We start from the raw sequence: 57,516 nt of genomic DNA on the forward strand, positions 1-57,516 counted from the left end.
TCGTCATCGGGCAGGGGCTGTGCGGCGCTGGGGGGCAGGGGCGTGGGCGAGCCTGCCCCGGGTGCGGTTGTCCCGGTGTCGTTTGGTCGTGTGGGCGCGGCCTCTCGCGCAACGGGGATGAGCAGGAACTGCCCCTCGCGCACGGCAAAGTCGGCGCCGAGGCCGTTCCATTCCGCCAGCGATTTGACCGGCACTTGATAGAGACGTGCGATGGTAAAGGCCGTCTCGCCCCGTTCGACCTTGTGCCGGACGGGTTCCTGTCCCGTCTGGGGGGCAGGTGTGGTGGGTGTCTGGGCAACGGGTGTAGGGGCTGCATTGTCGATGGCGTTGCCGGCCAGCGTTGTGACGTCCACGGCACCCGGTTGGATGGGTCCCGTGCCAAAGGCCCCGGTTGCGGGTGAGGGTTCAGAGACGCGGCGGGGCAGGGCAATCACTTCGCCTGCGCGCAATGGGACATCTGCGCCAACCCCGTTGAACCGGGCCAATTCGTCGGCGGGCAGGCCCACACGGGTTGCAATGTCAGAGAGTGTATCGCCACGCTCGGCCACCGCGACCTGGTAATTCGGATAGGAAATCACGCCTCGGTCATCCGGACGGGGGCGGTCGGCGGTGATGTTCTGCACGGCGGGCGCGGTTGAGAAGCCGCCGCCCAGACCCCTCAGGTCGAAGTCCAGCGGCTCGTCACAGGCGGCAAGCACCAGCAAGCCACAGGTTGCCATCATCAGGGGCGCACGGCTGCGCTGCTTTGTCGGGATCATCTGCGTCGTCCTCTGCCGGACCCCTCGTGGGTGGGGGCCTTGTCGGTTCGGCGTTAATTTACACCAGTTTCAGTCTTTGCCCAAGCCTTCAAGCAAGGGAACGAAGCGCACATCGCGCAATTCATCATATTCGAGGCCCGTTGCCGTCTTGTGCACGCGGATCAGGCTTTGAACGGCATCCGATTGGCCCACGGGCAGCACCATGATCCCGCCCTCTTTCAATTGGCCGAGCAGAGGGCCGGGCGGGTCTTCGGCGGCGGCGGTGACGATGATGCGGTCGAAGGGGGCCTGGTCGGGCAGCCCGTGCGAGCCGTCGCCGGTGATGGCCGTGATCGTATGCAGGTTCAGCTCGTCAAAGATGTCGCGCGCCTCGCGCACGAGCCGCCGGTGCCGGTCGATGGTGTAGACGCGGCGGGCGAGCTTCGCGAGGATGGCCGCCTGGTAGCCCGAGCCGGTGCCGATTTCGAGCACCTTGTCGCGCGGTGTGACGTTCAGCGCCTGCGTCATCAGCCCCACGACCGACGGCTGGCTGATTGTTTGGCCACAGGCGATGGGCAGAGGCATATCCTCGTAGGCCCTTTCGGCAAAGAGCCCACGGACAAAGGGGCCGCGGTCGATCTCCTCCATTGCGCCCAGCACCCGCGCGTCTGTGACCCCTTTGGATCGCAGGGCGTAGAGGAACTGCATCTTGCGCGTGGCGAGATCGTCGTCGGTCATGTGGCGATGGGTCCGAGCTGGTCCAGCATGTCATGGGCTGTCAGGTCCGCGCGCATCGGCGTGACCGAGATATAGCCGTCGAGGTTCACCGCCGCGTCTGTGTCTGGTGCTGTCGGCACTTGCTGGTCGCCCCCCCGGATCCAGAGGAAGTAACGGCCGTTGGGTGATTGCATCTGTTCGGTGTGAAAGCCCAAGCCGGGCCGCAGACCTTGTGGGACGATCCGGGTGCCTTTGACAGATGCCGCAGCGACGGGCGGGATGTTGACGTTGTAGAACAGCTGGTAGCCGGGCTGCACCTGCGGCGTGGCGGCGACAATCCGCTCAATCAGGGCTTTGCAGTGGGTGGCTGAGGCTTCGAACGGGTCGTCGAGAGCGCGGTTTTCGGGGCCGAAATACTGCGATAGCGCGATGGAGAGCACGCCCTGCAGCGCCCCTTCGATGGCGGCGCCGAGCGTGCCGGAGTAGAGCGCATTTTCAGCCGAGTTATTGCCCCGGTTCACGCCCGACAGGATCAGGTCGGGGGGACCGTCGAGCACCTGGTGCAGCCCGGCCAGCACGCAGTCTGCAGGTGAGCCTTCGACCGTGAAGCGGTTGGGGCCGATCTGCTGGTACATGAAGGGGCGGGCATAGTTGATACAGTGCGCTACGCCCGATTGCTCGAAGGCGGGGGCCACCGTGGTGACCTGTCCATCCGGTCCCGCCACTTCGACCGCGATCCGTTCCAGCACCGCAAGCCCGGGGGCCGAGATACCGTCGTCATTTGTGATGAGAATGCGCATGTTATGCCCCTTTGCGCCTTACTATGGGCCTATGTCGCCTGGGGCAACTGCGGGAGCCTCCGGCGGGGATTTTTTTGAAACAGGGAAGGGGGACCGTCGCGCAAAGGCCGCAGTGCGGCGTTTGAGGTTCGAATGGGCGGAGCCGTGGACCGTTGCGTGGTCGCTACTCAAGGATTGCGACGTGGCGAGACAGCTGTTGGGTCGCTGGAACTCGCGATGTCAGATGCCGAATTCTGACAGGATACGCTTTGCTTCCACCGTTGGATCGTGCAGCGTTGCGCGGTCTTCTCCGGGGTGGAAGCGCGCGCGGGTGGCTGTTGGCATCGGATTGGGGGTCGCGATGTGGACCTTTGGACCCGTTTTGACAGTCTCGGCCTGCCAGCTTTTGGCCAATGCGATCTGAGCTGCCTTTGTAGCACCATAGGCACCGTAGAAGGGTTGTCCGCTGACGGGGTCGTTCAGAAACACGGCTTGCCCATCGATCCCGAGAAGCGGGGCGATATAGGTGATGAGCGTCGCCGTCGCAGCCACATTGCCCGCAATGGACTTCGACATGTCCTTTTCCCCGATCATGTTGGCCGGGGCCAGTGGTGCGGCGTGGATGGCGCAGTGCACCCATAGATCAAGGCTGCCCCAACGGTCGAATATGCCGCGGCACAGGGTTTGCATGGCTGCATCATTGGCGATGTCCATGGGGGCCAGCGTTGCGGCTCCGCCTGCTTCCTTGATCCGGTCGTCCAACTCTTCCAGCGCGCCGGTGGTTTTGGCGACGGCAACGATGTGGTGGGTCGGGGCAAGGGCCAGCGCCATGGCGGCGCCGAGGCCGCGGGACGCTCCGGTGATCAGGGCAGTTTTGGTCATGGCCCGGTCTTGCCCTGCGCGGGCGGGGGCGTCAAGCGGCGCTAGCGTCCGGCATGGGCAGTGTCAGCGTGCGTTGGCCCATACCGCCGTTCAGCACGATCCGATCCTCGCCAATCGCGATGACCGTTCCCTGACGCAGACTGTCACCCACCTGCACCATGCGCGTCTGCCCACCGCCCGAGCGCAGCAGGGCGCGGCGGTTGCTGTCCGAGCCCGCGATGCCCAGCAATTGCAGGTTGCGCAAGGGCAGCGCCCCGCGCTGGGTCGCCAGATCAGCCGTGATGTCGTTGGTCTCTTCGCTCATGACGGGGTCCTGCGCTTTTGTCGAAGCGGGCCGCTAGCACGAGGTTCGGGCAGGGGAAATGGGGGTGGGAGGTGATGCGCAAAGCCTTGCCCATTGACCTTTGGGCAAGTGGCAGCGGGGTGCTGATCAGCGTGCGCGTTTCGCCTTGTGGTAGGTGAGTGTCAGGTGCGCGAGTTGCCACACGGCGTCTTCGTCCAGCGGAACGTGGGTTTCAAACGCCAGCGCCCGCCGGCCGTCATTGTGGAACTGCCCGGGAAAGCGGGTGTCCATCTGCGCGGCGAGGTCCGTCTTGCAATCAACAAAGGCCAGCAGCCTGTCCGGAGTCGAAGGCGACCAGTCCACGCGCAAGGTGGACCCGGTGCGCGCCCGCTTGGGCCGCCATGCGGGTTGGCCCCATTTGAGGCTTTCGTCCAGGGCGCCGATCTCGGCGGAGGTGGCGACGTCATGCACCAGCGCTCGGGTGCGCATGAAATGCGACTGTGCGGCTTCGGGCCAGGTTTCGACGCGGGCGAGGATATCGGTGGGTGTCATGTCCATAGCGCCACTGTGGGTCATGGCCCTGACAGGTTTCGTCAGGAGGGTGCTATTCCGCCGCCTTCATCTCGAAACCCTTTTCGATCATGTCGGCGGGCTCGACCGGGTACTCGCCCGAGAAACAGGCATCACAATACTGCGGGCTGGAGGCGTCGCGACCATTGGCTTCACCCACGGCGCGGTAGAGGCCGTTGAGCGAGATGAACTTGAGGCTGTCGACGCCAAGATGCTCGCGCATCTCTTCCTCGCTCATGGTGGCTGCCAGCAGCTTTTCGCGTTGGGGCGTGTCGACGCCGTAGAAACAGGGCCAAGCCGTGGGCGGCGAGGCGATGCGGAAATGAACCTCTTTCGCGCCCGCGTCGAGGATCATCTCCTTGATCTTGCGGGATGTTGTGCCGCGCACCACGCTGTCATCGACGAGGATCACGCGCTTGCCGCGGATCAGGGCGCGGTTCACGTTAAGCTTCAGGCGCACACCCATGTTGCGGATCTGCTCCGTCGGCTCGATGAAGGTGCGTCCCATATACTGGTTGCGGATGATGCCCATGGCGTAGGGGATGCCCGATTCCAGCGAATAACCGATGGCCGCCGGTGTACCGCTGTCGGGAACGGGGCAGACGAGGTCCGCTTCGACTGGGTTTTCCTTGGCCAGTTCGCGCCCGATGTTTTCGCGCGTTTCATAGACCGAACGACCACCGAGGATGCTATCGGGGCGGCTGAAATACACGTGTTCGAAGATGCAAAAGCGTGGCTTTTGCGGACGGAAGGGGAAGCGGCTTTCGATACCGTGGTCAGTGATAACAACCATCTCGCCAGGTTCGATTTCACGTACGAACTCGGCGCCGATGATGTCGAGCGCGCAGGTTTCGGAACTCAGCACATAGCCGGTGTCCAGCTTGCCCAGCACCAGCGGGCGGACCCCAAGCGCGTCGCGTACGCCAATCAGCTTGGTGCGGGTCATTGCGACGACGGAAAATGCGCCTTCTACCCGGCGCAGGGCGTCTTCCATCCGTTCGGGGATGTTGCGTTGCAGCGACCGCGCCATCAGGTGGATGATGCATTCGCTGTCGGACGAGCTTTGGAAGATCGAGCCGCGCTCGATCAGCTCGCGCCGCAGGGCGTCGGCATTGGTGATGTTGCCGTTGTGGGCGATGGCGGCACCGCCCATTGCGAACTCGCCAAAGAACGGTTGCACGTCGCGGATGGCGGTTTGCCCTTTGGACCCGGCGGTGGAGTAGCGGACGTGGCCGATAGACAGCGAGCCGGGCAGTGTTTCCATCACGTCCTGGCTGGTGAAATTGTCGCGCACATAGCCAAAGCGCCGGGCAGAGTTGAAGCCGTGGTCTGGGTGGTGGGCGACGATCCCGCCCGCCTCTTGCCCCCGGTGTTGCAGCGCGTGCAGGCCGAGGGCTACGAAGTTGGCTGCGTCCTTGGTCCCGAGGACCCCGAAAACCCCGCACTCTTCCTTGAGTTTGTCATCATCAAAGGGGTGGGCTGGCGGCATATGCGCTTGCGCGGCGAGGTCGGACAAGAGGCAGCTCCGAATCCATGGATGGGGTATGGGCGCGGTGTACCAAGCCCGGGTGCGCCTGTCACGAAAGGATCACATACTGCGACCCTTTACGCAGCGACCGTGTCCGGTTGGCCAAATTTACCTGCAGAGGCGGCGAGCATGGCGCGGGCATTCCCATAGTCGAGACGCGGGAAGAAGGTGTCGCCGGTGCTGGGCGCGGCGTGGATCAGCAGACCGGATTGGGCATAGATCATTTCCTCGTCCGCGAAATGCAGTTCGGCAAGGTCGGGGCCGTGAAACAGGCTGGGCCGCACACCGCGCCAGCCGCTCAGTGCCTTGACGGGGGCGGATACGACCGGCGCGTCGCTCCAGCCCGCGGGGGCGTGCAGGGCAATATGCGCGTCGGCAGGCAGGGAGACGTCGGAACAGGTGGACAGCACGCCGCCGGGAATATGGACCAGTGGGGCCCCGTGGTCGGGCTTGGTGATCGCGGTGATTTCGGCAAAGCCGCCATCAAGCGTTGCAACGGCATCACCAGCCTTCAGTGCATCAACGGTGCGCCATCCGGCGTCGGTTTCGAGCATCGTGTGCGCCGTCAGTGTTGCGCTGATGCGGGCGGCGGCAATGGGTGTGATGTCGGCAAATGCGGCGTCGTGGTTGAGAAACATGGGGTAACCTCCGGGTCAGGACTGTGTGTTTGTTCTGGGGACCAGAACGCTCCACAAATCTGCCGCTTTTTGGTCACAACCACGGCCAAAGCCGGGCGCTGTTTCGCCACAGTCACCAGTGGCTGGGCTGTGGCCCGCACTCTCCGCACAGGGGCGACGCGATTAACTGGGGGGTAACCACGATCTGCCTGTCCTTGCGCGGCGAGCGCCTTCGAAATGTCTGATTCCCGGACGCGTTGTCGGCTTATTCGCCGCACACACCCACAAGGCTTTCGTACTGCCGGGTGATCCAGCCAAGCGCCTCTTCGGGGTTCTGCTCTTCGATCTGACCGGTGAAGCGGCCGAACACGGCAGCGGACCGGCTTTCGTCCACGATGGTGAATTCCTGTCCGGTGATCACGGTGTCGTAGACAAAGAACGCGATGGCAACCAGCAGGATGCCGCGCGCCACGCCAAACAGGAATCCAAGTCCCTGATCGAGACCGCCAAGGACCGAGCGTTGCACCAGTGACGAAAACAGCGGCGTGAAGAGAGACACAACGATCAAGGCCACCGCGAATACCAATGCAAAGGCCCCGATAATGCTGAGTTCACAACTGTCTGCGATGAAGTCCCCCACGACGGGGATCTCGCGCACAAGCGGCTCAACGCGCGGCGCGAAGAGAAAGGCGAGGATTGCCGCTGCGATCCATCCCGCAATCGCCATAGCTTCGCGCACGAAGCCCCGTCCATAGGCCAGAAGGGCCGACAGGATGATGACGACGGCCACGACGCCGTCAATGATGGTGAACCCTTCCATGGTCCTGCCCCTTTGTTCTGCCCCGTTTGCGCTTACCCTGCGCCGAACACGTCACCTACAAAACCGGTCAACTCGCTGAAGCGCTTTAGCGTCATTCCGGGTGCGCCCTGGGCTTTGCCGCCCTTGGGTGCGATGGCGGATGAAAAACCAAGTTTTTGGGCTTCTTTCAACCTGTTTTCGGTTTGGGGCGCGGGTCTTAGCGCGCCCGACAGGCTGATTTCGCCGAAAACCACTGTATCGGCGGGCAATGCAGCATCTTCGCGTGCAGACAGAAGTGCGGCTGCGACCGCCAAGTCTGCTGCCGGTTCGCTGATCTTCATGCCGCCCGCGACGTTCAGATAGACATCGAGCCCCGCAAAGGGGATGCCGCAGCGCGCCTCAAGCACGGCGAGTATCATGGCGAGCCGCCCGCCGTCCCAGCCCACGACCGTGCGGCGGGCTTGGGAATGGGGCGAGGGGGCGACAAGCGCCTGCATCTCGCACAGGACGGGCCGCGTGCCTTCGATACCCGCAAAGACGACCGAACCGGGTGATGGTTCGCCCCGTTCCGACAGGAACAGGGCAGAGGGGTTTGTGACTTCCGCAAGCCCTTTGCCGGTCATCTCGAACACGCCGATCTCGTCGGCGGGGCCAAAGCGGTTTTTGACCGCACGTAGGATGCGGAACTGGTGGCCGCGTTCGCCTTCGAAGTAGAGGACCGTGTCGACCATATGTTCGACGACGCGCGGGCCAGCAATCTGCCCTTCTTTGGTGACGTGACCGACAAGGATGATGCTGATGCCCTTGCGCTTGGCGAATGTGGTCAATTCATGCGCGGCGGCCCGCACCTGGCTGACGGAGCCGGGCGCGCTGTCGACGGTGTCGAGCCACATGGTCTGGATCGAATCGATGATGGCAAGGCCCGGCGCCTCGGCCTCGAGCGTGGTCAGGATGTTGCGCAGGTTGGTGTCGGCGGCCAACTGCACCGGTGCGTCTGACAAGCCGAGGCGCTGGGCACGCATACGAACCTGCGCGCTGGCCTCTTCGCCACTGACATAGATTGTCTTCAGACCTTTGCGGGCGAAACGTGCGGCGGCTTGTAAGAGCAAGGTGGATTTCCCAATGCCCGGATCGCCCCCCACGAGGATGGCCGAGGCAGGTACAAGCCCACCGCCCAGAACACGATCCAGCTCCGCAACCTTGCTTTCGGTGCGGGGCGGGGGCGCTTCTTCGGTGCTGAGGTCAGTCAGCGCAACCGTCTTGCCGCGCTGGGCGCCGAGCCCCTTGCTGGACGGACCGGCGGACAGGCCGGTGTCTTCGGAAATGGTGTTCCACTCTCCGCAGCTGTCGCAGCGCCCTGACCATTTCGAGAAGGTCGCGCCGCAGGCTGAGCAGGAATAGGTGGTCGTGGATTTCGCCATGCGCGATGGTCTGCCAGCGGGGGCAGGGGGCGGCAAGCCCTATTCGACGCGCATGGGCAGTTGCGTCACCTTGGACGGCTTTGCAGGTTGGTTGAGTTCGGGCAGCAAGCGCTCCATCTCGTCCAGAAGCCGCTCCAAGTGGGCACGGGCCACGTTTTCCTCAAGATCAAGTCGATTGATCCAGGTCGAAAACTCGCCATGAATGGCCTTGGCTTGTTCCAGCCGGTCGTTGAACTGCGCAATCTCGAACTGACGCTGTTTCAGGAAGGACCGGGCGCGTTCTACCCGCTCCGTGGAATAGGCTTCCGCCAGATCACGGCTGATATGAGACATCTTGGCCGCCAGCTCCAAAAGCTCGGGCTCAAGCATCCCCAGGTCCGGGTGATCGCGCAGATAGGCCAGCCGGTCCCGCGTGCTTTCGAAGGCATCGCCCAGATTGAACACGCCGTCGCGATCCGCGTGGTGCGCTGCGTGATAGGCGCGTGTGATGTCATCGACCCTAACGCTGAACTGCCGGTGCGAGTTCTCAAGCTGCATGATGCGCGCGTTCGTCGGCAGAAAGAAACAAAGTGCGACGGCAAATACGGTCAGCCCGATTTGCGCCAGCATTCCGGCATGGGCCACATGAAGCCCGTCCCACATGACCGGCAGATCAATCCATGGCCATATACCTGCCACGGCCAACCCGGTTGCCAAAACGGAAAACAGCGCCAATCCCGCAAACAAAATCAACGCCAGCCGCCGCATCATTTCAGCAAATGTGCGCGCGGCAAAGATCAAATGGTTCACAAGTCTTCCCCCCAGAAGACGAACTATCAAACAAACAATAAATCTAAGCGTCGGAAAATACAGTCAAAAAGTTGTGGGTATGACCTTCTATCGGTGCCCACTGTTTCCTAATGCGCGGAAATACCACCGAAATGTCTGCATTGTCCGCAGCAGGTGCTGAGCGTTCAACGCACGGTTTCAATCGGCCCCTCGGCCCGCCCGTTGATGAACTGATCGAGGTACGGGTCATGCGCTGCATCAATGTCCGCCACGGGGCCGGTCCACCTGATCTTGCCCCCGTGCAGCATCGCCACGTTGTCCGCGATGGTGCGCACCGACGTCATGTCGTGGGTGATCGTCATGGTCGTCGCGCCCATCTCGGTCACGATCTCGCGGATCAGGTCGTTGATCACACCCGCCATGATCGGGTCGAGGCCGGTGGTCGGTTCGTCGAAAAAGATGATCTCTGGATCGGCAGCAATGGCCCGGGCGAGGCCTACGCGCTTTTGCATCCCGCCCGACAGTTCTGCGGGTAGCCTGTCGGCCACATCCGCCGTCAGCCCGACGCGGCGCAGCTTTTCAATGGCGATCTCGCGCGCTTCATCCTTGGGCCGTTTGAGGCTGCCCCGCATCAGACGAAAAGCGACGTTCTGCCAGACTGGCAGCGAGTCAAAAAGTGCGGCTGCCTGAAACAGCATCCCGAACCGCGCTAGAAAAGCGTCGCGATCCTTTGTCTGCGTCACATCCTGCCCGTCTACGGTGATCGTCCCGCGCTCTGGTGTCACCAGACCCAGCACGGTCTTGATGCAGATGGACTTGCCCGTGCCAGACCCGCCAATGATGACCATCGACGTGCCGCGTTCGACATGCAGGTCTACGCCGCGCAGTACGTGGTTGTCGCCAAAAGATTTGTGAACGTTGGACAGCGTGATCATACCGAAAAGAACACCCCCGTCAGAACGAAATTCGCGGCGAGGATCAACACGGCAGCCGCCTCAACCGATCCTTTGGTGGCCCGGCCCACGCCCTGGGCGCCCCGGCCCGAGTTCATGCCGAAATAGCAGCCCATAAGGGCGGCCAGGCAACCAAACACAGCGCCCTTGACCAGAGACGACACAACATCGCGCAGCTCAAGAAAATCAACGGTGTTCTGGATGTACGCCGCGGCATTGAACCCCAGCGTACCCGTTGCCACCGCATAGCCGCCAAAAATGCCGATGATGTCGCCTACGCCCACCAGCAGCGGAACGGCAAGCGTTGCCGCCAGTACACGCGGCACTGTCAGGTACTTCATCGGATGGGTCGACAGGGTGACCAGTGCGTCAATCTGCTCGGTCACCTTCATCGTCGCAATTTCCGCCGCAATGGACGACGTGACGCGCGCCGCGATCATCAGACCAACCAGCACAGGTCCCAATTCGCGCACCATACCGATGGCGACGATCTGCGGCACGACTGCCTCGGCATTGAAACGCGCGCCACCCGCATAGATTTGCAACGCCAAAGCGCCGCCGGTGAAGATCGCGGTCAGGCCAACCACAGGCAGCGACAGCCACCCGATGTTCAAGAGTGCAAGCGCAAACTCACGCGGATAGAACGGCGGGCGCACCAGATGCGTCAGCGTTGCGCCAAGGAACATGGCCACACGCCCGATGGCCCCCAGCAAGCCCAGCGTAACGGCCCCGATCCCGGCCAGAAGCCTCATTGCACAAGCGCCCTGTGATAGCGCAGGCCGAGCGAGGTCAGGATTTCATATCCTATCGTGCCTGCCGCATCTGCGACCGTATCGACGGACTGATGTTGGCCCATCAACTGCAAATCGTTTGGATCATGGCCCACATCTGTCACGTCCGCCGTGATCAGGTCCATCGACACGCGCCCGACAACAGGGCAGGGCACCTCGCCCGCATACAGCGTCGCTTTCGGTCCCATGGCGCGGATCAGACCATCGGCATAGCCGCCCGACACCGTAGCAATGCGCGCATCGCGCGGCGCGGTCCAGGCATTGCCGTAACCAACCGTCTCGCCCTGCGCCACATCGCGCACCTGAATGACGGGCAGGTCCAGGGTCACGACCGGCTCTGCATCAACAAAGGGCAGCCCGCCATACAGCCCGATGCCGGGCCGGGTCATGTCGAAGTGATATTCGGGGCCGAGGATGGTGCCACCGGTCGCAGCCAACGAACGTGGGACATCCAGCCCATCCGTCATGGCGCGAAACTCCGCCAGTTGGTGGGCATTCATCGGGTGTTTCGGCTCATCTGCGCAGGCGAGGTGCGACATGACTAGGGCTGGGCCTTGTGCGACGGCAATATCCCGCACTGCAGACCATTCGGCGGGTTCCATGCCCAGCCGGTTCATGCCGCTGTCGAGCTGAATGCCAAAGGGATGGCCGGGCAGCGCCTCCACATGGCGCAACATCTGATCGACGGAATTCAAAAGCGGGGTGAGTGCGGCCTCACGCATGGCGGCGGTGTCGCCTGCCATATGCCCCGAAAAGACATAAATGGCGGGGCCTTGCCCAATAGCCCCGCGCAACGTGTTGCCCTCGTCCGCAGTTGCCACAAAGAAGCTGCGCACGCCGGCACGCAACAGCGCGCGGCCCACCACCGGCGCCCCAAGACCGTAGCCATTTGCCTTAACCACGGCACCGGTCTCGCCGCTGCTCATTGCATCAAGGGTCTGCCAATTGCGCACAAGCGCGCCAAGGTCGATGGATAGGGTCGCTGACGTCATGAGCGCCTGTTTGGCAGGACGGCGCGGATTGGTGAAGGGGGAAAAATGCGCGCAGCTTAAGGCAGGGCAAAGATGTCGCGGTTCCGTTCCCAGATCTCTTCGCCAATCAGGCAATTGTAGGGGGCGGCCGAGCGGACCTGTGCCTGCCAAAGCGTCGCGGGTTGACCTGCAATCTCAAGCACCAGCTTGCGGCGCACCGCGTCTTCGAACTCCGACCAGTCTGTCACCGGCACGACAAAGGCACCTGTGCCGCCAATGACGCAGGCGGTGTAGTAGACATCCAGATCGGGGATGTTCCACCGCGCCATGATCCCCTCGTCCTGGGTCATCAGGGGCAAGCCGTTGATGGTGATTCCGCGCGCCAGCACCTCATCGCGCGCGCGGGTGACAGGAACACCCATATTGTTTGGCCCATCGCCAGACACGTCGATCACCCGTCGCAAACCGTCAAACCCGTTGGCCTCGATGCTGTCGGCGGCATATGTCAGGGCACTGGAAATCGACGTGCGGCGCATCCCCTGATCCAGATGGGAGGTGATCTGCCCCGCGATCCGCGCTGCGTCTTCCTGTGTACCCAGCACTGTCCAAGGTACGATCTCGCGCTGATGAAATGCACCGGCCCATTCGACATAGGTGATGGCGATGCGCCCCAGAAATCCGCTTGCAATGGCGTCCTGGACTTCTGCTGACTGCAAGGCCGCGGCATAGCCACGGCGCTGTATTTCCAGTTCGTAAGGCTGCATGGAGCGGCTGACGTCAACGGCCAGAAACAACTCCACATCTACCTCGACCCGATCTTCCGCCTGAACGGAGGTCGCAAGACAGGCGAGCAAGAACCACACAAAACGCATGGTACAACCCTGCATTGCAGCCGCCCACCTGTCCAATCAAAAACAGATGTGGCCCTTCTTCTGGCTGAAAATACCTCGGGGGAGCCGAAGGCGGGGGCAGCGCCCCCTTAAAAAATAGTGTCGCGACAGCGTCCTTTGGATCAGAACCCGGCCTCGCCACCGCCACCCTGCTGCCAGGGCTGCACCAGGTTGCCAAAGCGCGTGAACCGCCCTTCAAAGCTCAGATCAACCGTGCCGATGGGGCCGTGCCGCTGCTTGCCGATGATTACCTCGGCGCGGCCGTGCAGGCGCTCCATCTCTTCCTGCCATTTGGCCATGGCTTCCAGATCGTGATCGCCGGGTTTCTCGCGTTCCTTGTAGTACTCCTCGCGGAACACGAACATCACGACGTCCGCGTCCTGTTCGATGGATCCCGATTCCCGCAGGTCGCTCAACTGCGGCCTCTTGTCTTCGCGGCTTTCCACCTGACGCGACAGCTGGGACAGGGCGATGACTGGGATGTTCAGCTCCTTGGCAATGGCCTTCAGGCCCATAGAGATCTCGGCAATCTCCTGCACCCGGTTGTCGGCGCCGCCGCGCACAAGCTGAAGGTAGTCCACCATCAGCACGTCCAGTCCATGGGTCCGTTTCAGCCGCCTAGCGCGGGCCGCAAGCTGCGCGATTGGAATGGCCGGTGTGTCGTCGATAAACAGCGGACAGGCTTCCAACTGCTTGGCCGCATCCACGAACCGCCGGAACTCCGCCTCGGTCATGTCACCGCGACGGATGTTTTCCGACGGCACTTCGGCCGCTTCCGACAGAATACGCGCTGCGAGCTGTTCTGCGCTCATCTCAAGCGAATAGAAGCCAACGACGCCGCCTTCGATGGCGCCTTCAGACCCATCAGGCTTCAGCCCCTTCTTGTACGCCTTGGCGATATTGAACGCGATGTTGGTGGCAAGCGATGTCTTCCCCATCGAAGGCCGCCCGGCGAGGATCAACAGGTCCGACGGGTGAAGCCCCCCCAGCTTCTTGTCCATGTCAATGAGGCCGGTGGAGATGCCCGCAAGCCCGCCCTCGCGTTGATAAGCGGCATTGGCAACATTAACAGCGTCCGTTACGGCCTTGAGGAAGCTCTGAAATCCACCTTCGGATGTGCCTTGTTCGGCCAGCTTGTAAAGCGCCTGTTCCGCCTCAACGATCTGTTCCTTGGGCTCGGACGCGACATCGACCTTGGCTGCTTTGGCGCTGATGTCGCGGCCGAGCTGGATCAGGTCACGCCGCACGGCGAGGTCATAGATCATCTGCGCATAGTCACGCACGGCAAAGGCGCTAATGGCAGCCCCGGCCAGACGTGCCAGATAGGCAGGTCCACCCAGTTCCTTCAGCCCCTCGTCATCCTCCATGAATGCCTTCAGCGTCACGGGGGAAGCGAGGTTGTTCTTGGCGATGCGCGCCGCCGCAATCTCGAAAATGCGGGCATGGACGGGATCGTAGAAATGGGTCGGGTTGATGATGGCTGCGACCCGGTCGTAGATGTCATTGTTGGTCAGGATCGCGCCCAGCAACTGCTGCTCGGCCTCGATCGAGTGGGGCATTGTCTCTGCATCCTGAACCGCCACTCCGGTCGGATTGATCGCCGCAATCTCGTTCATTGTCCCACTCTCTGCTCGTTGTTGTTCTGTCCCCGTGGCGGGTGTCTTGCCACAAGCGGTGCGGGCTTGGAAACCGGGAGCAAGTCTGTGGAAAACCCGGTGGATGCCGCAAAAACGTGGTTTACACTTTTCCGCATATGGTGGTTGTGCCCTGTGACGCTACCACATCTGCACGCGCGATGGCAAAAGAATCACGTTTGTGCACAGACATCCACAGCGGCCCGCAGGCCATAAATTGACGCTACGGTTCCGTATAGTATACCATTCGCCTACGTTCGGGCAGCCTGCCACCCGCGCGGGTCGTTGAGGAAGGCTTCGACACCGCTCAGGGTTGCGTCGTCAAAGCCGCCCGACGCTTTGGCCTCGGCCAACACATCCCACCAGGTGCACAAATGGTGCAGCGTCACGCCATGATCGCCCAGCGTTTTTTCCGTCTCGGGAAAGATGTCGTAGTAGAAGATGACGGCGGTGTCCGCGCAGGTGGCTCCGGTTTCGCGGATGGCATCGACAAAGCTCAGCTTCGATCCGCCATCTGTCGTCAGATCCTCCACCAGAAGCACCCGCTGGCCCTCGGTCATCACGCCCTCGATGCGGGCGTTCTTCCCGTAGCCCTTGGGCTTTTTCCGCACATAAGTCATCGGCAAGGCCATGCGTTCCGCCACCAGGGCGCCAAAGGGCATGCCTGCCGTCTCGCCGCCCGCAATGTTGTCGAACGCCTCAAAGCCTGCGTTGCGCATCACCGTCACTGTCAGGAAATCCATCAGCGTAGCGCGGATACGGGGAAAGGAAATCAGCTTGCGGCAATCGATATAGGTGGGCGAGGGCAGGCCCGATGAAAGCGTAAAAGGCTCATCCGGGCTGAAATGCACCGCCTCGATCTCCAGCAGCATACGGGCGGTCAGGCGGGCCATCTCTTCGGACGTGGGGTAGCTGGTTGGGATCATGGTGCTTTTCTTTCGGGCTCTGGCGTTGCCGGACAGTGCGGGAGCCTCCGGCGGGGATTTTTTTGAAACAGGGAAGTTACTGGACGGACCACGTCAGGTCGAAACCGGGGTCAAAGACGGTGACGGGACCCTCTGCAGTGTCGATCTGACTGGGCAGGTCTGGTGCGGTTTTCGTCAGTGTGACTGTGTCCTGGTTTACCGGAAGGCCGTAGAATGCGGGCCCGTTTTTGGATGTGAAGGCTTCGAGTTGGTCGAGCGCGCCTTCCTCTTCAAACACCTGTGCCAGGATGGGGAGCGTGTTTGGCGCGGTGAAGCAGCCCGCACAACCGCAGGGCTGCAACTTGTTGTCATCCGTGTGCGGTGCGCTGTCGGTCCCAAGGAAGAACCGCGCTTCGCCCGATGTTGCAGCGGCGCGCAGGGCAAGCCGGTGCTCCTCGCGCTTGGCGACGGGCAGACAGTAGTAGTGTGGTCTGATCCCGCCTGCCAGGATGTGATTGCGGTTGATCACCAGGTGGTGGGTCGTGATCGTGGCGCCCAGGCTGTTATCCTGCGCGCGGGCATAGTCGACGGAATTGAGGGTCGTAATGTGTTCCATCACCACGCGCAGACCCGGTGTGGCCCTGCGGATCGGGTCCAGCACCCGGTCGATAAAGACGGCCTCGCGATCGAAAATGTCGATGTCACGGTCGGTGACCTCGCCATGTACGCAGAGCGGCAATCCAATCTCTGCCATCCGCTCAAGCACGGGGCGCACCTTGTCGAAATTGGTCACGCCCGAGGCCGAATTCGTCGTTGCACCCGCCGGATAAAGCTTGACCGCCTTGACCAGCCCGCTGGTATGGGCCGCTGCAACATCATCTGCATCCGTGTCTTCGGTCAGATACAGTGTCATCAAAGGCTCGAAGGTCATACCATCGGGCAGGGCGGCCAGGATGCGGTCGCGATAGGCTGCGGCCTGTGTTCCTGTCACCACCGGGGGCACCAGATTTGGCATGATGATGGCGCGGGCAAAATCCCGGGCGGTCCAGGGCAACACGGCACGCAACATGGCGCCGTCGCGCAGATGCAGATGCCAGTCGTCGGGGCGGGCGAGGGTGAGTGATGTCATGCCTCGCGGTTAGCACGGTCGCTGCGCGGGTTTCTAGCCCTCGTCGTGCTGTTCTGCGGTGGTGCGCTGCACTTCCAGTTCAGCCAGACGCCGCTGGAATCTGGGCATCTTTTTCATCCGTCTCACCACATTGCGCGCCATCATGTAACTCAAATCTGTACGCCCATCCCGGTCGAGGGCCGCCAGAACCCGGCGCAGGTAGCCGGGATAGGTGCGTCGCGCGCGGTAGACCTTGGCGAATTGCTGGCCGTCCAACGTGCCTTCGGCTGCCATTTCCATCAGGTCGGGCAACACGTTCATTTCCATCAGATCGCTTTGAATCGCATCGCCCATATTGCGCAGCCGGTACTGGGTCACGCATGTGCGCGTGAACAATGCGGCGTGCATCGCATCCAGCGCCTCGACCGGGTCAAACAGCACATAAGCGTGTTCGCACGCATCCAGCATGTCGGGGGCATAGCCGTAGCGGGAGGCAAAGTCAGTGCGCCGCATTTCGACAAACCGGTCGTCCCATCCGGTCACGCGCGGATCCAGGGTGGCCTGCGGCTGGATCGCCAGCACCCGCGCGCCGGGCGCGGCCACGGAATAGGCGGCCGCCGCATAACCGCAGGGCCCTGCGCCGTAGAAAAGGACGGTGTCATACTCATCGAAAAAGCCGTCGTCGATCATGTCATCGAAGTACTCGATGACATGTCTGTCCCGGAACCATGTGTCGCCATCCGATGCAATGCACAGGCTGGACCAGTCGTTGTCGTGCACCATGGACCAGCCCAGAGGCTCGGCGCTGTCCGTCAGGGCCCGGATGCCCTGTACCGATTCGAAGGTCACAACCAGCGTGTCACCCCGCCGGATATGGGCTGCGAAGTGCTTGCGTCCAAGCGGCTTGAAGAACCCTTGTTTTTCAGTGGTTTGCGCAAGTCGCGTCAGCCAATCCGACTTAGGCAGATCGGCGAGGTCCGGCTCGAACGGGATTACATCATCCTTCATCACTCTATCCTCACATCCCGCGATCTTTCGCTGCGGTTTTTAGGAAAAGTAGCAATAAAATAAGGCAGAAATTGGGAAAGGCGACGGTCTAGCGCCCGGATTGCCGCGCCAGATTGGCGTAGCGGATCATGAATTGCGCAGCATCGCGGGGCACAGGGCGCGTGGGCGGCGACATCAGCAAACGTCCAAACAGGGCGCGAAAGGGTTCCTGCTGCATCAGGGCGTGGAAGCGATCCTTGCGCCATGCGACGGCCTGATCGTGCAGCCGGGCGAGGGTGTCGTCGCCTTTCAACTCTGCCAAATGCGCATCGCGCGCGGCCCGGTAGCGATGGATGCTGGTGTCCTCATCCGTGCAAAAGTTGCGCTCGACCCAGTAGTCGATGCCAAGCATGTCATCGGAATGCACGGCCCGGCCCCTGTCGGCCTTGAGGACATAGCTTTCCATGGCGCCCAGCGGGTAGTGGTTCAGTTGCGCAAAACCGTAGTTCGGGCGACCGAAATTGGAAAAGATGCGGCGCGTCTTGAACTGGTCGTCCAGCGCGCGGCCATGGCTGTCAAACCACCGGGCCTGGGCCAGCTTGTCTTCCTTCACGTCCTTGGGACGGTGCACACCCGGTTTGCGGTAGGTGCCGTCATTGGCATACAGCGTCTTGAACATGGATGCCCGCCAGGGCCAGTGCAGGATCTCGGGCGCTGCCTTGGTGAACGTGTCGGTCACCGGCTTGTCCTGAAAACGCACCTGACCGTCATTGCCAAACAAGCGCCATGTCAGTGTGATGGCCGTGGCATCGGGCAGGGCGGCGTGCAGATCATCCAGCGTGCCGTTGCCGACGTGAATGTTCACAAACTCGTCCACATCCAGCGGCAGGATCCAGTCGGCGGACTTGACCTGCTTAATCTTGGCCGCGGCCTTGAGCGCGGTGAACTGAATGCCGCCCTTGTCGTAGGGGCCGTCATTGCGGACATGGGTCAGCCAGCCCAAGGTTGCCAGCCGGTCCAGCATGACATCGGTGCCGTCGTCGCAATCGTTTGAAAACACCAGAACATCATCAAAACCGACCGCACGATGATGGGCCAGCCATTCCAGCAGAAACGCCGCCTCGTTCCGGACCGTCAGAAGAGCAAGATGTGTCACTTGAGCGGCCAGGCCCTGCGGAACGTGACGACCTTCCGTGTCGACAGTTTGGGGTAGTAGGCCAGACCGGCCGACATCATGGCACCGAACACCGCATTCACGCCCTCGGGCCCGGTCCATTGCGGGTGCAACTCGACCACGGCAGCCCGCAAAGTGCTCAGATCCATCTCGGGCAAAACCTCCGCCTCGCCCCCCTCGATGTCACAGACCAGCACGGTGGGTTTGATGGCCCTTGTCTGCTGGCGTGCATTTACCACGTCCACTGTGTCTGTGCGCTGCACGCCATCGCCATGCGTCTCATCGGTCGAGGAGGCGAGGATGTTGCCGCGCACATGGAACGCCTTCGTGCCCTTGCGCTTGCCGAGCATCGCATGATGCACGGTCGCGTTTTCAACGCCGTTGGCGGCGTGGACGCGGCTGATGTAGTCGGCCAAGACCCCGTTTGCCTCGTAAACATGAACATGCGCCGCCTCGCTCTTCTTGGCTAGCAGGGTGGAAATGTAGCCAAGCCCGCCCCCCAGTTCGAGAACGACATCACCCGGCTGCACCACCCGCAGCACCGCGTCGCCTTCCTTCGTCTCGTAAAGTCCGCGCCGCAGGCTGCCCGCAATGCGCGGCTTCAGCACCTCCATGTCGCGCGGAAACAGCAGACCGCGGGGCGTCTTGATCATGGGGCTCTGCACCGGCGCTCCGTCCATCTCAACTCTCCATGTCGAGGGCGAGGGCATAGGCCACCCGCTCGGTCTCGGTCAACTTGACCTTCAGCGCCTGATCGAACAGGTCCTGGAACTCCGGATTTGCATGAAGCTCCTCGGCTTTGGCGCGGTGCCAGTCCAGACCCTTCTCATGCCATGCACGCAACGCGGCATCCTCCATCAGCGCGTCGTATTCCGCGCGCAGCCGTGGCAGGTTCCGCTTGATGGTGATGTCGCGCACATCGGACCAATCCATGCGGATCCAGTAATTGATGCCGATGGACCGATCCACATGCAGCGCACGGCCCCTCTGACGCTTGATCAAAAAGGACTCAGCCGACCGCAACGCATAGTGGTTGAGTTGCAAAAGGTCATAGCCAATTGACTTTTTCGAACTTCTCCACCCGTTTTCAGCGGCTTCCTTGGTCATATCCTTGCCGGATCCATTCACCCAGCGTACATCGGACTTCTTGCCAGGTTTCAGCTTGTTCGGGCGGTGGCAACTGATCTTTTCATAGGCGCCGATGTTCTTGAACATCGTCTTGAAGCCCCAAACAGTGTGCGGCTTGGGGCAGTATTTCGGCGCACAATGATCGAACTGGTCGATGACGAAATCGTCCTTTAGCGCGGTCACACCGTTGTGGCCGAACAGCCGCCAGGTCATCGCGACATTGGTGGCGTCCGGCACCGCGTCAAAGAAGTCCTGCAACGTCCCATTGCCGGTGCGCACGTTCATGAACTCATCCACGTCGATATGGATGATCCAGTCGGCGTTCTTGATCAGCGGCTCTTTCAGCGACTGGTTCAGCGCGTATTGCTGGGGCGAGTTGCCCTTCCAATTGTCGTTGTTGCGGTGCTGGACGACACCCATCTCCTGCAAGCCGTCTAGGATCTCGCTCGTCCCGTCCTCGCACCCGTTGGTGTAGATCAGGAAATTGTCAACGCCCATGGCACGATGGTAGGCGATCCACTCGACGATGTAGGGGGCCTCGTTCTTCATGCAGCCCACGATCACGTTGCCGGTCGATCCTTTGGGCAGCTTGCGCGCGGCCACGGGGGTATAGGCTGCGGCCAGTTCCTCTTCGTTGACGGCGCCCAACCTGTTGTGCGGTGCAAACGAAGACGTCCGCAGCTTTTCAAAGTTCTGAACGGCCAGCGGCGGCATCAACGCGCGCGCCGTATCGGTCAGGCCATCTGATGGCTTTGCTGCCGGTGCTTTGTCCCCGTTCACCCGTGCCAGATCAGCCGCCTTGGTCTTTCGCTCTTCCTGCGTGGCCTTGTCGATCCGCCACATGAAGCCCAGCAAGTATTGCGAGGCACGAAAGCCCCGGGTCGGGTCGGCTTCTTCCCAGGCCTTTTTGGCGCGCGGCGCCTTGAACAGCGTTGCGGGCAAGTCGTGCGCCTTGGCGATGGCCTTGTTCTGCTCTGCAAAGGCCTTCGAAATGGCCGACAGAGATGCGGGATCAATCGGATCGCCGTCCACGCGGATCTCCCCAATAAACGCGCGCCACAATTGCCGCGGCAGGATACGCTTTTCCTTGGCGAGTACCTGCAAGATCAGGTCGTTCAACTGTCGCCCACGGGCTAGCCATGCCGCCGATGGCTCAGGCGGCGTTGGCGCGGCTGTGGCCTTGCCAATCGTGGGTTTGATCCCGAAGGCCGCGCGCACCTCTTCTGTCACAGTCTCATCGGCAAAGGTGTCTGCATCATAGGCCCGAAAGGTCAGGGCACCGTCGCCAAAGACCGCATTCCAGTGCTGTTCAAGTGCGGTGTAGTCCAGCCAGAACGGCGCCGCCTGATTTTCGATGAACACACCAGCCTGCGGGTTGATCCGAGGCGCTGCATTCAGCGCATCAGCCCACCAGGTGTCGGTTTCGGCGAGCGCAAGTTCCTGCGCCAGCGATGTGCCGCGCCCCTCCATAATCTGCTCTGCATAATGACGGGCCAGCAGCCTTGCCGGTTCGTCAATATGCGCGATGATCCGGATATCTGTCGACAGCGGCGTCAGAAGGGCCTTCAACCGCTCAAGCTCGGATCTGGTCACCAGGCTCACACCCAGTTGTGACGCAGACAGTATCAGATGGTCGGGGGAGGCCTGCGCGACTTCCTTTGCCAGATCAGAGGCGACGGTGTCGCGCAGCACCTTCTGCTTGTCGCCGGTGATGTAGCCGCGATTGTAGCGCAGCGGATCGATATGCGCGGCGTCTGTCACGGCCATGTAAAGCCGGGTGTGGTTCTTGTTGCCAAGCGCGCGCGAGTACAGCACGCCCTTGGACATCAATTGGTCGCGCTTGGCGGCAAGCACATTTTGCAGACGGTCCGCCCCCACCTGTTCCAGCCCGATATGCAGGTGGATTTGCATCACGCAACCTCGTTCAACTTGTTCACATTGGTCTTGCCCCACCAATGGATTGGTGTCTCCAGAAACCCACCGATCAGGTCTTTGGCGTCCGGATCGGCGATGTCGTATTCCAGAAAATCCTCGTCATCGCGAAAGATAGCCCGCAGATGGGCGTAATGCGCCTCAATCCACTGCATGCGTTCCACGCTTGTTTCCCCAAACCCTTCGGGCAGGCCGGGGATGTTACCCGCAGGCAGCCGCGCGGTGCCCAGATCGGACCAGGCCAGCATGCTTTGCGACAGGTTGAACGGGTCCCGGCTCGATGCCAGGAACTTCACACCCGGATGATGCGCCCGGATCGCCATGATCAGCCCGAAATCCATCTGCGGCCACAGCGACCGGCCCTCGCGCAGCAGGCTCATCTCGGAAATGCCGTCAAACCCGTCGAAATAGAAACCTGGATCGCCGGTCTCGAAATACCCGCGATAAAGCAGGTCAGCGACAAAGGCGTCATGCAATTCCGTGTTCTCGGTTTGGCGCGGACGAATGCGGTGGTCCGCCACGCGCATCCCGGTCCGGCGCAGGGCACGGGCCAGTGTCGTGGTGCCCGTCTTGGGCAGGCCCAGGTTCACCACTTTCAGCGTCATGCCGCAGGCTCCACAAGCCCCAACTCGATCAACATCGCCTCTTCCTGCGGCGGCAGGGTCGAGGCCGCGCGCAATTGCGCCTGCATCGCTTGGTATTCCGGCTTAGCCAGCAACTCATCCCGCTTGGCGATGTGCAACCGCACGCACTCCTCATGCAGCGCCTTGATCTCCTTGTCTTTCTTTAGTTCACCTAGCGCTTTCTTCAGATCCGGCAGATACCGCTGAATACTCTTGTCCTCCCAAGCAGGATCATTCCGCTCGCGCCAATAGGTATCGTCAAACGCCCGGTTCTCCCGGTTCACATCACCACGGTCGTTCTTTACCAAATAACTGTCGAGCGAGCGCAGCGCATAGTGATTGAGCGTCGCCATCTCCCGCGCCCCGTGCGCCGGAAAGCGCCTGATCCGACGCGGGTTCGCCGCCACCAGAAACTTGTGCGGCACCTTGCGCCCCGACCCATCGGTCCAATCTGGCCGCGCCTTGCCCTTCTGAAAGGGCCGATGCGCACCATAATACTGCAGGGGAAAATCATGGCGCACCAGTGACTTCACCTCAATCGCCGCCTCCCCGCACCACAGGTCCGGATTGTGCGACCGGTGAAACTGCCCGATCACAGGCTTGTCGACATAAGCGTCCACACCATCGCTGGCAAAGAACTGAAATGTCACTGAAATCGCCTGCGGATCTCCACAGGCGTTGATCAATGCCGGGATCGTATGATCGCCTACGTGAATGTTCAGAAACTCGTCCACATCCGCAATCCAGACCCAGTCGGCTTCGGTCACAATGTCCTGACGGCGCGCGTCTTTCAGCGCCTCCATCTGGTAGTTGCGCCCCTCTGCAGGATTGGGAAGATGCTGACACAGGCCACGGTCCGCCAACGCATCCAGCAGCGCATCCGTGCCATCGGTACAATCGTTGCTATAAAACAGGTGATCCGTGGCCCCGATCAAACGGTTAAAGGCGATCCACTCCAACAGGAACGGCCCCTCGTTCTTCACGCAAGTCACCGCTGTCACGCGCATGCCACGCCCGCCTTGTCTGCTGGGTCCATCGCCCGCCGCCTCTGTGTCCCCGGGTCCACGTGCCATATGCCGCAAACCTCATTTTCGTTGCGTTAACACCATGCCATTTCAAGCGAATCGCGTCAACGCGCACGACTTTAGCAGCCCTTGACGACAGGCGCAGACGATGCAGGTTGGAAGCAAGGGAAGGACCACGCCATGCACACACCCACCTCCATTGACGCTGTCCAGTCTATGCTGGCCGACCAAGGGTATGTCTGCGACCGCAGCCTCGGCACGGTGGTCTTCCTCAGCCTGTCGCTCGGCCGGCCGCTGTTCCTTGAGGGCGAAGCAGGCGTCGGCAAAACCGAAATCGCCAAAGCGCTCGCCGCATCGTTAGGCCGTCGCCTCATCCGCCTGCAATGCTACGAAGGGCTCGATGCGTCCTCGGCGGTCTACGAATGGAACTTCCCGGCCCAGATGGTTGCGATCCGCACAGCCGAAGCCGCAGGCGGGGCTGACCGCAAGGCCCTGCAAACCGAACTCTTCTCGGACGAATACCTGATCGAACGCCCGCTTCTCGACGCCATGCGCCCTGACGACCATGGCGCGCCGGTCCTGCTGATCGACGAGTTGGACCGCACTGACGAACCTTTCGAAGCCTTCCTCTTGGAAGCCCTCTCCGATTTCCAGGTCACAATCCCGGAACTTGGCACGATCAAGGCCCCCGAACCGCCCATCGTCATCCTCACCTCCAACCGCACGCGCGAAGTGCACGACGCTCTGAAACGCCGCTGCCTCTACCACTGGGTCGACTACCCCGATTTCGACCGCGAGATGGAAATCCTCCAGTCCCGCGCCCCAGAGGCCGCCGCCGAACTTAGCCGCGAGGTCGTCGCCTTCGTTCAGCACCTGCGGACCGAGGACCTGTTCAAGAAGCCCGGCGTTGCCGAAACCATCGACTGGGCCAAATGCCTGCTGGCGCTCGATGTGCTGACACTCAGCCCCGAGGTCATCGCTGACACGCTCGGCGCGATCCTGAAATACCAGGACGACATCCAGAGACTTCAAGGATCCGAGGCCAAACGCCTTCTGGACGAGGCCAAAGCCTCCCTCGAACCCGCCTAAGCCACTTCCCTGTTTCAAAAAATCCCGGGGGTCCGGGGGCTGGCCCCCGGCATAACAGATGCCAGAATACGCACCGCTCGAACTACCGGAAAACCCCAAGCTTGCAGGCAATATAACTCATTTCGCCCGCGCCCTGCGCCGAGCGGGCCTGCCCATCGGCACTGGCCGGGTGCTGGACGCAATCACGGCCGTCACCAAGGCAGGCTTCACCGAAAAGCGCGATTTCTACTGGACGCTCCACGCCTGTTTTGTCTCGAAACCCGAACACCGCGCGGTGTTCGCGCAAATCTTCCGCCTCTACTGGCGTGACCCGCGTTACCTCGAACATATGATGGCGGCTATGCTGCCTGCCGTGCGCGGCGTGCAGGAGGACCGCGGCGCACAAGCCGCCGAAAAGCGCGCCGCCGAAGCGCTTCTCGACGGCGCGGGCGACGACATCGACCTTCCGGAGATGGAGGAGGGCGGCACCGAGATTGAGATCGACGCTTCGCTGACCATGAGCGCCGAAGAACAGCTCAAGACCCTCGATTTCGAACAGATGAGCACCGACGAGATGGCGCAAGCCAAGGCCATGCTGGCCCGTATGGCGCTGCCGGTCGATCCGATGCCCACGCGCCGGACCCGCGCCGCCGGTCTGGGCCGCGTCGATCCCGCACGCACTCTGCGCGCGGCCATGCGACAGGGTGGCGACATGCGGGACCTGAAATGGAAAACCCCCAGGGTCCGTTACCCGAACCTTGTTGCCCTCTGTGATATCTCAGGCTCCATGAGCCAATACTCCCGCGTCGTCCTGCACTTCCTTCATGCGGTCGCGAACGCCAAGGGCGCAGGCTGGGCCCGCGTTCATGCCTTCACCTTCGGCACACGCCTCACCAATATCACCCGCCACCTGCATCAGCGCGATGTAGATGCCGCACTGAAATCTGCGGGCGCCGAGGCCCAGGATTGGGAGGGCGGCACGCGCATCGGGTCCTGCCTTGAGGCGTTCAACAAGCAATGGTCACGCCGCGTGTTGGGGCAGGGGGCCGTGGTCCTGCTCATCACCGACGGCCTCGACCGCGACGACCCCGATGCGCTGGAAAAACAGATGGAGCGCCTGCACCTCTCCGCTCAACGTCTCATCTGGATCAACCCGCTGTTAAGATGGGAAGATTTCGCCCCCCGCGCGCGCGGCATCGCCGCCATGCTGCCCCACGTGGACAGCTTCCGCGCCGGTCATTCCATCGCCTCTATCGAAGAACTGGCCCAGGTCATCTCCCGCCGTGACGACGTGGGTGACCGGGATCGCCTTTTGGGGATGTTGTGAAATTGCGCGCCTTGAAGCGACATGCGCAATGCGCATGTCGGCGGTGGCGGAAAGCGATTTTTCTTGGAAAAATCTGCGGCGCCACACCCTCGAACAACTGGGTGCTGGACTCCACGTTTTTGCAGGCAAAAAAGTTCTGCCCCCACGCGTCGTTTGGAAACAAACGACGTCAGCGGCTCTGAAACCAAGGTTCAGGCGAAAGTGTTGGCAAAAGTGGAGCGGTAGATGTCGCGCAGTTCGGCCAGCGGAGCAGATGACTTGCCCATCCAGACTGTATCGCCCGAGAATTTGCCGACCGACACAATCGGCACGCCCGCCTTGCCCGCCTCGATCATCAGCGCTTCGGCCTTGTCGAAGGAACAGGCCACTAGATAGCGCGCCTGATCCTCGCCAAAAAAGCTGCCCATCTCACTCGCATCAACCCATACGCCAACGTCTGCCGCTTCCGCGAGTTCAAAGGCAGCCAATGCCAGCCCTCCATCGCTCAGGTCAGTGCAGGCATTGATCAAGTGCCTGTTTTCACGAATAAAATCGCCGTTCCGCTTCTCTGCATCAAGGTCCACATGCGGCGCGTCCCCGTCGGTACGACCGAACACTTCAGCCAAAAGCGCAGACTGTCCAAGATGTCCGCCACACGCGCCTACAAGCAGTGCAACATGACCCTCGCGCACGTCGCCTCCGATGATGTTGTCCGGATGGTCGATCAGACCGACCGCGCCGATGGTCGGGGTGGGTAGGATGGCTGCACCGTCGGTCTCGTTATAGAGTGAGACGTTGCCAGAAACGATGGGCATGTCGAGCGCCGCGCAGGCCTGTCCAATGCCGTTGAGTGCACCCACGAACTGTCCCATGATCTCCGGCTTTTCAGGATTGCCGAAGTTCAGATTATCTGTTGTTGCCAAGGGCTTAGCGCCCACGGCGGTCAGGTTGCGATAGGCTTCGGCCACCGCTTGCTTACCACCCTCGACCGGGTTGGCTTTGACGTAGCGCGGAGTGACGTCCGAGGTGAAGGCCAGTGACTTGTCAGTGCCGTGCACACGCATGATCCCGGCGCCAAGACCGGGAGTGCGGGCGCTGTCAGCCATGACCATGGTATCATACTGCTCATAGACCCACTGTTTGGCCGCGTAGTTCGGGCTGGCGAGCAGTGCCTTCAGCCCGTCGATGGGGTCGATGGATGGGATGTCTCCGAGGGGATTGGTCTCTGGCGTTGGTTCCCACGGGCGGTCGTATTCGGGGGCTTCTGAGGCGAGTTTCGACAGGGGCAGGTCGGCTTTGACCTCGCCGTTATGTTCGATGAGGAAGCGGTCTTCGGCGATGGTTTCGCCCACGATGGCGAAGTCGAGGTCCCATTTGTCGAAGACGGCTTTCGCTTCCGCTTCGAGTTCGGGTTTCAGGACCATGAGCATGCGCTCTTGGCTTTCCGACAGCATCATCTCATAGGCGGTCATTTTCTCTTCGCGCACCGGCACGTCGTTGAGGTTCAGCTTGACGCCAAGCCCGCCCTTGTCGCCCATCTCGACCGCGGAGCAGGTGAGGCCCGCGGCGCCCATGTCTTGGATTGAGATAACAGCGCCGGTTTGCATCAATTCCAGCGTCGCTTCCATCAGGCGCTTTTCGGTGAAGGGATCGCCGACTTGCACGGTGGGACGTTTCTCTTCGATCGTGTCATCGAACTCAGCCGAGGCCATGGTCGCCCCGCCCACGCCGTCGCGGCCTGTCTTGGCGCCGAGGTAGACGACCGGCATGCCGACGCCGGAGGCGGCGGAATAGAAGATTTTGTCCGCGTCTGCGAGGCCCGCGGCGAAGGCGTTGACGAGACAGTTGCCGTTGTAGGCGGGATCAAACCGGACTTCGCCGCCTGCGCAAGGCACACCGAAGGCGTTGCCGTAGCCGCCGATGCCTTCGACCACTCCATGAACGAGTTGGCGCGTTTTGGGATGGTCGGGTTCGCCGAAGGACAGGGCGTTCATCGAGGCGATGGGGCGGGCGCCCATGGTGAAGACGTCGCGGAGGATACCGCCGACGCCGGTGGCGGCGCCTTGGTAGGGTTCGATGTAGCTGGGGTGGTTGTGGCTTTCCATTTTGAAAACCACGGCCTGACCATCGCCGATGTCCACGACGCCTGCGTTCTCGCCGGGGCCGCAGATTACCTGGGGGCCGGTGGTGGGTAATTTCTTGAGGTGGATCTTGGACGATTTATACGAGCAATGCTCGTTCCACATGGCCGAAAAGATGCCCAACTCGGTGAAGGTGGGCTCGCGTCCGATGATCTCAAGAATGCGGTCGTATTCATCGGGTTTCAGCCCGTGATTTGCGATCAGATCTTCGGTGATTTTCGGCTCTTGCATATGTCGTCCCCCGGCTTTGGCACGCTCTTTAGAGCAGGGACGGGCGGGGATAAAGGGTTTGTCCCCGCGGGGACAAGCCATGCGGCGTGTTTGCAGTATTTTAACCGCTCTGTGATCGTGCTTTTGAACTAATGGCTTGGTCTTGCGCACGGTGGGTTCGCTGAAATTTAACCACATTTTCTCAGACTGACGTACGATCCGGTGCGGTCGGGCGTGTGGCGCATTTTTATGCTCCCTGGCCGCGCATTGCGTGACCGCATCCTTGCCGGTGTGCACGCAGCAAAGAGATGCGGCCATCACGACGCCACGGAGGTCCTGTCAGGTCAGAAGCAAGATTGTCAGTGCGCCGTCCTGATCGGAGGCTGGGTTCTGTGCCTTGATCCGCAAACGCAGGGTGTCGGCATCCAGAACCAAATCATTGCCGCGACGGGTGATCAGGTCGGTCTTGGTCGTGACGATCACATCCCGGCCCCGCAAGCGGAAGATGGAGCCGGAGCGGGGCAAGAGAAACAGCCGCACACGCTCTCCGCTGACGCGCAGGCCATTTGTTGTTCCAACGAAGTCGCCATCCGACGAATAGACGCGCACGCCGCTTTTGCCGTCAAAGGCCGCGATGTCCTTTGCGGTGAGATCGGCGTGAGCGGCGGTGGTTGTGAGTGCGAGAGCAGTGACGGCGGCGAGTGTTTTGGCAGCAGAGTAGAGACGGGTCATGGTGTGATTCCTTGGGAGATGAATTGCCCATCACTTGGGGGTGCTGCATGTCCATAAAAAGACGCTGTCACGGGCCCGTGTCTGGCTGTCAAACTCCTCTGGTCACAGAAGAGTGCGCATAGCTTGCAGTACAATGCGGGTCCATTGCGCAAAAGGTGCAGGTTCAGGGCGTGACTGCGCACGGCGTCACGCATTTCTGGCCCAAGTGTCCAGCGTCTTTGACCCGAAAGCGGTCATTGGGTCGTATGCTGTGAAGGCGGGCTTTGAGCCCAAAGCTACTAGTTATATCCAGCAGTAGCCGATTTGTTTTCGGGTTTGGCTTTCAAGTGAAGCGCAGACAGCGTAGTGTGTTTCGATGAGATGGATATTGCTTTTTCTTGGCCTGGTTTTGATGTTTTCTGGTCCGCGTCTGGGCGAAGTATTTCAGTGCTATTGGGTGATTTCTCAAACGGTTGACGGAGCCTAGTCATCTGCGATCTGTGAAAGTCCGTTATGGGTGGAACTGCCGTTTGTTGCGTCGTTTCAGGTAGTTGGCGCACTGCTGTGTGTTACAGGCGTTAGACTTATGAGGAAAAACGCAAAAGTTGCTTAACGCATATGATGGCTGGCAGCTTTGTCCCGCGTCTGAACTATCCGATAGAGCTGCGGCGAAAGTACGGTCTTGGTTCGAGTAAAACCGACCCCCGCGAACGACCGCATTGACGACCTTGTGCTGCGAAGCCGCAATAAGCGTGCCGCGCCTGCGAACGGATGCTGCGTCAGAGAAGTTTCGAAGTCGAATGGCGGCAAAGTCCGCAAAGCGGACTCGAAAGCATGCTCAGGCGAATGAGCACAATTCTATCAGTCAACGCGATGTGCCGCCAGATATTGAAAACTGGAAAGCCCTGCCATGGGATGTGTGGTTTCTACATCGCCGTTTGTTTGAGCGTGGTTCGAGGATGAAGCCTGACAGCGACGCATGCGCTTTGTCTGAAATGCAGGATAGAAAAAAGCCGCCCTGCGGAGTGCAGAGCGGCTTGAATGCTGTGCAACCAGGCGGGTTGCAAGGCGTGCGATTACTTGAAGTCGATCTCAAGTTCGCCGACGGTATTGCGGCCGCCTTGGCCGATGGCTGCAAACAGTTCGTCATCAGTCGGCTCGACAGCGACGCTGCCGTTGGCCACACTCACGTTCTCGGGGGCAATCGTCAGCAGCATGGTGTCGCCTTCGTAGCGCAGGCCGGCTTCGACATCGATTTGGACCACGGCGCGGTCGTCCTCGTTGATCGAAAACTCCTCGATCTGACCCAACAGGACGCCGTCGGATGTCACAACATCGCCCCCTTCGATGGCAGAGATCGTGCTCACGCGGTCTTCTTTGCCAGCGAGTGTGTTGGCTGGATCAAAGGTGATGACAGCGTCGTCGGCCAGGAGGGGTGCGGCGGACAGGGCCAGTGCGGTCGAGGCGATCAGTGCGATCTTGCGTGTCATTGTCAGTCTCCTTTGTATTTTCTGACTTCGGGGAGACAACGGCACCGCATTGTGGATCGTTCCCAAAAAAAGATGTCAAAAATGCTTTAAAAACAAGGGAACTTAGGCTGCCCTGAGGCGTTCGCGCGGATAGTCCCGAACGTTTGGGAATGGGGCGCGGCCGCAGGCGAGGTGATTACAAAATACAAGAAAACGCCCCGGCAGGTGAGGTGCCGGGGTGTCTGGCTTGTCTGATGACTGGACCCTCAGATCCGCGGAAGGTTTACCGTGATCTGGTCGTCATTGTCCTTGATCACCTTTGCCTTGGTGCGGACACGCTGTGCGTTGGCGTTCAGAATGATCTGGGTGCCTTGCAACGTGAGTTCGGTGGTGTTGGTGCGAATGATGATGTCCTTGCCGCTGCGGCGCAGGATGTCGCCGCTGCCGGGTTTGAGGAACAGGGAGGCGCGGTCACCGCTGATCGAGGCGCCTTCGATCAGGCCCACAAGGGCGCCGTCCGACGAAATGACGGCTGTGCCGCGCAGTTTTTCAACCTGCGCCGCGTCGCGGGCTGTGAGGTCGGCGTGAGCGGTGGCGGCGGTAAGGCTAAGGGCCAGCGTCGCGATGGCGCGTTGTGCGGATTTGGTGAAACGTGTCATATGAAATATCCTTTTTGCTGCGTTCTGCTGCGATAACCCGCGAGGGACGCGGCTTATTCGGTGGACATGCTAGGGACCGAGCAGAAGGATCGTGATGGGCGAGCTGTCATCGGTGAAGGACTTGTTTGCCTTGATCCTGATCCGCTGCGTATCGGCCTCCATCACCAAGTTGTTGCCTTGGCGGGTTAGTTGAGCAGGTGTTGTCGTCACAACGATGTCCTTGCCGCCCGTGCGTCGGAAGATGTTGCCGCCGCGTGTTTGGACAAAGAGCCGGGCGCGGTCGCCCGATATGCGGAGCCCGTCAATGGTGCCCAGCACGGCGCCGTCGGATGCCAGCACAAGGCCCTTGGGTGCGCTGGACAGGGCGCTGATGTCGTCAGCGGACAATTCGGCATGTCCGATGCCCGGCACGGCGAGGGCCAGCATTAGCGGCGCGATGTATTTGGCAAGGCGCATGGTCGTCTCCCTTGATCATGTTCAAGGAAAAAGGTGGCGCGCCCGCATCCAAAGGCAAAACGGGTCACGCCATCGTGTCAGGTCCGTGCGCGGCTCAGTCGCCCGGTTTGCTGGCTCCGGGCGCGGCCTCTGCCATCTCTTGCGCGGCTTCGGTTGCGGCGGCGGCGATGGTCGCCTTGTCCTCGTTCGTAAGCTTTTCGTGGTCGTCCAGGCCGGGGATGGCCACGCGCACCTCGCGTCGGGCGAAGTCGATCCCGGCCTCTTCAAATTTGCGGTTCACACGGCTAAGCAGTTCCTTACGGATCGTGAACTGGGTGCCGGGCTTGGCCATGAACTTGCCGCGCATCACGATGCCGACGTCGTCAAATTCCAGCACGCCTTGGGATTTGAAGGGCTGCAGGAAGTCGTCCTGGAAGAGCGGGTCTTCCATCATCTCGGCGCCAATGGATTTGAAAATCTTCTTCACCTTGTTGGGGTCCGTGCCAAAGGGGACGGTGAAGCGCAGCTTCATGATGACCCAGTCGCGGGAATAGTTGGTGATCTTGGGAATCTCGCCATAGGGCAGGGTGTGGACCGGGCCGCGGTGGTGGCGCAGCTGCATGGAACGGATCGAGATTTTCTCGACCGTGCCCATGGTGCCATCCACCTCGACATACTCCCCGGTGCGGAAGGCGTCATCGATCAGGAAGAAGATGCCCGACACCACGTCCGTCACCAGCTTTTGTGCGCCGAAGCCGATAGCAAGACCGACGATCCCGGCACCGGCCAGCAGGGGGGTGGTGTCGACCCCTGCATTGCTGAGCCCGAGGAGGAGGAAGAGCACGATGATCGCTGCCTGGCTGACGCCGAGGATCAAGGGCAGGACCGTGGACAGGCGAGAGCCGCCTGCGCCGCCGCCGTCGCCGCCACCGATCTCTTCCGCGTTGGGGTCGTAGCCTGATGCCGTCATCTCGGCCGCGAGCTTGCGGTTGATGATGAGCGAGACAACCTCATAGACCAGATAGCCGATGGCGATGATCAGCAGGAACTCCATCAGGCTGGCGGCAAAGCGTTCGCCGACGCCTGCGCTGGCGAGCCGGGTCGGTGACATGCCCCAGAATGAGGCGACGGCCACAATGACCAGACCAAACACAAGCACGCGCCCGATGCGGACATAGGACCGGCGGGTCGAGATATAGGCCCGTTCGGCCACCGGACCCTCGCCTGTCATGGGTGGCGCGAGATGGCGGACCAAGCCGCGGATGGCTGTGTCCATGGCTGGCGCAAAGGTAAGAAGGGCGAGGGTCTTGTACTGCGGCACCCCGTCGAGCAGGGCGAAGTTTTCGTAGCTGACCACAACGTTGACGATCCACCATGTGGCCACCGCCACGCCTATGCCGAAATAGGGGTAGATGCGGGCGATCCAGTCTTCGGTCGGGCTTAGGTCGTCATATCCGCCGCGCATCATGTTGATGCTTTCATCCCAGTAGCGCCAGAAGAGCAGCATCACGTAGAGATGAACGGCGAAATTCACCCAGGCCCCGATGCGGGTTTCGCCCACGGGTACGCCGTTGGCTGCGTTGAACGGCACGATCACCTGGCCAATGCCGATCACCATGCCGAGCCAGAACATGTGAAACACCATAGCGCGTGCCGTGTCGTCACTGGCCGTCACGATGCGGTAGTCGGGCGCATTGGGTGCCATGAAAAAGCGCCCGACCGCTGCGGACATGCGGGGCAGGCCAATCAGCCATGGCCCCACCAGCATAAAGAACGGGTGGTAGTAGGTAGGCACGGCGTGCCGGGTGATTTGTGACGCCGCAAGCATGAAGATCGCGACCGATACGATTTCGCTTGTCAGACGTTTGGCGAGCGGCACGACTGCTTCGCGGATGCTTTGGGAGTCGGTACGTTTGGGCGGTAGGATCAGCCAGCTTCGGATCAGGCGGCGGAATGCAAACTCAATCGCAAAGGCCCCGGCAAGAACCATCAGGAAGTAGCCGGCGATTGCCAGCAGCCCCTTTGATCCGACGAAATTCCCGAATGTGGAAAAGGCCCGTGCTTGTTCTGTAAAGAGCAGGGGCAGGCGCTGGATCGCAATGCTGATTTGCTCAACGGCACCGGACGTCAGGTGATAGATGAAGTCCTCGATCTCGGCTGCGTCAGCCTCTGCATCCGTGGTGGCCTGTGCGTTCAGTTGATCCAGCAAGAGCGCGCGTACCTCGCTGTCACTGAGCCGCGACAGCAGGGCGTTGGCGGTTTCTTTGGTAAGCGGTTCGGGCAGGTCTGCGACCGCAGCCTCGCCACCCTCGGACGATGTCGAAAGGAGTGTTTGCGCTGGAAGGGGGGAGGCCAGCACGAAGATGGCCAGTGAAAAAATGAGCAAGTGGCGCCAGACGGCGCTCAAATCTAGCTTTTGCATATATGTCCCCAGACGTACTTTATTGTTTTCCCACACACTGCGCGTGCGCAGGGCACGTTGCAAGGAAAGCTGAAAATCCGGGGAGATAAAAAAAGGCCGAGCGCGAAGCTCGGCCAAGTCCAACAGGGAGGTATGAAGATGGCGCGTTAGCGCCGTGTCTCTTCATTAGGCGAGTTAGGGATGCACTTGCTGCCAATCAAGGCGTTTTCTGCACGCGCGTAGGCATGGCTGGTATGCGTTTGCCGCATGCCTTAGGGATTCTCTTTTTGCCTCAGCATCTTACGGTAGGCGATGATTTCTTCTTGTACGAAGTCGCGGAAGGCGGCGATCCGCTTGGATTGGCGGAGTTCTTCCGGATACGCCAAGAAAACAGGCACATCTGCAGACTCGATCTCGGGCAGGACGCGGATGAGTCGCGGATCGTCCAGCGACACGTAGTCCGGCAGGATCCCAAGGCCGAGGTCCTGTAGCACGCCCTGCAGCACGCCGTAGTAGTTGTTTACCGTCAGGAGTGAGCGGATTTCATATGTCAAAAGATGTTGGACGAGGCTGCTGCCTGCACCCACTTGGGCTGCGTTCACGTTTTGGCAGATCAGCCTGTGGTGAATGAGGTCTTCGAGTGTTTCCGGTGTGCCGTTGGCCTCCAGGTAGGCTTGCGTTGCAAAGACCTGCATCTTGACCGTCATCAGCCGTTTGCGGATGAGGTCAGCCTGGCTGGGCTCTTTCATACGGATGGCCACGTCGGCCTCGCGCATGGGCAGGTCAAGCACGCGCTCCTCGAGCATGAGGTCCACACGCAGATCGGGGTATTGTTCGTAGAGTTTGACGAGGCGTGGAGCGAGCCAGAGCGTGCCGAAGCCGATTGTTGTGGTGACGCGCAGGTCGCCGAACACTTCTTCTTCGCTGTCGCGGATGCGGGCCGACGCCGTGTCGAGCCGTTTGTTCATCGCGGTTGTGGCGTCAAACAGAAGCTCACCCTGTTCGGTCAGGATGAGGCCACGGGCATGGCGGTGAAAGAGCGTCGCGTTCAGCGATTCTTCGAGCCCGCGGATTTGCCGCGAGACCGCCGATTGGCTGAGGTTCAGCTTGTCACCGGCATGGGTGAGGCTGCCCGCGTCCGCCACCGCGTGAAATATTCGTAACTTGTCCCAGTCCATGCGCACCACTTCTGTAACGTTACCGCCAACATAGGCGAAATCTTCATATTTCATATGCTTGGCTTTGCCGGAACTGCGATGTGACAAAAAATTTTGTGGCAAGGTCAGTATTTGTGACCTATTATTGGTGGCAAGTTATGCAAGACTGATCACGGCAGGGGAGGCCAGCGATGAGCACGCAGAAGATTTCCTTGAACGACCGGTATGACCTGGAAAAGAGCCCCGTTTTGCTGAACGGCACGCAGGCGCTTGTGCGCCTGACGCTGATGCAGAAGGCCCGTGATGTGGCCGCAGAGTTGAACACGGCAGGGTTGGTGACGGGCTATCGCGGATCGCCGCTGGGGGCCGTTGATATGCAGATGACCCGAGCGCTCAAGCAGCTTGCGGCCCATGATGTGACGTTTCAGCCGGGGCTTAATGAGGATTTGGCGGCCACGGCCCTGTGGGGATCGCAGCAGGCGGAGTTGCGGGGCGAGGGCAAGTACGACGGTGTCTTTGGCCTATGGTATGGCAAGGGGCCGGGGGTGGATCGGTCCGGTGATGCCTTCAAACATGCCAACATGGCAGGGTCCTCCAAACACGGCGGTGTGCTGGTTGCGATGGGGGATGACCACACTGGTGAGAGTTCTACGGTTTTGCACCAGTCGGAGTGGGCGCTGATTGATGCCTATATGCCCGTCGTGTCGCCCGCCGGTGTGCAGGAGATCATGGATTACGGCATCTATGGTTGGGCGCTGAGCCGGTTTTCGGGTCTCTGGGTCGGCCTGAAGACGATGAAGGATACCGTCGAGGCGACGAGTGTGGTGGATGGTGATCCGCATCGGTTGTCGCTCAGCGTACCGGATTATGTGCTGCCCGAGGGCGGGCTGAATATCCGTTTGGTTGATACGCCCACTGAGCAGGAGGCGCGGATGATCGACCACAAGCGCTTTGCTGCGGAGGCGTTCAGCCGTGCCAACCGCATGGACAAGCGGATGTGGGGCAAGCCGGGGGCGAAGATTGGTTTTGTCGCAGCTGGCAAGAACTGGCTGGATCTGGTCCATGCGCTGAACCTGCTGAACATTGACGAGAACGAGGCGGAGCGGCTGGGGATTACCACATACAAAGTGGGCCAGACCTTCCCGCTTGATATGCAGGGCTTCCATGACTGGGCCGAAGGGCTCGACCTGATTGTCGTCGTCGAGGAAAAGCGCAAGCTGATCGAGGTGCAGATCAAGGAAGCGATTTTTGACGATCGGCGCGGGCGGCGCGTCTATGGCTGGTACAAAGGCGGTGCCGGGTCGATGCACCGCGAAGAGCTTTTCCCGACCCGTGGGGCGCTTGATCCGATCCTGATTGCCGAGAAGCTGGGTGGCATTCTGGTAGAAGAGGGCCGGAACACCGATGGGATTAAAGCGGGGTTGGCGAAGCTGGACGAGGCGCGCCGGTCTGACAATGCCGAGGATATTGCGGCGCGTTTGCCGTATTTCTGCTCGGGCTGTCCGCACAATTCATCGACCAAGGTGCCGGAGGGGAGCCGTGCCTATGCGGGCATCGGTTGTCACTACATGGTGCAGTGGATGGACCGCGAGACCATTGGCTACACTCACATGGGAGCCGAGGGCGCGAACTGGATTGGTGAAGCGCCGTTTTCGGCGCGGGAACATGTGTTCCAGAACCTGGGCGACGGCACCTACAACCACTCGGGGGTGCAGTCCATTCGCGCGGCTTTGGCGGCGGGCACGAACATCACTTACAAGATCCTCTATAACGATGCCGTTGCGATGACGGGAGGGCAGGGGAATGAGGGTGGCCTTGATCCCTACCGGATCGTGGATGAAGTGCGGGCGATGGGCTGTAGCCATGTCGCGGTGGTCTATGACGACAAGGAAGACGTGGATGTGTCGCGTTTCCCGTCGGGTGTGCCGACCCATGAGCGGGCCGAGTTGCAGGTTGTGCAGGAGCGCTTTGCCGAGACGGAAGGCGTGTCGGTCATTGTCTATGTGCAGACCTGTGCGGCAGAGAAGCGGCGGCGGAGGAAGCGGGGCACCTTCCCCGACATCGACAAGCGGGTGTTTATCAATACGGATGTTTGTGAGGGCTGCGGTGATTGCGGGGTGCAGTCAAATTGTGTGTCTATCGTGCCCAAGGAGACAGAGCTGGGCCGCAAGCGGGCGATTGATCAGTCGTCCTGCAACAAAGACTTCTCCTGCCTCAAGGGGTTCTGCCCGAGCTTTGTGACCTTGGAAGGTGCGCAGGTAAAGAAGGCGGCGACGACCGAGTTGGACCTGCCTGATCTGCCGATGCCGGAGTTGCCGGAGATCAGGACCACTTGGAATGTCGTCATCACCGGTGTGGGCGGCACGGGGGTTGTGACCATCGGTGCCGTGATGGCGCAGGCTGCGCATATCGATGGCAAGGGGGCAGGGATGATGGAAATGGCAGGGCTGGCCCAGAAGGGTGGGGCGGTGCATATCCACTGCCGGTTGGCGAATGATCCCGCCGACATCAGCGCCATTCGGGTTGCAACGGGTGAGTGCGATGCGCTGATTGGCGGGGATCTGGTGGTGTCCGCTGGGGCCAAGACGCTGGGGCTTACCAGCGCTGGGCGCACGGGCGCTGTGGTGAACTCGCACGAGATCATTACGGGGGACTTTACCCGCAACACCGAGTTTGCATTGCCATCGGAGCGCCTGTCGCTGGCGCTTGAGGCGCGGCTAAGGGATCGCGTGGACATGTTCGATGCCTCTGATCTGGCGAAGGCCACGATGGGCGACAGTATTTTTTCGAACATGATGATCTTTGGTGCCGCGTGGCAGCGGGGGCTGGTGCCTTTGAGCTTTGAGGCGATCACGGCAGCGATTGATTTGAATGGCGCGGCGGTCGAGCGGAACAAGCGTGCATTCGACATTGGGCGCTGGGCGGTTCTGCATGCGGATGAAGCGGCGCGGATTGCCGAGCCAAAGGTGATCCAGTTGCCTAAGTCGCTTGAGGAGAAGGTCGCGTTTCGCGCCGATCATCTGGTGAAGTATCAGTCGAAGCGACTGGCCAAACGCTATCGCAAGCTGGTGGACGGCATCAAGGACGCCAAGGTGAAAGAAGCGGTTGCCGAGGGCTATCACAAGCTTCTTGCTTACAAGGACGAGTACGAGGTCGCCCGGTTGCATCTGGACACCGAAGCCAAGGCGCGGGAGCAGTTCGATGGTGATTTCAAGATGAAGTTCCACCTTGCCCCGCCTATGCTGTCGAAAGAGGGGCCGGATGGTCGACCGGTGAAGAAAGAGTATGGGCCCGGCATGATACGCAACTTCCGCCTGCTTGCCAAGTTCAAGGGGCTGCGCGGCACGCCGCTTGATCCGTTTGGCTACACCCAAGAGCGCAAGATGGAGCGAGCACTGATCAAACAGTATGAGGCGGACATGAAAGCGGTGCTGCCCAAACTGGATGACGGTACGCGCGATGCCATCGTTGCCTTGGCCGCGTTGCCGCTCGATATTCGCGGCTTCGGGCCGGTGAAGCATGCGAACGAGGCGAAGGCCGCCAAACGGCGCGAGGAGTTGCTGTCGGTGATACGGGCCGGTGGTCCTGTGCAGGCCAAGGCGGCTGAGTGATCACGTCACACCTGTGTCATATGGGCTAGGCAGGATTACGCGCACGCCGTAAAACGGAGCGCATAGAGTAGTCAGGCCACCGTTATGCACCGTCGCCAGCAGCGCGAGATCACGCGCGAGATCAGTTATTCCCATTCCGCCGAAACCAAAGGCGGGCGGGCCTTGATCCGTATATTGGAAAACACGACCGGTCGCTTGCGTTTGATCAAGCGTGCCGAGGGCTATGAGCATGAGGTTGCAGCGGGCCGCGACTTTTGGGCCGTGATGGTAGAACGCTATGGGCTGTCGCTGAACGTCGTGGGCGGGGCGCTGGAGAATATCCCGCGTGAGGGGCCATTGATCCTGATTGCGAACCACCCCTATGGCATTCTGGATGGGCTCATGATGGGGCACATCCTGTCGACCATCCGGGGGGATTTCCGGATCATGGCGAACTCGGTCTTCAAGAAGGCCGAAGAGTTGAACCGGGTACTGCTCCCGATCAGTTTTGACGACACGCGCGAAGCAATGGCGCTGAACGTGGCGACGCGCAAGGAATCTCTGCGCTATCTGGGTGATGGCGGGGCTATTGGCATCTTTCCCGGTGGGACGGTGAGCACGGCGGCCAAGCCATTCTCAAAGCCCATGGACCCGGGGTGGCGCAGCTTTACGGCGCGGATGGTGGCGAAGTCCGATGCCACCGTGGTGCCACTTTACTTCGATGGGCACACCAGCCGCCTGTTCCAGATTGCGAGCCACCTGCACAACACGCTGCGCCTTGGGCTGCTGATCAAGGAGTTCAAGAAGCGGGTTGATACACCCGTGGACGTGGTTGTGGGCGACCCGATCGGCAGGGATGTGCTGAACCCCATGGCGCAGCATCCCAAACAGATGATGGAATTCCTGCGCAAAGCCACGTATGAGCTGAACCCGAACCCGGTGAAGGTGTTTGACCTGGGATATGAGTTCGAAGAGCGGCACCGCACTTGAGGCCGCAAGAGGCACACGATGGCTGTTGGTATTTTCGATTCTGGTTTGGGCGGGCTGACCGTGCTGGACGCCGCGCAGAAGCGGTTGCCGGATGTGGATTTTATCTATCTCGCCGACAGTGCCAATGCGCCCTACGGCGTCCGGACGGCGGACAACATCTATGACCTGACCACTACGGCGGTTCAGCGGCTGTTTGATGCGGGCTGTGATCTGGTGATCTTGGCGTGCAATACGGCCTCCGCCGCGGCGCTGCGCCGGATGCAGGAGGGGTGGGTGCCCACTAATAAACGGGTGCTTGGGGTGTTTGTGCCGATGATCGAAGCACTGACCGAGCGGCAGTGGGGCGACAATTCTCCGCCTCGTGAGGTCGGTGTGCAGCATGTGGCGCTTTTTGCTACGCCTGCGACGGTCGCCTCCCGCGCGTTTCAGCGGGAGCTGGCGTTCCGGGCTATCGGTGTGGATGTTGAGGCGCAAGCTTGTGGCGGTGTTGTCGATGCCATCGAAGACGGTGACATGATCCTGGCCGACGCGTTGGTGCGGTCCCACGTGGACGCCCTTAAGCGCAAGATGCCGGAGCCGCAGGCGGCCATTCTGGGCTGTACGCACTACCCGCTGATGCAGGACGAGTTTCAGGACGCGCTGGGCGCCGATGTGGCCGTGTATTCACAGGCCGGGTTGGTGGGTGAGAGCCTTGCCGACTATCTGGAGCGTCACCCGGACAAGATGGGCGGAGGCGCGGCAGGGTTTCTGACCACGGGCAATCCCAAGACCGTCAGCCAGCGCGCCACGCAGTTCTTGCGACGACAGATCACGTTTGATGCCGCTTGATCTGACACCTTATCCAAGAAGACCGACATGACCTACAACATCGCTATTCTGGGCGCTTCCGGCTACACGGGCGCTGAACTGATCCGGCTGATTGCCGGACACTCTTCGATTGAAATCAAGGCTTTGGGGGCGTTCTCTAAGGCCGGGCAGACCGTTGCGCAGGTCTACCCGCACCTGCGCCATCTGGATCTGCCGCCGATGGTCGCCTTTGACCAGATCGACTGGGCGGGTATTGACCTGTGTTTCTGCGCGTTGCCGCACAAGACGAGCCAGGAGGTGATCTCGGGTCTGCCGCGGGATCTGCGGATCGTGGATCTGAGTGCCGATTTCAGGCTGCGCGATCCGGAGGCCTATCAGAAGTGGTACGGCAACCCGCATGCGGCGGTCGAGATGCAGGGCGAGGCCGTTTATGGCCTGACCGAGTTTTACCGTGACGAGATTGCGGGTGCGCGGCTGGTCGCGGGTACGGGCTGCAATGCTGCGACCGGTCAGTTTGCGCTGCGGCCTTTGATCGCGGCTGGGGTCATAGATCTGGATGACATCATTCTGGATTTGAAGGCCGCTGTGTCGGGCGCGGGGCGGGCGTTAAAGGAAAACCTGCTGCATGCGGAGCTGTCGGAAGGCTATCACGCTTATGCCACCGGCGGGTCGCATCGGCATCTCGGCGAGTTCGATCAGGAGTTTTCCAAGGTCGCGGGACGGGACGTGCATATCCAGTTCCAGCCGCATTTGATCCCTGCAAATAGGGGGATTTTAGGCACTGCTTACGTAAAGGGTGATGCGCATGCGGTGCTGGATACGCTTGCGTCTGCCTATCAGGCAGAGCCTTTCATCGAAGTGCTGCCCATGGGTGAGGTTCCCTCGACGCGGCATGTGCGCGGATCGAACTTTTGTCATATCGGGGTGGCCGCGGATCGGTTGCCGGGACGGACGGTTGTGGTCGCGGCCCTCGACAACTTGACCAAGGGATCGTCGGGGCAGGCGTTGCAAAATGCCAATCTGATGTTAAATATAGATGAAGTTGAGGGGCTGATGATGGCCCCGCTATTCCCATAGCAGACGTCCATGAAAAGCCTGAAGAAGCAGCGTCGGATCCAGATCATCGCCCTCGCGGCGGTGGCATTGACGGTTTCCACAGTGCTGATCGGGTACGCGATGCGAGATGGGATCAATTTCTTCCGCGCGCCAAGCCAGATCATGGCGGAGCCGCCGGGCCCGACCGAGGTGTTTCGCATTGGTGGATTGGTTGCTGAGGGTTCCCTCGTGCGTGGTGAGGGCGCGTCGATTCGATTTGAAGTGACCGACGGTGGTGCGTCTGTGCCTGTCGTCTTTACTGGCGTGCTGCCTGATCTGTTTGAGGAAAACCAGGGGATGGTGGGCACTGGCAAGTATATCGACGGCGTCTTTGAAGCCTCTGAAATCCTTGCCAAACATGATGAGACCTATATGCCGGCTGAGGTTGTGGACGCCCTGAAAGAGCAGGGCGTCTATAAGGACCCACAGACCTAGCGTACGGTCGCGTTAAGACCCGTTAACCTGCATCGCTGACGTTTTGGCCCCATGGGACACCATGAGGGTGAAGACATGCAGGATGTACGTCAGATTGCAGAAGAGATTGTGGGTCGCGAGGGCGGCTTTGTGAATGACCCGGATGATCCGGGTGGGGCCACGAATTTCGGCGTGACCATCCATACGATGCGCCGTTTGCGGCTGGATCTGGATCGGGACGGGGATGTGGACGTGCATGATGTGCGGCGTCTGACCCGAGCCCAGGCGGTGGATATCTTTGTGCTGCATTATTTTGAGCGACCGCGGATCGCTGAATTGCCCGCGCCGCTGCACGCGACCGTCTTCGACATGTATGTCAACGCAGGCGGCAGCGCGGTCAAGATCCTACAGCGGCTGCTCAACACCATGGGGCAGAGCGTGACCGTGGATGGTGCGCTTGGGCCGCAAAGTATCGGGGCGGCGCGAGCGGCCTATGCAGCGGCACCGGATCATCTGGTGGATGCCTACGGGATTGCACGGCGGAACTACTACTTCCGCATCGCCGACAACCGTCCGGCCAGTCGCAAGTACGCCCGTACGCGGGCAGGCGGCAAGGGCGGGTGGATCAGGCGGGCCGAAGAGTTCATCGCGCCCCGCTTTCACCTGACGGATGCGCAGTTTCGGGAAAGGGTTGCCGCATGGGGATGATCAACGGATTGCTGGGTCTGCTGTTTGGCGGTGACCGGAACGTGGTGCGGGACACGGTTCAGGTGTTTCGTGAGAACGCTGAAGCCGGTTCAGTTCGCGCACACGAGGTGCAGATGACGGCCATGCGCGAGTTTGGTGCAGAGTTTGCAGTGCCGCGTCAGGGATGGTTCGACCGGTTCATGGACGGGATTAACCGTTTGCCGCGTCCCGCGCTTGCCCTGGGCACATTGGGGCTGTTCGTGTCCGCTATGGCGTCGCCCCTGTGGTTTGCAGAACGGATGCAGGGGATCGCGCTGGTGCCCGAGCCGCTATGGTGGCTGCTGGGCGTGATCGTGTCGTTTTACTTCGGTGCGCGCCATCAGGTGAAGGCGCAGCAGTTTCAGCGCGAGATTGCGCAGACGATGGCGCATGTGCCGCATGTGATCGAGAATGTCGCCACCTTGCGCAAGTTGCGTCACAACGGGATTGGTGTCGCAGGAACGGAGGGCGATGCGGCTTTGACCGTTGCATCGCTTGAGCCGTCGGGTAATGCCGCGGTGGACGAGTGGCGTACCGCTGCCTGATCCAAAGGCCGCTGCGCGAAGACATGTTTTATTGGGGCTCTGCCCCAAACCCCGAAGTATTTCTGGCCAGAAGAAAGGATATTCTGGCGCTTTAGTGATGCGACATAAACGGCAGGGGCATTGGCGGAACGCGCTGAGCATCATATAAAGTCATTATGATTACAGAGCTCGGTCACTTCGCCCTCATCCTCGCCTTTCTGATTGCCATCGTGCAGACGGTTGTACCGCTTGTCGGAGCATGGCGACGAGACCCGCGATGGATGGCCGTTGCCGAGCCTGCCGCGTCGCTGCAGTTCATCCTGATCGGCTTTTCATTCGCGGCGCTCGTTTGGGCGTTTGTCGTGTCGGATTTTTCCTTGCGGTTGGTGGTGCTGAACAGTCATTCCGCGAAGCCGATGATCTACAAGATTTCCGGCACATGGGGGAACCACGAGGGCTCCATGCTGCTCTGGGTGCTGATCGTGGCACTGTTTGGGGCGATGGCGGCTTGGTTCGGGAACAATCTGCCGCCGACGCTGCGGGCCCGTGTGCTGGCGGTCCAAGGGGCTATTGGCGTGGCGTTCCTGGCTTTTATTCTGTTCACTTCGAACCCCTTCCTGCGGCTGGCTGTGCCGCCGTTTGACGGGCAGGATCTGAACCCGCTTTTGCAGGATCCCGGCTTGGCGCTTCACCCGCCCTTCCTGTATCTCGGCTATGTGGGCCTGAGCATGGCTTTCTCCTTTGCTGTGGCGGCGCTGATCGAGGGCCGTGTTGATGCCGCATGGGGCCGTTGGGTGCGGCCCTGGACACTCGCCGCTTGGGTGTTCTTGACCATCGGCATCGCGCTCGGGTCCTGGTGGGCCTATTACGAGCTGGGCTGGGGCGGTTTCTGGTTCTGGGACCCGGTCGAGAATGCGTCTTTCATGCCCTGGCTGCTGGCGGCGGCGCTGTTGCATTCGGCGATTGTGGTGGAGAAGCGCGAGAGCCTGAAGTCGTGGACCATTCTGCTCGCTATCCTTGCCTTTGGTTTCTCCTTGATCGGGACATTTATCGTGCGCTCCGGTCTGCTGACATCGGTCCACGCTTTTGCCAATGATCCAGAGCGGGGTGTGTTCATCCTGATGATCATGGGCTTTTTCATGGGCGGTGCGCTGATCCTGTTTGCCTTGCGCGCAGGTGCGATGGAGGCGCGGGGCGTGTTCAGTATGGTCAGCCGTGAAAGTGCGTTGATTGCGAACAACGTGCTGCTTGCAGTGAGCTGTTTCGTCGTCTTTGTGGGCACGATGTGGCCATTGGTGGCCGATATGTTCTTTGGCCGCACGCTGAGTGTCGGGCCGCCGTTTTTCAACATGGCCTTTACACCCTTCATGGTGATCCTCGGGCTGATCCTGCCCATCGGGGCGATGATCCCGTGGAAACGGGGGCAGGTGGCGCGTGCGGTGCGCCCTTTGCGTTACGTGTTTGTGCTGGCGCTGGCTTTTGGTGGTCTTGCTTGGGCCATGAACACCGGCAAGCCGCTGACCGGGCCGCTGGGTGCGTTCTTGGGTGCCTGGCTTGTGATGGGCGCGATGGTGGATCTCGCCTCACGCACCGGGCAGACGTTTAACTTCGGTCGGCTGTGGCGTCTGCCGCGCGCGGATTGGGGTAAGACCGTGGCCCACGCCGGGCTGGGTGTTACCATGATCGGGGTAGGCGGCCTGACTGCCTGGCAGACCGAGGATATTCGCGTCGCCCAGATCGGAGAGCAGTTCAACGTCGGCGGCTACGAGCTGACATTGGATGCGGTCGAGAATGTGGAGGGGCCGAATTACCTGTCGACCATGGCCTTTATCACCTTGTCGCAGGATGGGGACGAGATTGCGCAGCTTCGGCCCGAAAAGCGCATCTATCCCGTGGCACAGATGCCGACGACCGAAGCCGGGATCGACTATGATCTGGCGCGCGACGTCTATGTCGTGATCGGAGATGAACAGGTGAATGGCGGCTGGGCGGTGCGCACATATATCAAGCCGCTCACGAACTGGATCTGGATCGGCTGTGCGCTGATGTCCCTGGGCGGACTTCTGTCCCTGACCGACCGGCGGTTCCGTGTGGCCGTGGGGGCGCGCCGACAGTCAGGCGAAGCAGCGGTGCCCGCAGAATGAAACGATTGGCACTTCTCTTTTGGCTGGTGCTCAGCACGGCGGCGCTTGCCCTTGATCCGTCCGAAATGCTGGACGACCCTGCGCTCGAGGCGAAGGCGCGCGAGCTTGATCACGCGCTGCGGTGCGTTGTGTGTCAATCAGAGGCGGTGGCGTCGTCAAACGCGCAGTGGGCCGTGGACGCGCGCCGCGTGATCCGAGAACAGATTGCCGCCGGGCAAACGCAGGAACAGGTCGTCGACTTCTTTGTGGAGCGGTATGGCGAGTTTGTTCTGATGACCCCTCGTGTCTCCGGTTCGAACTGGATGCTGTGGGCAGCAGGACCGCTCATGTTCCTTCTCGCGATTGGGATCGGCATTGGGTACTTGCGTGGCCGCAGCCGCGCGCCCGCCGCAGCAGACACTGGTCTGAGCGAGGCAGAGACGCGACGTCTGCGCGAGATTATGGACGAGTGAACGACCTTCGGGGCTTTTCTAAACTGATCGGTTTGGTATGGAAGAGCAGACCCGAAAAAGGACACCGGCCATGAAATACGACACCCTCACCTATGAGATGGACGATGGTGCAGCGATCATCACGCTGAACCGGCCGGACAAGATGAATGCGCTGACAACGCAGATGCGGGCCGAGATTGAGGTGGCTGTCACCCACGCCGGTCGCAACGCGCGTGTGGTTGTGCTGACCGGCGCGGGTCGCGCGTTCTGTTCTGGCCAGGATCTGGGCGATCGTGCCAATGCATCCGATCTGGATCTGGAACGGACGCTGCGGGACGAATACGCGCCCATGCTGAACGCCATCGTGGAATGCCCGGTCCCGACCGTCGCTGTCGTCAACGGTGCTGCAGCCGGTGCGGGTGCGAACCTAGCGCTGGCCTGTGACGTGGTGATCGCATCCGAAAGTGCCTATTTCCTGCAAGCTTTCACGCGGATTGGCCTGATCCCGGATGCAGGGGGTACCTATGTGCTGCCGCGCACCATGGGCATGGCCAAGGCAATGGGGGCTGCGCTGTTTGCCGAGAAGATCACCGCACAGCAGGCCGATGCCTGGGGCATGATTTGGGAAGCCGTCGCCGATGACGGGTTCGAAGCGCATTGGAAAGCGCGTGTGGCGCACCTGTCGCATGGCCCGACCCAAGCCTTTGCCGCGGCCAAGCGCGTGATCCGCGCAAGCTGGGGCAATGATCTGGAACAGCAACTGGCGTCCGAGGCGGCAGAGCAGGGGGCGTGCGGCAAAAGCCGCGATTTCCGCGAGGGCGTTCTGGCCTTTGTTGAAAAGCGCAAACCCAGCTTCGAAGGGCGCTAAGCCCCAAAAGAAAACAGGCCGCGATCATCGCGGCCTGCCGTTACCACTTCCACCGCTTACAAATTCGCGTCAAAGAGTTCTGTGGCCAGCGCACTGGTCACCAGAATGTCGGCGGGCGTGAGCGTGCCCCCTGCACCAGAGACGACCGCCACTTCGGTGCCGTTCAAGAACACGCGCGCGTCATCGCCATCGGCGTCGACAGTGATTGCGGGTGTTTCGCTGCCACCTGTATCAACAATGATGATCTGATCTTCACCAACGGTGTAGTCCAGAATTTTGGCTGTCCCGACCTGATCTTCTGCACTCAGAATGGCAAAGGTGTCTTCGCCCGCACCACCGGTTGCACTGTCGATCTTGCCGACCACGAGAAGGTCAGAGCCGTTGCCCCCGTCAAGTGTGTCGCTGGAGTTGTCGTCGACGATGTCCAGCGTCTCACCAATCTCGACACCTGTCAGAGCGTCATTCAGCGTCGCACCACCCTGAATGGCTTCAAGTGCCGTGGTGCTGAGCGGATTGGCCAGAAGTTCACCACCGACCACGACGTCGTTGCCTTCGCCGCCGCTTAGCAGGTCAGCGCCTGTGCCGCCGATCACGGTGTCGCCCTGCAAGCCGCCGTTGACCTTGTCGTTGCCGTCATTGCCATCGACCCAATCAAAGCCCTGGTTGCCGGACAGGGTGTCGTCGCCACCGCGCCCTTGCAGCAGATCGTTGTCCGCATTGCCTGTGATCACGTCAAAACCGGCTTGGCCCTGCACGATGTCCGAACCGTCGCCACCGGCAATGGTGTCGTTGCCTGCACCACCTTCGATCTGATCGTTCGCGCCCAGGCCGTTGATGATCTCGTCTGCCGCTGTGCCCGCGATCTGGTCGGCGTCTTCGGTGCCGTTGATCACCGGCGTGGTGGATGGATCTTCGGGTTGCATAACGCCGATGTCGTCTGCCGATAGCGTGCCCGCCGCACCCGTGACACGCGCCAGCACTTCGCCGTCATAGCTAACCAGTGCATCATTGCCATCATCTGTGACGGTGATCGCGTCCTCATCCACGATTTCATCGGCGCGGAAATACAGCGCCAGGCTTTCGCCGTCGGGGCTGTTGAAGTCGCTGATCGTTGCAGGGCCAAGGTCGCTGTCTGCGGTGTCAGCAATGACGGCAAAGGCGTCGAGTTCGCTGCCGCCCTCTGCCACATCACCGGATCCCAAGATCATGAGGTCGGAGCCTCGGCCACCGAAAAGCTGGTCGGCGGCACCATCGTCACGCAGCTCCGCAAAGGGCGGTGTTTCGTCGGTAAAGATGTCGTTGATGGACCCACCGTCGCGCAGGATGCCCAGTTCGTCGGTTGTCAGGGGATCTTCGTTGAACTCGCCACCGACGACCACGTCGTTGCCGCTGCGACCGTCTACGGTGTCTTCACCCTTGCCGCCAATCACCACGTCCGAGCCGCCGCCGCCGCGCACCAGATCCGCGCCATCGTTGCCATCGACCCAGTCATCGCCGGAGAAGCCCTGAACCGTGTCATTGTCGCCGCGGCCTTGCAGCGCATCGCTACCTTCGCCGCCGATGATCAGATCGTCGCCATTCAGGCCCTGAATGACGTCATTTCCGCCAGGACCGCCGTCCAGCGTGTCGTCTCCCAGCAAGCCGATGATGTCATCGTCGCCCTCGCCACCTACGAGGTTGTCGTCGCCAATGGTGCCAATCAGCAATTGGCTACCGTCATCTGCCGCCTGCGACGTTGTTTCATCTGTGTCATCGTCCGTGACGAAGCCGCTGGTGAGCAGGGCAGGAAAGAGTGAAAGAAGAAAAAGCATGACGCCCCCCCCCCAGGACGTACGTTTCAATCATCAATGAATTGAAACGAGTGTCCGCGCCGGTCGATTTCAAGTCAATGCGCAGCCGCTAAATGCAACCAGCGCAAGAAAAAATCGGCGCCCGGGTACGGCACTGTCAACCGTGCCGGGACAATGCTGCGCGCTGCGGTAGAACTGGCCACAGCGCGCAGCCACAGATACGTCAGGCGGTTGGGTAGAGGATGCTGACCTAGAGCCCGTTGAGCGTGCCGATGTCGCCCGATTCGATCTGACCCGCTGCTCCGACCAGGATCGAGATGGGTTGTCCATTGACGGAAATGACGGCGTCACCGTCTTCGTTCGTGACATCAATACTCACCGGATCCCCATCGACTTGCTCCGGTGTCAGCAAGACCAGCAAGGCATCTTCGGTGCCGTTGAAATCCGTGATCGTGCTCGGCCCGCTTTCGGATTCTGCTGCTTCCGCCATGGCAAAGAAAACGTCTGCGCCCGCGCCGCCCGTTCCCACATCACCCGCGCCCAAAACCAGGTCGTCGTTGCCGTCACCACCGTTCAAAACATCCGCCGCGTTGTCGTCTTCCAGTGGAATGACGCTTTCGGCAGTGAGGTTCAGGATGCTTGCCAGCGTTTCGGTGCCGTCGCGCAGCGCTTCCAGGTTTTCGGTGGACAGCGGCGTGCCAGGAACCTCGCCGCCGATCAGCAGATCGTTGTTGCCGCCGCCATCCAGCGTGTCGGCGCCCGCACCGCCCAAAAGCGTGTCCGTATCAAACCCACCGCCTATGGAGTCGTCCCCGTCGTTCCCTTCAATCCAGTCAGCCCCAAGGCTGCCACGCAGCGTGTCATCGCCACCGCGGCCCTGTACGAAGTCGTCGCCCTTGCCTGCGGCGACGAGGTCATCTCCGCCTCCCGCTACGATGATGTCATCGTCTGCTTGTCCCAGGATGCTGTCATTGCCTGCATTGCCTTCCAGCAGGTCTTCACCGGGGCCGCCCTCAAGCGTGTCGGCGGACCCGCCGCCGGTCAGCGTGTCGTTGCCTTCGCCGCCGATCAGCAGGTCGGTGCCGACGGTCCCTTCGAAGTTGTTATCCTCATCGTCGCCTTCGCGTACGATCCCTTCAGGCTCTGTCGGATTGTCAGACCCACCATCATCATCATCGAAGACACTTACCACAAGACCGACGCCCAGAAGCGCCAGCAACGCAATTCCAATACCCATGTCCAATTCTCCGCTTGGATTTTAGATATTCGTCTACCCAGACGCGAAAGCGCGTCAAGTGTGACGTGGCGATTGTGGACGGTTGGGAAACGGTGACCGGGATCAGGTCGGATTGAAACGAGAAACCCCCGCTTTTCGCGGGGGTCCATCAGGTTCAGCGCTTTTCGATATCGACGTAGTCGCGGGCTGTTTCACCCAAGTAAAGCTGACGCGGGCGTCCGATCTTGTTCTGTGGATCGGCGATCATTTCTTTCCACTGCGAAATCCAGCCGACAGTGCGTGACAGTGCAAAGATGGGCGTGAACATCGAGGTCGGGAAGCCCATCGCCTCAAGGATGATGCCCGAATAGAAGTCGACATTCGGGAACAGTTTCTTCTCTGCGAAATACGGATCTTCGAGCGCCTGCTTTTCCAGCTCCTTGGCCACCTGCAGAACAGGGTTGTTTTCGACTCCAAGCAGCTCCAGAACCTCATCAGCGGACTGCTTCATGACCGTCGCGCGCGGGTCGAAGTTCTTGTAGACGCGGTGGCCGAAGCCCATCAGGCGGAATGGATCGTCCTTGTCCTTTGCTCGCGCGATGAATTCGGGGATGCGGTCGACGCTGCCGATTTCCTTGAGCATCTCTAGGCAAGCCTGGTTCGCACCACCATGCGCGGGCCCCCAGAGGCAGGCGATGCCAGCGGCGATACAAGCAAACGGATTGGCACCCGAGGATGACGCCAGACGCACGGTCGAGGTCGAGGCGTTCTGCTCGTGATCCGCGTGCAGCGTAAAGATGCGGTCCATCGCGCGGCTGAGGATGGGGTTGACCTCGTAATCCTCGGCCGGGACAGCAAAGCACATGCGCAGGAAGTTCGACGCATAGTCCAGATCGTTGCGCGGATAAACGAAGGGCTGCCCGATCGAATACTTGTAAGCCCAAGCCGCGATCGTCGGCATCTTGGCGATCAGGCGGTGCGAGGCGATCTCGCGCTGGTGTTCGTCGGAGATGTCGGTGCTGTCGTGATAGAACGCTGACATCGCGCCAACCACGCCGACCATGATGGCCATGGGGTGCGCGTCGCGGCGGAACCCGCGGAAGAAGTTCTGCATCTGCTCATGCAGCATCGTGTGCAGCGTGATCGTGCTCTCGAATTCTTCCAGCTGCGCAGCCGTTGGCAGAACACCGTAAAGCAGCAGGTAACACACTTCCAGATAGTGGGACTTTTCCGCCAATTGGTCGATCGGATAGCCGCGGTGCAAAAGCACACCTTGGCCGCCGTCGATGTAAGTGATGGTGCTGTCGCAGCTTGCGGTCGAGGTGAAGCCGGGATCGTAGGTGAAAACACCCGCTTGGCCGTAGAGTTTGCGGATGTCCAGCACATCAGGGCCCGCAGTGGGCGAGTGGATGGGCAGGTCGTAGCTGTCGTCACCAATGGTCAGGGTTGCGGATTTTTGGGTATCGGCCATCAGGGTCGTTCCTTTCGTCGCGTGGCGGGCGTGTCCGCCTGGGCTCACGGAAACTTCGCGTGCCCCTCGTTAGACTGCGCACCATGAACGATTTATGAACCGCGTCAGGTGGCAGCGTCCTCAAGCCTGGCAAGGGTTTCGTCACGCCCCAGCACCAGCATCATGTCAAAGACCGAAGGCGTGACTGATCGACCCGCGAGGGCGGCCCGAAGCGGGCCCGCCAGCTTGCCGAATTTTGTATCCTGTGCGGCAGCAAAGTCGTTCAGGACAGCCTCCAAACTGTCCCGCGACCAAGTAACGGTTTGCAACTGCGGCGTCAATTGCGTCAGTATACCACGGGATACCGTATCAAGCGCTTTTGAGGCCTTTTCATCCGGTGTGACAGGGCGGCTCGTCAGCACAAATCGCGCTTTTTCAAGGAGTTCCGGCAGTGTCTTCGCGCGCTCTTTCACAAATGGAAGGGTGGCGAGCAGCCCATCTTTCTGTGATTGTTTCAAAGGTTTTTCGCCCGCAGCGGCCAAATACGCCTCGATTTCCTGCTGCAATGCAGCGTCATCGGCCTGTGCAATGTGCTGTCCGCTCAGGTTTTCGAGCTTTTTGACATCGAACCGCGCGGGGCTTTTGCCGATCCCGTTCAGGTCGAACCAGTCGCGCGCCTGTGCATCGGTAAAGAATTCGTCGTCCCCGTGGCTCCACCCGAGGCGGGCCAGGTAGTTCCGCATCCCCGCCGCCGGGTAACCCATGACTTGGTATTCCTGCGCCCCAAGCGCGCCGTGCCGCTTTGACAGCTTCTTGCCGTCGGGGCCGTGGATCAACGGGATATGCGCCCAGACGGGCACATCCCAGCCCATGGCACTGTAAATCATCATCTGCCGCGCGGCATTGTTCAGATGGTCGTCGCCTCGGATCACATGGGTGACGCCCATATCGTAGTCATCAACCACCACGGCCAGCATGTAGACGGGCGTGCCATCGGCCCGCAGCAGAACCATGTCGTCAAGCTGGTCGTTGCGGATGGTCACATCGCCCTGCACTTCGTCCTTGATCACCGTGGCACCATCCTGCGGGGCCTTGATCCGCACGACAAAAGGCGCGTCAGGGTAGGTCGACGGATCCGCATCGCGCCATGGCGAGCGGAAGAGGGTCGATTTGCCTTCGGCCCGCGCAGCCTCACGAAATGCGGCGATCTCATCCTGCGTTGAAAAGCATTTGTAAGCCTTGCCTTCGGCGAGCAGCTGATGTGCTACTTCGGCGTGCCGGTCAGCACGCTCAAACTGGCTGATTGCTTCCCCGTCATGGTCGAGGCCCAGCCAGGCCATGCCGTCGAAAATGGCCTGCGTCGCTTCTGGGGTGGAGCGGGCGCGATCCGTATCCTCGATCCTGAGCAGGAAGGTGCCGCCGCGGCCACGGGCATAAAGCCAGTTGAACAGCGCCGTACGCGCGCTGCCGATATGCAGGAACCCTGTGGGCGAGGGGGCGAAACGGGTGACAACGGGCTTGGACATGGGACGGATTTACCTTTGCTTAACCACGAAGGGTCTACGGTTTGCGCTCCTGATACTCACCGCGCGCGAGAGGGGCAAGCATGGGGCTGCGGCATGCAATGCTGATCCAGCGCGGGCACCTGTTTGGCTGGTGTCCGGTGGGTATGGCGTGCGGGATCGCTCTCTTCTTCGGGCTGAAGTTCGAGCCCTCCACCGCCATGATTACCATCATTGGCACCGTTGGCGCGCTTATCGCCATCGGCTCCCGGCGTATGGGTGAGTTGATTTCGCCCATCTTCGTCTTTGCCGCCATGATCGCGCTCGGCTTCTTCTTGGCAGGGTGGCGGTCGCATTCGGTCGCGGGGCCCGTACTCGATTGGCGGTACTATGGCCCAGTCGAGGGGCGGATCGTGGGCATGGACCGCAGCGCGTCGGACGCCGTGCGGCTGACCCTTGATCATGTCAAACTGGACCGCGTGGCCCCTGCGGACACGCCAACGCGGGTGCGTATTTCGCTCCATGGCGACAGTGCCATTGGCGTCGCGCCCGAGCCGGGGCTGCGCGTGATGACGACCGCGCATCTGGGCCCGCCCGGCGGCCCGGTCGAGCCGGGCGGCTTCGACTTCCAGCGCCACGCTTGGTTCGCGGAGCTTGGGGCGGTGGGCTACACCCGTGTGCCGCTGGTCGCCATAAGCGTGGCGGAGTTTGATCTGCGCCAGACGATCTTTCGCATCCGCATGACCGTATCGGCCCATGTGCAAGCCGCTTTGCCCGGCGATGTCGGCGGCTTTGCAGCGGCAGTGACCACGGGTGACCGCAGCGGGATCAGTCAGGACGCGCTAGAGGACTTGCGCGCCTCGAACACCGCCCACTTGCTTGCCATTTCCGGGCTGCATATGGGTCTTCTGTCGGGCTTCGTCTTTGGCCTCCTGCGTCTCCTTTTTGCGCTGATTCCCCATGTCGCGCTGCATTGGCCCGCGCGCAAACTGGCAGCGTTCGGTGCCTTGATCGCTGCGGCCGTGTACCTCGCCTTGTCAGGCGGAAATGTCGCCACCGAACGCGCCTTTGTCATGGTGGCGGTGGCGCTTTGCGCGATCCTCGTCAACAGGCGGGCCATCAGCCTGCGTGCGGTCGCCATGGCTGCCATCATCGTCTTGACCTTGCAGCCTGAGGCATTGATGGGGCCGGGCTTCCAGATGTCCTTTGCCGCAACTACGGCGCTTGTGGCCGTATTCGGCTGGATCAGGGATATGGAGTGGACGCTGGGTCCCAAATGGCTGCAACCGGTGGTCGGTGTCGTCATCTCGTCCGCCGTCGCCGGGTTGGCGACAGCGCCCATCGGGGCCGCGCATTTCAACACGATGGCGCATTACGGGCTGATCGCGAACCTCGCGAGCGTGCCGCTGATGGGCGTTCTGGTCATCCCGGCGGCTGTGCTGGCCCTTGTGCTTGCGCCGGTGGGCCTCGACATCATCGGGTTATGGCTGATGGGGGCGGGTTTGCGCTGGATCCTCTGGGTGGCCGACATGGTGTCCGGGCTCGATGGGGCGCAAGGCTATGTGGCCGGGCCAAGTGCCGTTGTTCTGCCCCTGATCGCCATGGGTATGCTCTTTGTAATTCTATGGCAGGGGCGCGCGCGTTTTGCGGGTGTGCTGCCCGTGATCCTGGGCCTTGCACTGTGGCAGTCCGGATCACGTCCGCATGTCTTGATTGCGGACACAGGCGGCCTCGTCGGTCTGATGACCGAGCACGGGCGCGCACTCAGCAGACCCAAGGGGGCAGGGTTTGTCGCGCGCAACTGGCTTGAGAATGACGGGGAGGGGATTGATCAGGCCACGGCGGCCGAGCGTTGGGACAGCGCGCATCTGGTGCAGATCATCCACCTCAGCGGCAAGCGGGCGGCTGCGGGTTTCACCGGATGTACCAAGGGAGAGATCGTTGTCAGCAATACTGATCTTGCAGACGCAGATGACATGCCATGTCTCGTCCTGACACCCACCTTGCTGCGGCGCACCGGTGCCATTGCGATTGTAGGTGATGCAGACAAGTTGAGAATACGAACCGCGCGGGACAGTGCGGGGGATCGCATGTGGTCGGGCTGGGCAAAGTCATCTGCGCCAGAGGTCGGTTTCGACAGCCTGCAACTGCAGCAGCTTGCACAGAAAAAGTAAGGCGGACCCGTGGTCCGCCCTGTTCATTGCATGATGTGATCAGTAGGTTCGGATCAGCCCGACCAGACGGCCCTGCACCTTGACCTGACCCACCGGGAACACACGGGTTTCATAGGCCGGGTTCGCGGCTTCCAGCGCAATCGTATCGCCCTTGCGCATGTAGCGTTTCAGCGTCGCCTCGTGATCCTCGACCAACGCGACAACGATGTCGCCATTGTCGGCAGAGGATGTTTCGCGGATTACCACCACATCGCCGTCATTGATGCCCGCGTCGATCATCGAATCGCCCTTGACCTCAAGCGCATAGTGATCGCCCTGGCCCGACAGCATCTGCCCCGGCACAGCCACCGAATGGGATACCTCGGAAATAGCAGAGATTGGTACACCGGCCGCAATCCGGCCCATCACGGGCAGCTCGACAGCATGCGTCGCCTCGACCGGTCGGGCAGAGGCGGGGGGAGGCATGTCCGGCTTGTCGCCGTCGATCACCTTGGGTTGGAAACCGCTGGGCGCGCCGCCCAGGCTTTCTGGCAGGCGTACAACTTCGATGGCCCGCGCCCGATGGGCGAGACGGCGGATGAACCCACGCTCCTCCAGCGCCGTGATCAGCCGGTGAATGCCGGATTTGGAGCGCAGGTCGAGCGCTTCCTTCATCTCGTCAAAGCTGGGCGGCACGCCGTCCCGTTGAACCCGTTTGTGAATGAATTCCAGCAGATCAAGCTGCTTTTTGGTCAGCACTGTTCGTCCTCCAAACCCTGTTGGTTTGGGTTTGTTCTATGGACGTTCTCGTTTTGTGTCAACTCCTTAGGTCAGCGGGACCACATCGACCACATCTCCGGTCGCACGTGCCGGGTCGCTTGAGGGACGCACGATCAGGGCGTTGGCATTGGCAAGCACGCTCAAAAGCGAGCTGTCTTGTAGCCCTGCATCGGCCACTTTGCCGTCTTTCATCAAAGCGCGCATATAGTGCTCACGCGGGCCGTTGGCGGCCAGAGGTGCTGAAAGAGGCATCTGAACACGCGGCGCGGCTTCCTGACCCAGCCCTTGCATCGCCCGGATCATCGGCGTCAGGAACACCGTTCCACACACCATCGCAGATACAGGGTTGCCGGGCAGCCCGACAATTGGAACACCATTCAAGCGCCCAGCCATCAGCGGTTTGCCGGGCCGCATAGCTACCTTGTAGAAACTGCGGTCCATTCCCAATTCGCCCGCGACATGTCCCACCAGATCGTGGTCGCCCACGGACGCACCGCCGATGGTGACGATCAGATCGGCACCTTGGGTGAGACCGAAAACAGTTGTCAACGACACCGCGCTGTCGCGCGCGATGGGCAACAATCGAGGCTCTGCACCAACGCGGCGCAACATGGCAGCAAGGCCGAAGCTGTTCGACGCGATGATCTGGTCCGGGCCGGGGTCTTCGCCGGGCATGACCAGCTCATCCCCCGTGGCAATCAGCGCAACCACTGGTTTGCGTCGGACGGGGACGGTTGCGACGTTCATCGAGGCGAGCAGGGCGATGTCGGCGGGCGCCAGGATGCGCGGCGCGTCCAGCGTGTCGCCCGCTTCAAAGTCGATGCCAGCCGGCCGGATGTTGTCCTTGGACCCCGGCTCATCCGTGATGGTGATCAGATCGCCGCTGCGGGTGACATCTTCTTGGATTACGACCTTGTCGGCGCCATCGGGCACAGGGGCACCGGTGAAGATGCGCACGGCCTGACCCGCACCAACGGTGCCGGACCAACCATGACCTGCCGCCGCTTCGCCCACTACCTTAAACTGTGCATGCAGGTCCGCCTCGACGCCTTTAAGCGCATAGCCGTCCATTGAAGAGGCCGCGAAAGGCGGCTGTGTCCTGCGCGCCGCCACCGGTTCGGCCAACACGCGGCCATCCGCCTCGAGCAGCGGCACATGTTCGACCGGCATCTCGTCTGCGAGGGCAAAGAGATGGCTCAGCGCCTCTGCAACCGTGATCATGTCGCCTCGTAACGCCCTGATTTGCCGCCATCTTTGAGCACAACACGCAGGCCGCCGATCTCGATGCCCTTGTCGACAGCCTTGACCATGTCATGCACCGTCAGCGCGGCGGTCGAGGCGGCGGTCAGCGCCTCCATCTCCACCCCGGTCTGGCCTGTGGTCTTGACTGTCGCGGTGATGCGCAGGCCGGGCAGCTCGGCATCAGGCTCCAGATCGACGGATACCTTGGTGATGGGCAGCGGGTGACAGAGCGGGATCAGGTCGGCGGTACGCTTGGCGCCCATGATGCCTGCAAGGCGGGCGACACCGATGACATCCCCTTTCTTGGCGCGACCTTCAGTAATGGTTTCAAAGGTTTCGCGCTTCATTTTTACGAAAGCTTCGGCCACGGCGATACGGTCGGTGACATCCTTGTCGGACACATCCACCATATGGGCCGCACCCTGATCATCGAAATGCGTTAGACCCATCTACATGCCTCCCCCGGATGTGAGCGGATTGGCCAGCAGCGCCCGTGTGGCGGCCGCCACATCGTCCTGCCGCATCAGGCTTTCACCGATCAGGAAGGTGCGCGCGCCGTACATCGCCAGATCCGCCAGATCCTCGGGCGTGTTCAGCCCGCTTTCGGCGACGATCGTGCGATCGGCTGGCACCTGTTTTGACAGGGTGCGGGTCGTGTCCAGCGTGACCTCGAATGTCTTCAGATTGCGGTTGTTGATCCCCATCAGCGGGCTTTTGAGAGCCGTGGCGCGGGCCAACTCGTCCGCATCATGGACCTCCAGCAGCACGTCCATGCCCCACTCGAATGCGGCTTCCTCCAGCTCATGCGCCTGCGCATCGCTGACCGACGCCATGATGATCAGGATGCAATCGGCCCCCAGCGCGCGGGCCTCGGCCACCTGGTAGGTGTCGTACATGAAATCCTTGCGCAAGGCGGGCAGGGCACATGCGTCGCGGGCCTGGGTCAAGAAGTCCTTGGCCCCCTGAAAGCTGGGCGTATCTGTTAGCACCGACAGGCAGGTCGCACCACCGTCTT

At 61.2% G+C, this 57,516-nt stretch carries 52 protein-coding genes (2 of these 52 running past the window's edge); 13 read left to right on the forward strand and 39 right to left on the reverse strand.

Annotated elements, in window-relative coordinates:
• The 24 genes from RA29_RS12365 to RA29_RS12480 form a co-directional block, all read right to left on the reverse strand.
• Positions 1–758: the 5' portion of a LysM peptidoglycan-binding domain-containing protein gene (locus RA29_RS12365; RefSeq protein WP_039686396.1), read on the reverse strand. Its footprint begins 433 nt before the window's first position; the window shows 758 of its 1,191 coding nt (coding positions 1–758); its start codon is at positions 756–758; its stop codon lies off the left edge, out of view.
• 69 nt (positions 759–827) lie between these two features.
• A complete protein-coding gene (locus RA29_RS12370) occupies positions 828–1,475 on the reverse strand; it encodes a protein-L-isoaspartate(D-aspartate) O-methyltransferase (protein ID WP_039686398.1) in 648 nt (215 codons plus the stop codon).
• Positions 1,472–2,254, reverse strand: a complete 783-nt coding sequence (surE, locus tag RA29_RS12375; protein ID WP_039686400.1) for a 5'/3'-nucleotidase SurE — start codon at positions 2,252–2,254, stop codon at positions 1,472–1,474. Before surE ends, RA29_RS12370 begins: the two co-directional genes overlap by 4 nt.
• Before the next feature lie 219 nt (positions 2,255–2,473).
• Positions 2,474–3,115, reverse strand: a complete 642-nt coding sequence (locus RA29_RS12380) for an SDR family oxidoreductase (protein WP_039686402.1) — start codon at positions 3,113–3,115, stop codon at positions 2,474–2,476.
• Between the two features lie 31 nt (positions 3,116–3,146).
• A complete protein-coding gene (locus RA29_RS12385; protein ID WP_039686404.1) occupies positions 3,147–3,419 on the reverse strand; it encodes a hypothetical protein in 273 nt (90 codons plus the stop codon).
• Between the two features lie 126 nt (positions 3,420–3,545).
• On the reverse strand, positions 3,546–3,950 hold the full coding sequence (locus RA29_RS21950; RefSeq protein WP_152613007.1) for a hypothetical protein: 405 nt from the start codon (positions 3,948–3,950) through the stop codon (positions 3,546–3,548).
• A gap of 52 nt (positions 3,951–4,002) precedes the next feature.
• A complete protein-coding gene (purF, locus tag RA29_RS12395; RefSeq protein ID WP_039686406.1) occupies positions 4,003–5,457 on the reverse strand; it encodes an amidophosphoribosyltransferase in 1,455 nt (484 codons plus the stop codon).
• 116 nt (positions 5,458–5,573) lie between these two features.
• Positions 5,574–6,134: a hypothetical protein gene (locus RA29_RS12400; RefSeq protein ID WP_039686408.1), complete on the reverse strand. Its 561-nt coding sequence runs from the start codon at positions 6,132–6,134 to the stop codon at positions 5,574–5,576.
• Positions 6,135–6,378: 244 nt separating this feature from the next.
• The gene (locus RA29_RS12405; RefSeq protein ID WP_039686410.1) at positions 6,379–6,933 is read right to left on the reverse strand and encodes a CvpA family protein; all 555 of its coding nucleotides are present in this window, start codon (positions 6,931–6,933) and stop codon (positions 6,379–6,381) included.
• 32 nt (positions 6,934–6,965) lie between these two features.
• The gene (gene radA, locus RA29_RS12410; RefSeq protein ID WP_039686412.1) at positions 6,966–8,333 is read right to left on the reverse strand and encodes a DNA repair protein RadA; all 1,368 of its coding nucleotides are present in this window, start codon (positions 8,331–8,333) and stop codon (positions 6,966–6,968) included.
• Between the two features lie 39 nt (positions 8,334–8,372).
• Complete coding sequence (locus tag RA29_RS12415) at positions 8,373–9,122, reverse strand: DNA repair protein (protein ID WP_241462606.1); 750 nt, start codon at positions 9,120–9,122, stop codon at positions 8,373–8,375.
• A gap of 164 nt (positions 9,123–9,286) precedes the next feature.
• Positions 9,287–10,036 (reverse strand): ATP-binding cassette domain-containing protein, encoded by a 750-nt coding sequence (locus RA29_RS12420; protein WP_039686414.1) that lies wholly within the window; start codon positions 10,034–10,036, stop codon positions 9,287–9,289.
• A complete protein-coding gene (locus RA29_RS12425; RefSeq protein ID WP_039686416.1) occupies positions 10,033–10,806 on the reverse strand; it encodes an ABC transporter permease in 774 nt (257 codons plus the stop codon). Before RA29_RS12425 ends, RA29_RS12420 begins: the two co-directional genes overlap by 4 nt.
• Entirely contained in the window at positions 10,803–11,837 is a 1,035-nt protein-coding gene (gene alr, locus RA29_RS12430) for an alanine racemase (RefSeq protein WP_039686418.1), read from the reverse strand. Before alr ends, RA29_RS12425 begins: the two co-directional genes overlap by 4 nt.
• Before the next feature lie 56 nt (positions 11,838–11,893).
• Positions 11,894–12,688, reverse strand: coding sequence for a DUF1194 domain-containing protein (locus RA29_RS12435; RefSeq protein ID WP_039686420.1), 795 nt, complete (start codon positions 12,686–12,688; stop codon positions 11,894–11,896).
• Positions 12,689–12,828: 140 nt separating this feature from the next.
• Complete coding sequence (locus RA29_RS12440) at positions 12,829–14,322, reverse strand: replicative DNA helicase (protein ID WP_039686422.1); 1,494 nt, start codon at positions 14,320–14,322, stop codon at positions 12,829–12,831.
• 269 nt (positions 14,323–14,591) lie between these two features.
• Complete coding sequence (locus RA29_RS12445; RefSeq protein ID WP_039686425.1) at positions 14,592–15,266, reverse strand: orotate phosphoribosyltransferase; 675 nt, start codon at positions 15,264–15,266, stop codon at positions 14,592–14,594.
• A 76-nt stretch (positions 15,267–15,342) separates the two neighbouring features.
• Positions 15,343–16,374 (reverse strand): dihydroorotase, encoded by a 1,032-nt coding sequence (gene pyrC / locus RA29_RS12450; RefSeq protein ID WP_039686427.1) that lies wholly within the window; start codon positions 16,372–16,374, stop codon positions 15,343–15,345.
• Between the two features lie 33 nt (positions 16,375–16,407).
• Positions 16,408–17,361: a hypothetical protein gene (locus RA29_RS12455; RefSeq protein WP_039686428.1), complete on the reverse strand. Its 954-nt coding sequence runs from the start codon at positions 17,359–17,361 to the stop codon at positions 16,408–16,410.
• An 88-nt stretch (positions 17,362–17,449) separates the two neighbouring features.
• Positions 17,450–18,496 carry a glycosyltransferase family 2 protein gene (locus RA29_RS12460; RefSeq protein ID WP_039686430.1) on the reverse strand — a complete coding sequence of 349 codons (1,047 nt, stop codon included), beginning with the start codon at positions 18,494–18,496 and terminating at the stop codon, positions 17,450–17,452.
• Positions 18,493–19,194: an FkbM family methyltransferase gene (locus RA29_RS12465; RefSeq protein WP_039686432.1), complete on the reverse strand. Its 702-nt coding sequence runs from the start codon at positions 19,192–19,194 to the stop codon at positions 18,493–18,495. Before RA29_RS12465 ends, RA29_RS12460 begins: the two co-directional genes overlap by 4 nt.
• 1 nt (position 19,195) lies before the next feature.
• Positions 19,196–21,553, reverse strand: a complete 2,358-nt coding sequence (locus tag RA29_RS12470; RefSeq protein WP_039686434.1) for a glycosyltransferase family 2 protein — start codon at positions 21,551–21,553, stop codon at positions 19,196–19,198.
• The gene (locus tag RA29_RS12475) at positions 21,553–22,179 is read right to left on the reverse strand and encodes a hypothetical protein (protein ID WP_039686436.1); all 627 of its coding nucleotides are present in this window, start codon (positions 22,177–22,179) and stop codon (positions 21,553–21,555) included. The genes RA29_RS12470 and RA29_RS12475 overlap by 1 nt, the downstream gene beginning before the upstream one ends.
• Complete coding sequence (locus RA29_RS12480; protein ID WP_039687752.1) at positions 22,176–23,204, reverse strand: glycosyltransferase family 2 protein; 1,029 nt, start codon at positions 23,202–23,204, stop codon at positions 22,176–22,178. Before RA29_RS12480 ends, RA29_RS12475 begins: the two co-directional genes overlap by 4 nt.
• Before the next feature lie 198 nt (positions 23,205–23,402).
• On the opposite strand from RA29_RS12480, the gene RA29_RS12485 reads away from it, so the two are divergent.
• Both RA29_RS12485 and RA29_RS12490 read left to right on the forward strand, forming a co-directional pair.
• A complete protein-coding gene (locus RA29_RS12485) occupies positions 23,403–24,311 on the forward strand; it encodes a MoxR family ATPase (protein WP_039687753.1) in 909 nt (302 codons plus the stop codon).
• Positions 24,312–24,369: 58 nt separating this feature from the next.
• Positions 24,370–25,617 carry a VWA domain-containing protein gene (locus RA29_RS12490; RefSeq protein WP_039686438.1) on the forward strand — a complete coding sequence of 416 codons (1,248 nt, stop codon included), beginning with the start codon at positions 24,370–24,372 and terminating at the stop codon, positions 25,615–25,617.
• A gap of 191 nt (positions 25,618–25,808) precedes the next feature.
• Here RA29_RS12490 and purL read toward each other — a convergent pair whose 3' ends face one another.
• The 7 genes from purL to RA29_RS12525 all read right to left on the reverse strand — a co-directional run bounded on the left by purL (position 25,809) and on the right by RA29_RS12525 (position 34,800).
• Complete coding sequence (gene purL, locus RA29_RS12495; protein ID WP_039686440.1) at positions 25,809–27,968, reverse strand: phosphoribosylformylglycinamidine synthase subunit PurL; 2,160 nt, start codon at positions 27,966–27,968, stop codon at positions 25,809–25,811.
• A 318-nt stretch (positions 27,969–28,286) separates the two neighbouring features.
• Positions 28,287–28,679, reverse strand: coding sequence for a hypothetical protein (locus RA29_RS12500; protein WP_039686442.1), 393 nt, complete (start codon positions 28,677–28,679; stop codon positions 28,287–28,289).
• A gap of 1,055 nt (positions 28,680–29,734) precedes the next feature.
• Positions 29,735–30,148 (reverse strand): PRC-barrel domain-containing protein, encoded by a 414-nt coding sequence (locus tag RA29_RS12505; RefSeq protein WP_039686444.1) that lies wholly within the window; start codon positions 30,146–30,148, stop codon positions 29,735–29,737.
• Between the two features lie 245 nt (positions 30,149–30,393).
• Entirely contained in the window at positions 30,394–30,786 is a 393-nt protein-coding gene (locus RA29_RS12510; protein WP_039686446.1) for a hypothetical protein, read from the reverse strand.
• A 69-nt stretch (positions 30,787–30,855) separates the two neighbouring features.
• Positions 30,856–31,242 carry a hypothetical protein gene (locus tag RA29_RS12515; protein ID WP_039686448.1) on the reverse strand — a complete coding sequence of 129 codons (387 nt, stop codon included), beginning with the start codon at positions 31,240–31,242 and terminating at the stop codon, positions 30,856–30,858.
• A gap of 94 nt (positions 31,243–31,336) precedes the next feature.
• On the reverse strand, positions 31,337–33,643 hold the full coding sequence (locus tag RA29_RS12520) for a mechanosensitive ion channel family protein (protein WP_039687754.1): 2,307 nt from the start codon (positions 33,641–33,643) through the stop codon (positions 31,337–31,339).
• A 251-nt stretch (positions 33,644–33,894) separates the two neighbouring features.
• A complete protein-coding gene (locus tag RA29_RS12525) occupies positions 33,895–34,800 on the reverse strand; it encodes a LysR family transcriptional regulator (protein WP_039687755.1) in 906 nt (301 codons plus the stop codon).
• 170 nt (positions 34,801–34,970) lie between these two features.
• Between RA29_RS12525 and RA29_RS12530 the strand changes: the two genes are divergently transcribed.
• The 10 genes from RA29_RS12530 (at position 34,971) to RA29_RS12575 (ending at position 46,368) form a co-directional block, all read left to right on the forward strand.
• Positions 34,971–38,390: an indolepyruvate ferredoxin oxidoreductase family protein gene (locus RA29_RS12530; protein ID WP_039686450.1), complete on the forward strand. Its 3,420-nt coding sequence runs from the start codon at positions 34,971–34,973 to the stop codon at positions 38,388–38,390.
• A gap of 84 nt (positions 38,391–38,474) precedes the next feature.
• On the forward strand, positions 38,475–39,359 hold the full coding sequence (locus RA29_RS12535; RefSeq protein WP_039686452.1) for a lysophospholipid acyltransferase family protein: 885 nt from the start codon (positions 38,475–38,477) through the stop codon (positions 39,357–39,359).
• An 18-nt stretch (positions 39,360–39,377) separates the two neighbouring features.
• Complete coding sequence (locus tag RA29_RS12540) at positions 39,378–40,187, forward strand: aspartate/glutamate racemase family protein (RefSeq protein ID WP_039686457.1); 810 nt, start codon at positions 39,378–39,380, stop codon at positions 40,185–40,187.
• Between the two features lie 27 nt (positions 40,188–40,214).
• Positions 40,215–41,243, forward strand: coding sequence for an N-acetyl-gamma-glutamyl-phosphate reductase (gene argC / locus RA29_RS12545; RefSeq protein WP_039686458.1), 1,029 nt, complete (start codon positions 40,215–40,217; stop codon positions 41,241–41,243).
• Between the two features lie 9 nt (positions 41,244–41,252).
• On the forward strand, positions 41,253–41,696 hold the full coding sequence (gene ccmE, locus RA29_RS12550) for a cytochrome c maturation protein CcmE (RefSeq protein WP_039686459.1): 444 nt from the start codon (positions 41,253–41,255) through the stop codon (positions 41,694–41,696).
• A 75-nt stretch (positions 41,697–41,771) separates the two neighbouring features.
• Positions 41,772–42,383, forward strand: coding sequence for a holin-associated N-acetylmuramidase (locus RA29_RS12555; RefSeq protein WP_039687756.1), 612 nt, complete (start codon positions 41,772–41,774; stop codon positions 42,381–42,383).
• Entirely contained in the window at positions 42,374–42,946 is a 573-nt protein-coding gene (locus RA29_RS12560; protein ID WP_039686460.1) for a holin family protein, read from the forward strand. Before RA29_RS12555 ends, RA29_RS12560 begins: the two co-directional genes overlap by 10 nt.
• A gap of 155 nt (positions 42,947–43,101) precedes the next feature.
• Positions 43,102–45,069: a heme lyase CcmF/NrfE family subunit gene (locus RA29_RS12565; protein WP_039686461.1), complete on the forward strand. Its 1,968-nt coding sequence runs from the start codon at positions 43,102–43,104 to the stop codon at positions 45,067–45,069.
• A complete protein-coding gene (locus tag RA29_RS12570) occupies positions 45,066–45,521 on the forward strand; it encodes a cytochrome c-type biogenesis protein (RefSeq protein ID WP_039686463.1) in 456 nt (151 codons plus the stop codon). The genes RA29_RS12565 and RA29_RS12570 overlap by 4 nt, the downstream gene beginning before the upstream one ends.
• A 70-nt stretch (positions 45,522–45,591) precedes the next feature.
• A complete protein-coding gene (locus RA29_RS12575) occupies positions 45,592–46,368 on the forward strand; it encodes an enoyl-CoA hydratase-related protein (protein WP_039687757.1) in 777 nt (258 codons plus the stop codon).
• A 56-nt stretch (positions 46,369–46,424) separates the two neighbouring features.
• On the opposite strand, the gene RA29_RS12580 is transcribed toward RA29_RS12575, so the two are convergent.
• From RA29_RS12580 to gltX, 4 genes are all read right to left on the reverse strand, one after another.
• Positions 46,425–48,179 (reverse strand): calcium-binding protein, encoded by a 1,755-nt coding sequence (locus tag RA29_RS12580; protein WP_039686465.1) that lies wholly within the window; start codon positions 48,177–48,179, stop codon positions 46,425–46,427.
• 229 nt (positions 48,180–48,408) lie between these two features.
• On the reverse strand, positions 48,409–49,395 hold the full coding sequence (locus RA29_RS12585; protein ID WP_039686467.1) for a calcium-binding protein: 987 nt from the start codon (positions 49,393–49,395) through the stop codon (positions 48,409–48,411).
• Positions 49,396–49,549: 154 nt separating this feature from the next.
• Positions 49,550–50,845, reverse strand: coding sequence for a citrate synthase (gene gltA / locus RA29_RS12590; protein ID WP_039686470.1), 1,296 nt, complete (start codon positions 50,843–50,845; stop codon positions 49,550–49,552).
• A 104-nt stretch (positions 50,846–50,949) separates the two neighbouring features.
• Positions 50,950–52,350, reverse strand: a complete 1,401-nt coding sequence (gene gltX / locus RA29_RS12595; protein WP_039686472.1) for a glutamate--tRNA ligase — start codon at positions 52,348–52,350, stop codon at positions 50,950–50,952.
• An 80-nt stretch (positions 52,351–52,430) separates the two neighbouring features.
• Here gltX and RA29_RS12600 point away from each other — a divergent pair, with 80 nt between their 5' ends.
• Entirely contained in the window at positions 52,431–54,500 is a 2,070-nt protein-coding gene (locus RA29_RS12600; RefSeq protein WP_052249643.1) for a ComEC/Rec2 family competence protein, read from the forward strand.
• 39 nt (positions 54,501–54,539) lie between these two features.
• On the opposite strand, the gene lexA is transcribed toward RA29_RS12600, so the two are convergent.
• The 4 genes from lexA to trpC form a co-directional block, all read right to left on the reverse strand.
• A complete protein-coding gene (gene lexA, locus RA29_RS12605; RefSeq protein ID WP_039686474.1) occupies positions 54,540–55,238 on the reverse strand; it encodes a transcriptional repressor LexA in 699 nt (232 codons plus the stop codon).
• Between the two features lie 66 nt (positions 55,239–55,304).
• Positions 55,305–56,480 (reverse strand): gephyrin-like molybdotransferase Glp, encoded by a 1,176-nt coding sequence (gene glp / locus RA29_RS12610; protein ID WP_039686476.1) that lies wholly within the window; start codon positions 56,478–56,480, stop codon positions 55,305–55,307.
• Positions 56,477–56,950 carry a cyclic pyranopterin monophosphate synthase MoaC gene (gene moaC / locus RA29_RS12615; protein WP_039686478.1) on the reverse strand — a complete coding sequence of 158 codons (474 nt, stop codon included), beginning with the start codon at positions 56,948–56,950 and terminating at the stop codon, positions 56,477–56,479. The genes glp and moaC overlap by 4 nt, the downstream gene beginning before the upstream one ends.
• A protein-coding gene (gene trpC / locus RA29_RS12620) for an indole-3-glycerol phosphate synthase TrpC (protein WP_039686480.1) crosses the window boundary here: on the reverse strand, positions 56,951–57,516 show its 3' portion. 250 nt of this gene lie beyond the right edge of the window; the window shows 566 of its 816 coding nt (coding positions 251–816); the start codon falls outside the window, past its right edge; its stop codon occupies positions 56,951–56,953.

This window comes from Tateyamaria sp. ANG-S1 (assembly GCF_000814025.1).
GTDB lineage: Bacteria > Pseudomonadota > Alphaproteobacteria > Rhodobacterales > Rhodobacteraceae > Tateyamaria.

What these genes read in the sequence shown, in the direction of transcription:
- RA29_RS12370 (WP_039686398.1), bottom strand. Translation starts at nt 1,475, where the DNA reads ATGACCGACGACGATCTCGCCACGCGCAAGATGCAGTTCCTCTACGCC.
- surE (WP_039686400.1), bottom strand. Translation starts at nt 2,254, where the DNA reads ATGCGCATTCTCATCACAAATGACGACGGTATCTCGGCCCCCGGGCTT.
- RA29_RS12380 (WP_039686402.1), bottom strand. Translation starts at nt 3,115, where the DNA reads ATGACCAAAACTGCCCTGATCACCGGAGCGTCCCGCGGCCTCGGCGCC.
- RA29_RS12385 (WP_039686404.1), bottom strand. Translation starts at nt 3,419, where the DNA reads ATGAGCGAAGAGACCAACGACATCACGGCTGATCTGGCGACCCAGCGC.
- RA29_RS21950 (WP_152613007.1), bottom strand. Translation starts at nt 3,950, where the DNA reads ATGACACCCACCGATATCCTCGCCCGCGTCGAAACCTGGCCCGAAGCC.
- purF (WP_039686406.1), bottom strand. Translation starts at nt 5,457, where the DNA reads ATGCCGCCAGCCCACCCCTTTGATGATGACAAACTCAAGGAAGAGTGC.
- RA29_RS12400 (WP_039686408.1), bottom strand. Translation starts at nt 6,134, where the DNA reads ATGTTTCTCAACCACGACGCCGCATTTGCCGACATCACACCCATTGCC.
- RA29_RS12405 (WP_039686410.1), bottom strand. Translation starts at nt 6,933, where the DNA reads ATGGAAGGGTTCACCATCATTGACGGCGTCGTGGCCGTCGTCATCATC.
- radA (WP_039686412.1), bottom strand. Translation starts at nt 8,333, where the DNA reads ATGGCGAAATCCACGACCACCTATTCCTGCTCAGCCTGCGGCGCGACC.
- RA29_RS12420 (WP_039686414.1), bottom strand. Translation starts at nt 10,036, where the DNA reads ATGATCACGCTGTCCAACGTTCACAAATCTTTTGGCGACAACCACGTA.
- RA29_RS12425 (WP_039686416.1), bottom strand. Translation starts at nt 10,806, where the DNA reads ATGAGGCTTCTGGCCGGGATCGGGGCCGTTACGCTGGGCTTGCTGGGG.
- alr (WP_039686418.1), bottom strand. Translation starts at nt 11,837, where the DNA reads ATGACGTCAGCGACCCTATCCATCGACCTTGGCGCGCTTGTGCGCAAT.
- RA29_RS12435 (WP_039686420.1), bottom strand. Translation starts at nt 12,688, where the DNA reads ATGCGTTTTGTGTGGTTCTTGCTCGCCTGTCTTGCGACCTCCGTTCAG.
- RA29_RS12440 (WP_039686422.1), bottom strand. Translation starts at nt 14,322, where the DNA reads ATGAACGAGATTGCGGCGATCAATCCGACCGGAGTGGCGGTTCAGGAT.
- RA29_RS12445 (WP_039686425.1), bottom strand. Translation starts at nt 15,266, where the DNA reads ATGATCCCAACCAGCTACCCCACGTCCGAAGAGATGGCCCGCCTGACC.
- pyrC (WP_039686427.1), bottom strand. Translation starts at nt 16,374, where the DNA reads ATGACATCACTCACCCTCGCCCGCCCCGACGACTGGCATCTGCATCTG.
- RA29_RS12455 (WP_039686428.1), bottom strand. Translation starts at nt 17,361, where the DNA reads ATGAAGGATGATGTAATCCCGTTCGAGCCGGACCTCGCCGATCTGCCT.
- RA29_RS12465 (WP_039686432.1), bottom strand. Translation starts at nt 19,194, where the DNA reads ATGGACGGAGCGCCGGTGCAGAGCCCCATGATCAAGACGCCCCGCGGT.
- RA29_RS12470 (WP_039686434.1), bottom strand. Translation starts at nt 21,553, where the DNA reads ATGCAAATCCACCTGCATATCGGGCTGGAACAGGTGGGGGCGGACCGT.
- RA29_RS12475 (WP_039686436.1), bottom strand. Translation starts at nt 22,179, where the DNA reads ATGACGCTGAAAGTGGTGAACCTGGGCCTGCCCAAGACGGGCACCACG.
- RA29_RS12480 (WP_039687752.1), bottom strand. Translation starts at nt 23,204, where the DNA reads ATGCGCGTGACAGCGGTGACTTGCGTGAAGAACGAGGGGCCGTTCCTG.
- RA29_RS12485 (WP_039687753.1), top strand. Translation starts at nt 23,403, where the DNA reads ATGCACACACCCACCTCCATTGACGCTGTCCAGTCTATGCTGGCCGAC.
- RA29_RS12490 (WP_039686438.1), top strand. Translation starts at nt 24,370, where the DNA reads ATGCCAGAATACGCACCGCTCGAACTACCGGAAAACCCCAAGCTTGCA.
- purL (WP_039686440.1), bottom strand. Translation starts at nt 27,968, where the DNA reads ATGCAAGAGCCGAAAATCACCGAAGATCTGATCGCAAATCACGGGCTG.
- RA29_RS12500 (WP_039686442.1), bottom strand. Translation starts at nt 28,679, where the DNA reads ATGACCCGTCTCTACTCTGCTGCCAAAACACTCGCCGCCGTCACTGCT.
- RA29_RS12505 (WP_039686444.1), bottom strand. Translation starts at nt 30,148, where the DNA reads ATGACACGCAAGATCGCACTGATCGCCTCGACCGCACTGGCCCTGTCC.
- RA29_RS12510 (WP_039686446.1), bottom strand. Translation starts at nt 30,786, where the DNA reads ATGACACGTTTCACCAAATCCGCACAACGCGCCATCGCGACGCTGGCC.
- RA29_RS12515 (WP_039686448.1), bottom strand. Translation starts at nt 31,242, where the DNA reads ATGCGCCTTGCCAAATACATCGCGCCGCTAATGCTGGCCCTCGCCGTG.
- RA29_RS12520 (WP_039687754.1), bottom strand. Translation starts at nt 33,643, where the DNA reads ATGCAAAAGCTAGATTTGAGCGCCGTCTGGCGCCACTTGCTCATTTTT.
- RA29_RS12525 (WP_039687755.1), bottom strand. Translation starts at nt 34,800, where the DNA reads ATGGACTGGGACAAGTTACGAATATTTCACGCGGTGGCGGACGCGGGC.
- RA29_RS12530 (WP_039686450.1), top strand. Translation starts at nt 34,971, where the DNA reads ATGAGCACGCAGAAGATTTCCTTGAACGACCGGTATGACCTGGAAAAG.
- RA29_RS12535 (WP_039686452.1), top strand. Translation starts at nt 38,475, where the DNA reads ATGCACCGTCGCCAGCAGCGCGAGATCACGCGCGAGATCAGTTATTCC.
- RA29_RS12540 (WP_039686457.1), top strand. Translation starts at nt 39,378, where the DNA reads ATGGCTGTTGGTATTTTCGATTCTGGTTTGGGCGGGCTGACCGTGCTG.
- argC (WP_039686458.1), top strand. Translation starts at nt 40,215, where the DNA reads ATGACCTACAACATCGCTATTCTGGGCGCTTCCGGCTACACGGGCGCT.
- ccmE (WP_039686459.1), top strand. Translation starts at nt 41,253, where the DNA reads ATGAAAAGCCTGAAGAAGCAGCGTCGGATCCAGATCATCGCCCTCGCG.
- RA29_RS12555 (WP_039687756.1), top strand. Translation starts at nt 41,772, where the DNA reads ATGCAGGATGTACGTCAGATTGCAGAAGAGATTGTGGGTCGCGAGGGC.
- RA29_RS12560 (WP_039686460.1), top strand. Translation starts at nt 42,374, where the DNA reads ATGGGGATGATCAACGGATTGCTGGGTCTGCTGTTTGGCGGTGACCGG.
- RA29_RS12565 (WP_039686461.1), top strand. Translation starts at nt 43,102, where the DNA reads ATGATTACAGAGCTCGGTCACTTCGCCCTCATCCTCGCCTTTCTGATT.
- RA29_RS12570 (WP_039686463.1), top strand. Translation starts at nt 45,066, where the DNA reads ATGAAACGATTGGCACTTCTCTTTTGGCTGGTGCTCAGCACGGCGGCG.
- RA29_RS12575 (WP_039687757.1), top strand. Translation starts at nt 45,592, where the DNA reads ATGAAATACGACACCCTCACCTATGAGATGGACGATGGTGCAGCGATC.
- RA29_RS12580 (WP_039686465.1), bottom strand. Translation starts at nt 48,179, where the DNA reads ATGCTTTTTCTTCTTTCACTCTTTCCTGCCCTGCTCACCAGCGGCTTC.
- RA29_RS12585 (WP_039686467.1), bottom strand. Translation starts at nt 49,395, where the DNA reads ATGGGTATTGGAATTGCGTTGCTGGCGCTTCTGGGCGTCGGTCTTGTG.
- gltA (WP_039686470.1), bottom strand. Translation starts at nt 50,845, where the DNA reads ATGGCCGATACCCAAAAATCCGCAACCCTGACCATTGGTGACGACAGC.
- gltX (WP_039686472.1), bottom strand. Translation starts at nt 52,350, where the DNA reads ATGTCCAAGCCCGTTGTCACCCGTTTCGCCCCCTCGCCCACAGGGTTC.
- RA29_RS12600 (WP_052249643.1), top strand. Translation starts at nt 52,431, where the DNA reads ATGGGGCTGCGGCATGCAATGCTGATCCAGCGCGGGCACCTGTTTGGC.
- glp (WP_039686476.1), bottom strand. Translation starts at nt 56,480, where the DNA reads ATGATCACGGTTGCAGAGGCGCTGAGCCATCTCTTTGCCCTCGCAGAC.
- moaC (WP_039686478.1), bottom strand. Translation starts at nt 56,950, where the DNA reads ATGGGTCTAACGCATTTCGATGATCAGGGTGCGGCCCATATGGTGGAT.